Source organism: Halopelagius fulvigenes (assembly GCF_055398025.1).
This window is the reverse complement of sequence record NZ_AP043846.1, coordinates 2,799,018-2,855,180: the sequence shown is the minus strand read 5'-3', so window position 1 is coordinate 2,855,180 and position 56,163 is coordinate 2,799,018. Positions and strand designations below refer to the sequence as shown.

At 67.3% G+C, this 56,163-nt stretch carries 51 protein-coding genes (2 of these 51 running past the window's edge); 22 read left to right on the top strand and 29 right to left on the bottom strand.

Going from position 1 to position 56,163, the window contains the following annotated elements; genetic code table 11:
- The 3 genes from ACZ522_RS19720 to ligA form a co-directional block, all read right to left on the bottom strand.
- Positions 1-690, bottom strand: partial view of an alpha/beta fold hydrolase gene (locus tag ACZ522_RS19720; protein WP_379695705.1) — the 5' portion only. It extends 132 nt beyond the left edge of the window; only the first 690 of its 822 coding nucleotides appear in the window; it begins with the start codon at positions 688-690; the stop codon falls past the left edge of the window.
- Between the two features lie 64 nt (positions 691-754).
- Entirely contained in the window at positions 755-1,471 is a 717-nt protein-coding gene (locus ACZ522_RS19715) for an MBL fold metallo-hydrolase (protein WP_379695707.1), read from the bottom strand.
- Positions 1,472-1,545: 74 nt separating this feature from the next.
- Positions 1,546-3,336, bottom strand: coding sequence for an ATP-dependent DNA ligase LigA (gene ligA, locus ACZ522_RS19710; protein ID WP_379695709.1), 1,791 nt, complete (start codon positions 3,334-3,336; stop codon positions 1,546-1,548).
- Between the two features lie 156 nt (positions 3,337-3,492).
- On the opposite strand from ligA, the gene ACZ522_RS19705 reads away from it, so the two are divergent.
- A complete protein-coding gene (locus ACZ522_RS19705; RefSeq protein WP_379695711.1) occupies positions 3,493-5,031 on the top strand; it encodes a glutamate-cysteine ligase family protein in 1,539 nt (512 codons plus the stop codon).
- 39 nt (positions 5,032-5,070) lie between these two features.
- Here ACZ522_RS19705 and psmB read toward each other — a convergent pair whose 3' ends face one another.
- Positions 5,071-5,799: an archaeal proteasome endopeptidase complex subunit beta gene (psmB, locus tag ACZ522_RS19700; protein ID WP_379695713.1), complete on the bottom strand. Its 729-nt coding sequence runs from the start codon at positions 5,797-5,799 to the stop codon at positions 5,071-5,073.
- Between the two features lie 154 nt (positions 5,800-5,953).
- Positions 5,954-6,139: a hypothetical protein gene (locus ACZ522_RS19695; protein ID WP_379695715.1), complete on the bottom strand. Its 186-nt coding sequence runs from the start codon at positions 6,137-6,139 to the stop codon at positions 5,954-5,956.
- Between the two features lie 363 nt (positions 6,140-6,502).
- Between ACZ522_RS19695 and ACZ522_RS19690 the strand changes: the two genes are divergently transcribed.
- Both ACZ522_RS19690 and ACZ522_RS19685 read left to right on the top strand, forming a co-directional pair.
- Positions 6,503-6,862: a DUF555 domain-containing protein gene (locus ACZ522_RS19690; protein ID WP_379695717.1), complete on the top strand. Its 360-nt coding sequence runs from the start codon at positions 6,503-6,505 to the stop codon at positions 6,860-6,862.
- A 51-nt stretch (positions 6,863-6,913) separates the two neighbouring features.
- The gene (locus ACZ522_RS19685) at positions 6,914-7,453 is read left to right on the top strand and encodes a CBS domain-containing protein (RefSeq protein WP_379695719.1); all 540 of its coding nucleotides are present in this window, start codon (positions 6,914-6,916) and stop codon (positions 7,451-7,453) included.
- 55 nt (positions 7,454-7,508) lie between these two features.
- Here the strand turns inward: ACZ522_RS19685 and ACZ522_RS19680 are convergent, their stop codons facing one another.
- Positions 7,509-8,846 (bottom strand): cytochrome P450, encoded by a 1,338-nt coding sequence (locus ACZ522_RS19680; RefSeq protein WP_379695721.1) that lies wholly within the window; start codon positions 8,844-8,846, stop codon positions 7,509-7,511.
- An 88-nt stretch (positions 8,847-8,934) separates the two neighbouring features.
- Positions 8,935-9,939, bottom strand: coding sequence for a phosphoribosylformylglycinamidine cyclo-ligase (gene purM, locus ACZ522_RS19675; protein WP_379695723.1), 1,005 nt, complete (start codon positions 9,937-9,939; stop codon positions 8,935-8,937).
- A 303-nt stretch (positions 9,940-10,242) separates the two neighbouring features.
- Between purM and ACZ522_RS19670 the strand changes: the two genes are divergently transcribed.
- The gene (locus ACZ522_RS19670; RefSeq protein ID WP_379695725.1) at positions 10,243-10,488 is read left to right on the top strand and encodes a DUF8028 family protein; all 246 of its coding nucleotides are present in this window, start codon (positions 10,243-10,245) and stop codon (positions 10,486-10,488) included.
- A 218-nt stretch (positions 10,489-10,706) separates the two neighbouring features.
- Here the strand turns inward: ACZ522_RS19670 and ACZ522_RS19665 are convergent, their stop codons facing one another.
- Positions 10,707-11,345 (bottom strand): zinc metalloprotease, encoded by a 639-nt coding sequence (locus tag ACZ522_RS19665; protein WP_379695727.1) that lies wholly within the window; start codon positions 11,343-11,345, stop codon positions 10,707-10,709.
- Between the two features lie 52 nt (positions 11,346-11,397).
- On the bottom strand, positions 11,398-13,068 hold the full coding sequence (locus ACZ522_RS19660; protein ID WP_379695729.1) for a TraB/GumN family protein: 1,671 nt from the start codon (positions 13,066-13,068) through the stop codon (positions 11,398-11,400).
- 53 nt (positions 13,069-13,121) lie between these two features.
- Between ACZ522_RS19660 and ACZ522_RS19655 the strand changes: the two genes are divergently transcribed.
- The 3 genes from ACZ522_RS19655 to ACZ522_RS19645 all read left to right on the top strand — a co-directional run bounded on the left by ACZ522_RS19655 (position 13,122) and on the right by ACZ522_RS19645 (position 15,749).
- A complete protein-coding gene (locus ACZ522_RS19655; RefSeq protein WP_379695730.1) occupies positions 13,122-14,510 on the top strand; it encodes a glycerate kinase type-2 family protein in 1,389 nt (462 codons plus the stop codon).
- Positions 14,511-14,601: 91 nt separating this feature from the next.
- Positions 14,602-15,213 carry an ArsR/SmtB family transcription factor gene (locus tag ACZ522_RS19650; RefSeq protein WP_379695732.1) on the top strand — a complete coding sequence of 204 codons (612 nt, stop codon included), beginning with the start codon at positions 14,602-14,604 and terminating at the stop codon, positions 15,211-15,213.
- Positions 15,214-15,284: 71 nt separating this feature from the next.
- A complete protein-coding gene (locus tag ACZ522_RS19645) occupies positions 15,285-15,749 on the top strand; it encodes a bifunctional nuclease family protein (RefSeq protein ID WP_092534988.1) in 465 nt (154 codons plus the stop codon).
- Positions 15,750-15,755: 6 nt separating this feature from the next.
- Here the strand turns inward: ACZ522_RS19645 and ACZ522_RS19640 are convergent, their stop codons facing one another.
- Positions 15,756-16,217 carry an acyl-CoA thioesterase gene (locus ACZ522_RS19640; protein WP_379695734.1) on the bottom strand — a complete coding sequence of 154 codons (462 nt, stop codon included), beginning with the start codon at positions 16,215-16,217 and terminating at the stop codon, positions 15,756-15,758.
- A 154-nt stretch (positions 16,218-16,371) separates the two neighbouring features.
- On the opposite strand from ACZ522_RS19640, the gene ACZ522_RS19635 reads away from it, so the two are divergent.
- Positions 16,372-16,830: a hypothetical protein gene (locus tag ACZ522_RS19635; RefSeq protein ID WP_379695737.1), complete on the top strand. Its 459-nt coding sequence runs from the start codon at positions 16,372-16,374 to the stop codon at positions 16,828-16,830.
- 45 nt (positions 16,831-16,875) lie between these two features.
- Here the strand turns inward: ACZ522_RS19635 and ACZ522_RS19630 are convergent, their stop codons facing one another.
- Entirely contained in the window at positions 16,876-17,139 is a 264-nt protein-coding gene (locus ACZ522_RS19630) for a glutathione S-transferase N-terminal domain-containing protein (protein ID WP_379695739.1), read from the bottom strand.
- 152 nt (positions 17,140-17,291) lie between these two features.
- On the opposite strand from ACZ522_RS19630, the gene ACZ522_RS19625 reads away from it, so the two are divergent.
- From ACZ522_RS19625 to dhaM, 5 genes are all read left to right on the top strand, one after another.
- Positions 17,292-17,891 carry a hypothetical protein gene (locus ACZ522_RS19625; RefSeq protein ID WP_379695741.1) on the top strand — a complete coding sequence of 200 codons (600 nt, stop codon included), beginning with the start codon at positions 17,292-17,294 and terminating at the stop codon, positions 17,889-17,891.
- A gap of 48 nt (positions 17,892-17,939) precedes the next feature.
- A complete protein-coding gene (gene ileS / locus ACZ522_RS19620; protein WP_379695743.1) occupies positions 17,940-21,122 on the top strand; it encodes an isoleucine--tRNA ligase in 3,183 nt (1,060 codons plus the stop codon).
- A gap of 176 nt (positions 21,123-21,298) precedes the next feature.
- Positions 21,299-22,294: a dihydroxyacetone kinase subunit DhaK gene (gene dhaK / locus ACZ522_RS19615; RefSeq protein ID WP_379695745.1), complete on the top strand. Its 996-nt coding sequence runs from the start codon at positions 21,299-21,301 to the stop codon at positions 22,292-22,294.
- 82 nt (positions 22,295-22,376) lie between these two features.
- Positions 22,377-23,087, top strand: a complete 711-nt coding sequence (gene dhaL / locus ACZ522_RS19610; RefSeq protein WP_379695747.1) for a dihydroxyacetone kinase subunit DhaL — start codon at positions 22,377-22,379, stop codon at positions 23,085-23,087.
- The gene (dhaM, locus tag ACZ522_RS19605) at positions 23,084-23,470 is read left to right on the top strand and encodes a dihydroxyacetone kinase phosphoryl donor subunit DhaM (protein WP_379695749.1); all 387 of its coding nucleotides are present in this window, start codon (positions 23,084-23,086) and stop codon (positions 23,468-23,470) included. The genes dhaL and dhaM overlap by 4 nt, the downstream gene beginning before the upstream one ends.
- A gap of 13 nt (positions 23,471-23,483) precedes the next feature.
- On the opposite strand, the gene ptsH1 is transcribed toward dhaM, so the two are convergent.
- From ptsH1 to glpK, 3 genes are all read right to left on the bottom strand, one after another.
- Complete coding sequence (gene ptsH1, locus ACZ522_RS19600; protein ID WP_379695751.1) at positions 23,484-23,750, bottom strand: phosphocarrier protein HPr; 267 nt, start codon at positions 23,748-23,750, stop codon at positions 23,484-23,486.
- Positions 23,751-23,815: 65 nt separating this feature from the next.
- Complete coding sequence (locus ACZ522_RS19595) at positions 23,816-24,868, bottom strand: DUF7973 family transport facilitator (protein ID WP_379695753.1); 1,053 nt, start codon at positions 24,866-24,868, stop codon at positions 23,816-23,818.
- A gap of 2 nt (positions 24,869-24,870) precedes the next feature.
- Positions 24,871-26,409, bottom strand: coding sequence for a glycerol kinase GlpK (gene glpK / locus ACZ522_RS19590; protein WP_379695755.1), 1,539 nt, complete (start codon positions 26,407-26,409; stop codon positions 24,871-24,873).
- A 220-nt stretch (positions 26,410-26,629) separates the two neighbouring features.
- On the opposite strand from glpK, the gene ACZ522_RS19585 reads away from it, so the two are divergent.
- Positions 26,630-27,907, top strand: coding sequence for an FAD-dependent oxidoreductase (locus ACZ522_RS19585; protein ID WP_379695757.1), 1,278 nt, complete (start codon positions 26,630-26,632; stop codon positions 27,905-27,907).
- Positions 27,908-27,940: 33 nt separating this feature from the next.
- Here ACZ522_RS19585 and ACZ522_RS19580 read toward each other — a convergent pair whose 3' ends face one another.
- From ACZ522_RS19580 to glpA, 3 genes are read right to left on the bottom strand one after another with little or no spacing between them, the layout of a single operon-like run.
- Positions 27,941-29,248: an anaerobic glycerol-3-phosphate dehydrogenase subunit C gene (locus ACZ522_RS19580; protein ID WP_379695759.1), complete on the bottom strand. Its 1,308-nt coding sequence runs from the start codon at positions 29,246-29,248 to the stop codon at positions 27,941-27,943.
- On the bottom strand, positions 29,245-30,516 hold the full coding sequence (gene glpB / locus ACZ522_RS19575) for a glycerol-3-phosphate dehydrogenase subunit GlpB (RefSeq protein WP_379695761.1): 1,272 nt from the start codon (positions 30,514-30,516) through the stop codon (positions 29,245-29,247). Before glpB ends, ACZ522_RS19580 begins: the two co-directional genes overlap by 4 nt.
- Positions 30,503-32,305, bottom strand: a complete 1,803-nt coding sequence (glpA, locus tag ACZ522_RS19570) for an anaerobic glycerol-3-phosphate dehydrogenase subunit GlpA (protein WP_379695763.1) — start codon at positions 32,303-32,305, stop codon at positions 30,503-30,505. Before glpA ends, glpB begins: the two co-directional genes overlap by 14 nt.
- Positions 32,306-32,660: 355 nt before the next feature.
- On the opposite strand from glpA, the gene ACZ522_RS19565 reads away from it, so the two are divergent.
- Together ACZ522_RS19565 and ACZ522_RS19560 are read left to right on the top strand one after the other, a co-directional pair.
- Positions 32,661-33,857, top strand: coding sequence for a Cdc6/Cdc18 family protein (locus ACZ522_RS19565; RefSeq protein WP_379699839.1), 1,197 nt, complete (start codon positions 32,661-32,663; stop codon positions 33,855-33,857).
- Between the two features lie 61 nt (positions 33,858-33,918).
- Positions 33,919-34,599: a phosphoglycolate phosphatase gene (locus tag ACZ522_RS19560; RefSeq protein ID WP_379695765.1), complete on the top strand. Its 681-nt coding sequence runs from the start codon at positions 33,919-33,921 to the stop codon at positions 34,597-34,599.
- 23 nt (positions 34,600-34,622) lie between these two features.
- Here ACZ522_RS19560 and cutA read toward each other — a convergent pair whose 3' ends face one another.
- Both cutA and ACZ522_RS19550 read right to left on the bottom strand, forming a co-directional pair.
- Positions 34,623-34,982, bottom strand: a complete 360-nt coding sequence (gene cutA, locus ACZ522_RS19555; protein ID WP_379695767.1) for a divalent-cation tolerance protein CutA — start codon at positions 34,980-34,982, stop codon at positions 34,623-34,625.
- Positions 34,983-35,036: 54 nt separating this feature from the next.
- Complete coding sequence (locus ACZ522_RS19550) at positions 35,037-35,243, bottom strand: HEWD family protein (protein WP_379695769.1); 207 nt, start codon at positions 35,241-35,243, stop codon at positions 35,037-35,039.
- A gap of 110 nt (positions 35,244-35,353) precedes the next feature.
- Between ACZ522_RS19550 and ACZ522_RS19545 the strand changes: the two genes are divergently transcribed.
- Positions 35,354-35,914 carry a class I SAM-dependent methyltransferase gene (locus ACZ522_RS19545; RefSeq protein ID WP_379695771.1) on the top strand — a complete coding sequence of 187 codons (561 nt, stop codon included), beginning with the start codon at positions 35,354-35,356 and terminating at the stop codon, positions 35,912-35,914.
- Between the two features lie 90 nt (positions 35,915-36,004).
- Here ACZ522_RS19545 and ACZ522_RS19540 read toward each other — a convergent pair whose 3' ends face one another.
- The gene (locus tag ACZ522_RS19540) at positions 36,005-37,039 is read right to left on the bottom strand and encodes a DUF368 domain-containing protein (RefSeq protein WP_379695773.1); all 1,035 of its coding nucleotides are present in this window, start codon (positions 37,037-37,039) and stop codon (positions 36,005-36,007) included.
- Positions 37,040-37,177: 138 nt separating this feature from the next.
- Between ACZ522_RS19540 and aglM the strand changes: the two genes are divergently transcribed.
- The gene (aglM, locus tag ACZ522_RS19535) at positions 37,178-38,470 is read left to right on the top strand and encodes a UDP-glucose 6-dehydrogenase AglM (protein WP_379695775.1); all 1,293 of its coding nucleotides are present in this window, start codon (positions 37,178-37,180) and stop codon (positions 38,468-38,470) included.
- Between the two features lie 199 nt (positions 38,471-38,669).
- Here aglM and ACZ522_RS19530 read toward each other — a convergent pair whose 3' ends face one another.
- Positions 38,670-41,852 (bottom strand): oligosaccharyl transferase, archaeosortase A system-associated, encoded by a 3,183-nt coding sequence (locus tag ACZ522_RS19530; RefSeq protein ID WP_379695777.1) that lies wholly within the window; start codon positions 41,850-41,852, stop codon positions 38,670-38,672.
- Between the two features lie 224 nt (positions 41,853-42,076).
- On the opposite strand from ACZ522_RS19530, the gene ACZ522_RS19525 reads away from it, so the two are divergent.
- Complete coding sequence (locus ACZ522_RS19525; protein ID WP_379695779.1) at positions 42,077-42,271, top strand: hypothetical protein; 195 nt, start codon at positions 42,077-42,079, stop codon at positions 42,269-42,271.
- Between the two features lie 9 nt (positions 42,272-42,280).
- On the top strand, positions 42,281-43,390 hold the full coding sequence (locus ACZ522_RS19520) for a glycosyltransferase family 4 protein (protein WP_379695781.1): 1,110 nt from the start codon (positions 42,281-42,283) through the stop codon (positions 43,388-43,390).
- 42 nt (positions 43,391-43,432) lie between these two features.
- Here ACZ522_RS19520 and ACZ522_RS19515 read toward each other — a convergent pair whose 3' ends face one another.
- The 4 genes from ACZ522_RS19515 to ACZ522_RS19500 all read right to left on the bottom strand — a co-directional run bounded on the left by ACZ522_RS19515 (position 43,433) and on the right by ACZ522_RS19500 (position 48,905).
- Complete coding sequence (locus tag ACZ522_RS19515) at positions 43,433-44,905, bottom strand: lipopolysaccharide biosynthesis protein (protein WP_379695783.1); 1,473 nt, start codon at positions 44,903-44,905, stop codon at positions 43,433-43,435.
- A gap of 8 nt (positions 44,906-44,913) precedes the next feature.
- Positions 44,914-45,672: an FkbM family methyltransferase gene (locus ACZ522_RS19510; RefSeq protein WP_379695785.1), complete on the bottom strand. Its 759-nt coding sequence runs from the start codon at positions 45,670-45,672 to the stop codon at positions 44,914-44,916.
- Between the two features lie 107 nt (positions 45,673-45,779).
- Positions 45,780-47,399 (bottom strand): alkaline phosphatase family protein, encoded by a 1,620-nt coding sequence (locus tag ACZ522_RS19505; protein WP_379695787.1) that lies wholly within the window; start codon positions 47,397-47,399, stop codon positions 45,780-45,782.
- 45 nt (positions 47,400-47,444) lie between these two features.
- A complete protein-coding gene (locus tag ACZ522_RS19500) occupies positions 47,445-48,905 on the bottom strand; it encodes a sulfatase (RefSeq protein WP_379695789.1) in 1,461 nt (486 codons plus the stop codon).
- Positions 48,906-49,028: 123 nt separating this feature from the next.
- Between ACZ522_RS19500 and ACZ522_RS19495 the strand changes: the two genes are divergently transcribed.
- The gene (locus ACZ522_RS19495) at positions 49,029-50,063 is read left to right on the top strand and encodes a glycosyltransferase family 4 protein (protein ID WP_379695791.1); all 1,035 of its coding nucleotides are present in this window, start codon (positions 49,029-49,031) and stop codon (positions 50,061-50,063) included.
- A 24-nt stretch (positions 50,064-50,087) separates the two neighbouring features.
- Positions 50,088-51,641, top strand: coding sequence for an alkaline phosphatase family protein (locus ACZ522_RS19490; RefSeq protein ID WP_379695793.1), 1,554 nt, complete (start codon positions 50,088-50,090; stop codon positions 51,639-51,641).
- Positions 51,642-51,829: 188 nt separating this feature from the next.
- On the opposite strand, the gene ACZ522_RS19485 is transcribed toward ACZ522_RS19490, so the two are convergent.
- The 4 genes in view from ACZ522_RS19485 to ACZ522_RS19470 are tightly spaced (at most 11 nt apart) and all read right to left on the bottom strand, a layout consistent with a single transcriptional unit that may run on beyond the window.
- Entirely contained in the window at positions 51,830-52,759 is a 930-nt protein-coding gene (locus tag ACZ522_RS19485) for a hydrolase (protein ID WP_379695795.1), read from the bottom strand.
- The gene (locus ACZ522_RS19480; RefSeq protein WP_379695797.1) at positions 52,756-54,117 is read right to left on the bottom strand and encodes a sulfatase; all 1,362 of its coding nucleotides are present in this window, start codon (positions 54,115-54,117) and stop codon (positions 52,756-52,758) included. Before ACZ522_RS19480 ends, ACZ522_RS19485 begins: the two co-directional genes overlap by 4 nt.
- An 11-nt stretch (positions 54,118-54,128) precedes the next feature.
- Positions 54,129-55,184 (bottom strand): glycosyltransferase family 4 protein, encoded by a 1,056-nt coding sequence (locus ACZ522_RS19475; protein ID WP_379695799.1) that lies wholly within the window; start codon positions 55,182-55,184, stop codon positions 54,129-54,131.
- Positions 55,181-56,163, bottom strand: partial view of a glycosyltransferase gene (locus ACZ522_RS19470; RefSeq protein ID WP_379695801.1) — the 3' portion only. Its footprint extends 172 nt past the window's final position; 983 of the gene's 1,155 nt are visible here — the last part of the coding sequence; its start codon lies beyond the right edge, outside the window — the gene reads right to left on this strand; it ends in the stop codon at positions 55,181-55,183. The genes ACZ522_RS19475 and ACZ522_RS19470 overlap by 4 nt, the downstream gene beginning before the upstream one ends.

Genomic DNA, 56,163 nt, shown 5'->3' with positions numbered 1-56,163 from the left:
CAGGCGCGACTCCGGAAACAGTCGGTCCTCCGTCCCGCCGACGACCAGCGTCGGCACGTCGACGTCGCCGAGGCGGTCGCCGGTATCGTGTTCGAGACACGCGTCGCAGGAGACGACCACGTCGGAGGGAACCGGCGGGGAGAACACCCCGCCGAAGGCGCGAACCACCCGCGGATAGACGCTCTGTCGCCACCCCACGTACCCCTCCCGGGTGACGGAGTCGTAGAGCCGACTCCACTCGCCGTTCTCGGCCAGTTCGCGCCACTCTTCGACGATAGAGACGCCCTTCTCGCCGAGTCTGTCGGCCGACGCGCCGACGACGAGGCGGTCCACGAGGTCCGGGTAGTCCGCGGCGAGGTGCTGGGCGACGAACCCGCCCATCGAGTAGCCGAGAACGTCCGCGCCGCCGAGTTCGTCGAGGACCGTCGCGTACGACCCCGCGAGGTCGCGCGTCGTCGTCCCCGAGTCGAGGCCGCGGGGCCGACTCACCGTCCAGACGGTGTACTCGTCGGTGAACCCGCGGTACGCCTGTCCCAACACCTGCGCGATTCGCCAGTCCGCGCGCCCGCCGAACGCGTCGTTCAGCCCGGGAACGAAGAGGAGCGTCTTCGGACCGTCGCCCACGCGGTAGTAGGGGAGACGCCCGTCGATCCACCCGTGGTCGGTGGGATCGGTCGCCGGTTGTATCATCTATCGGTCACGACGGTCCGCCGGCGCAAAATCCTTTCCGCGGTTCGCGGGTTCGGGGAACGGCTCAGACCGGACGTTCCTCGGGGTCGTCGATGACGACGGGGACGCCGCGGGAGGCGACGTCAGCGGCGAACGCCTTCGGGTCGGCGGTGAGGATGTCGATGGTGTTGTAGTGAATCGGGAGGACGAGTTCGGGGTCGAGCGCCTCCGCGAGGTCGGCGGCCTCGTGGCGGTCCATCACGCCGGTCCCGCCGATGTTGGCGAGGAACACGTCCACCGAGAGGCGTTCGAAGCCGTCGAGGGCGTCGGAGTCGCCGGGCCAGAAGAAGGAGGTTCCGTCCACGGAGAGGCGGTAGCCGCACCCGAACCCCTCGGGGTGGGTGACGCTCCCGTCGTCGTTCACGTGGGGGCCGTCGGGTTCGTTGTACGCCGGGACGCTCCAGACGTCCGCCGGACCGACCGCGAGGTGGTCCTCCTGACCCACGCGCACCGTCTCGTAGGGGAGGTCTTCGACGGGCGTCACGTCGCGGTCGATGTTCGCGGCGTCCACGGCCTCGAACGCGACGACGGTGGCGTCCTCGTCGGCCACCCGTTCGACCGCGTCGGAGTCGTAGTGGTGGTCGTGGGTGATGCAGACCAGGTCGCCGTCCCGGGCGTAGTAGTCGTCTAAGACGCCGTACCGGCCGGGGTCGAGGTAGGCGACGAAGCCGTCGGGCGTCTCGATGCGGGTGGTGGCGTACCCGAGCCACGAAACCGAGAGGTCGCGGTGTCGAACGGTCATGCCTCCCTCTACAGACCGCGGGTAATAACCCGTTGTGGAAGCGTCATCGAGGCGTCACCCGGGGGGTCGCCCCGTCACTGCCCGTCGGCGAGGCGTTCGACGCGTTCGAGCGAATCGGCGTCCTCGGGGTCTTTGTCCTCGCGGACGGAGACGAACCGCGGGAACCGGAGGGCGTACCCCGAGGTGTACGTCGGCGAGCGCTGTATCTCCTCGTAGCCCACCTCGAAGACGACCGAGGGCCGGAGGTCCACCTCTTGGCCCTCCTCCGCCCGTATCTCGGGTTCGAGCAGTTCCGTCAGTTCCGCGAGTTTCTCGTCGGTGATGCCCGTCGCCACCTTCCCGATGGTCTCGTAGCCGTCGTCGGCGCGGGCGGACAGCAGGAACGTCCCGAGGAACTTCGCGCGCCGGCCTTCGCCCCACTCCGCGCCCGTGACCACGAGGTCCAACGTCTCCACGTCGGGCTTTCGCTTCAGCCAGTTCTTCCCCCGGTTGCCGGGCGAGTACGCCGAGTCGGGGTTCTTCAGCATGATTCCCTCGTGGCCCGCCTCCAACGCTCGCTCCTCGAAGGCGGCTATCTCGTCGGCGTCCGCGGAGACGAGCAGTTCCGACACCGCGCCCGTCCCGCCGAGAACGTCGGTCAGACGCTCGTGCCGGACGGTCAACGGCGCGTCTAGCAGGTCCTCGCCGTCGGCGTGGAGGCAGTCGAACGCGCGGAGTTCGACGCGAACCTCCTCGCGCATCCGACTCACGTCGTGCTTGCGGCGGAACCGGCGGAGAATCTCCTGAAACGGCAGGGGGTCGCCCTCCTCGTCGATGGCGACGACTTCCCCGTCTAGGATGACCGACTCCTCGACGTGCGCCTCCACGAACTCGACGACTTCCGGCAACGGGTCCGTCACGTCGTCCATGTTCCGGGAGTACAGCGACACCTCGTCGGCCGCCTCGTCGTAGTGGACCTGCACCCGCGCGCCGTCGAACTTCGTCTCCACGGCGGCCGCCTCCCACTCGTCTAAGGCGTCCGTGACGGTGCCCGCCTGCGCCAGCATCGCCTGCACCGGGCGGCCCACGTCGAGGCGCACCTCGGCGAGACCCGACTCGCCCCCGTCGCGCGCCACCGTCGCCACCATCCCGTAGTCGTTCGACACCTGCAGGGCCCGCTCGACGGCGGCGAGTTCGTCGTCCGTCGCCCGCATCGTCGGCCCCTCGTCTTCGTCCTCGTCGCTCTCGTCCGCCTCCTCGTCGGCGCTCGCTTCCTCTTCGTCCGCCTCGGCGGCCGAATCCGCGCCGCCGTCCTCCGAGTCCGCCTCGGCGAGGAACGCCTCGGCGATGGCGTCTCTGACCGTCCCCTCGCCGACGCCGATGCGCATCTCCGAGAGGACGAGGCGGGCGAGGAACTTCGCCTCCTCGGGCGAACAGCGGTTGAACAGGCCGAACAGCGCGCTCAGCTTGCGGTCTTCGCTCCCCTCGCCGTCGGCGGCGGCCACCTCCCGGAGCGTCTCGTCCACCTCCGCGACGGTGAGGCCGTCCGTCCCGCCGGCGAACGCGGCCAGCCCCCGCTGTCCGCCGAACTCGTAGCTCTCCGCGACGGACCCGATCTCCCCGATGTCCGCGAGTTCGTCTTCTACGTCGTCTGCGGTCACGTTCGTCCCCGCCGCGCGGGCGATGGCCTCGTGGAGGAGGCGCGGGCCGATGTCGAGCGTGGTCGAATCCCACGCCGGGAACACCCGGCCCTGCGCGAAGCGGACGACGACGGGCAGGTCGTCGCCGGCGTCGCGGAACAGGTCGCGGACCAGCGCCACGGTGGCGAGGTCCGCCGGCTCTCCTTCCATCTCCGACGCGCGGGCGGCGAACTCGGCGAACTCCATCGATCCGGTGTAGCCGTCGGGAGCGAAAAAGTCCGCCGACTCGCTCCGACCGCGGGACGGCGCGGGCGCGAACCCGCGACCGGCGGGGTGTGGTCGTCGTTGACACTGCGCCGCGTAGCCACCGGATTCATACGACTTCCCTTCAGACGGGAGGGTATGAGCGACGACCTCGCGGCGCGCGTAGAGGACGCACTCACCGTGGATCCCGAGGAGTACGAGGCGCAGGCGCGGGCGGACGCGGACGTGGTGAAGTCGGAACTCGCCGACGGGACGTTCGACAACCACCAGTCCATCGTCGGATTCGAGTACGAGTTCTACGCCGTCGCAGACGGTCGGTGGTCCGCGAGCGGCGAGGACGACGAGGGCGTCCACGCCCTGATGCGCGTTCCGCGACGACTCCTCGAACTCATGGGGTTCGAAAAGGAGTTGGGCCTCCACAACGCCGAGATGACGACGAGTCCGCAACCGCTGAACCCCCACGGACTCCGCGCGCAGGAGGCGGAGGTTCGCTCCCGCCTCTCGGCGGCGCTGGACTGCACGGGTTCGGAGGGGATACGCCTCGTCAGCGACGGCCTCTGGACCATCCCTCCGGCGGGGGAGACGGCCCGCGGGTACCTCACCGACAGCGTCAGCTTCGAGGACGTGCGCGTCGCGACGAACATGAGCGACTCCGTCCGGTACCACGCGATGGCGAACGGGCCGAACGTGCCGGACACGATGAGCGTCGACGCGCCGCACGTCCACCTCGAAGCGGACACGGTGATGCCCGAGTCGCTCATCACCTCCGTCCAACCGCACTACCAGGTGGCGCACGCCGCCGACCTGCCGACGTACTTCAACTACGCACTCCGAATCGCCGGACCGCTCTTGGCTCTCGGCGTGAACTCGCCGTTCTTCCCGCCGGACCTCTACGACGACGTGGGCGCACAGAAGATTCTCGAAGACGGCTACATGGAGAACCGAATCGTCGTCTTCGAGTCCGTCCTCAACACCGGCGACACGGAGAAGGTGCGCTTCCCGAAGGACCTCTCGGACATCGAGGAGGCGGTGGACCGCGTCGCGCAGGACGCGACGACGGTGCCGATGCCCGTCCCCCGCGGCGACCGGTTCGACGACTCCTTCGCCACCCTGCGGCGGAAACACGGCACGTTCTGGCGGTGGGTTCGCCCGGTGTTCGAGGGCGCGACGAAGTCCTCGGCGAACGCCCGCATCGAGTTCCGCCCCGTCGCGGCCCAACCGACGGTGCGCGACTCCATCGCGTTCCAAGCGGCGTTCGCGGGGTTGATGGAGAGTCTCCCGACGCGCCAACACCCGGTCATCGACCAGAACTGGGCCACCGCGCGGGAGAACTTCTACTCGGCGATGCGCGACGGGCTAGAGAGCGGCCAACGCTGGATAACGAACGCCGGCGAGGAGACGATCGACAGAGAGAGCGTCTACGAGGACCTATTGGCCCACGCCGCCGACGGACTCCGCTCTGCGGGGTGTTCGGACGAGGAGGCGGACTACTACCTCGAACCGTTGCGCGCGCGCCTCGATTCGGGGTGTACGCCCGCGACGTGGAAGGTGACCCGGGTTCGGGAGGCACTCGCCGACGGCGCGTCGTTCGAGGACGCCGTCACGTCGATGCAACGGGAGTACATCCGACGGCAGAGCGAGACGCTCGTCGACGGATCGTTCGTAGACTGGTTGTGAAAGGGAGCGACTGCGACTGTTCTCCGCGGCCGGGCCGACTTACAGGAGGTCCGTGAAGTCCTTGTGCCGCGTGATATCGACGCCCTCCTCGGTGACGACGGCGACGTTGATGCCGTTCCCGGAGGCGAGGTCGCGTTCGACGGCGCTCTGGATGGCGCGGGCGGCCACCGTCTTCGCCTCGTCGATGCTCAGGCCTTCGTCGTACTCCTGTTCGAGCACACCGAGGGCGTACTGGCTGCCCGACCCGGTGACGGTGTACTCCTCTTCGAGGATGGAGCCCGCGGGGTCGATGCTGTAGATGTGCGCGCCCTCGTCGTCGATGCCGCCGAGGATGGGTTGGACGATGTAGAACGCCCCGGAGCGCAGGAAGTTACCGAGGAGCGTCGAGAGCGCCTTCATGCTCATGTCCTCGCCGCGGCGCGACTCGTAGAGGCGCACCTCCGCGCGGATGGACCGGATGAGCGACTGCGCCGCCGAGACGGACCCGGCGATGGTCAACGCGCCCGTCGGGTGAATCTCCTCGACCTTCTGGACGTCCTTCGAGGAGACCATGTGACCGAGGCTCGCGCGCATGTCGGTGGCGAGGACGACGCCCTCGTCCGTCTTCAGGCCGACGGTCGTCGTCCCGGTCTTCGTCTCTTTGTCGCCCATCTGATTCGCTCGTTCGTTCGCGTTGGGGAACTCGCCGAGTTCCGGCGCGAACACGTTGGAGTGGTCGCCGTTCAGCGGGTCGAGGCGGCCAGAGATGTCGTCGCTCGGAGTTCGCATTACCCGACCTTGCAGCCCTGCGCTGATAAATGCAACCCTTACAACCTCTGTTGCCCGTATCGTCTGACGGTCGAAAACCGGGGGACGAGAGGCCGGAGAGAGCGCGGCCGCTCGCCGTGTTCGAGTGTCGCTGCAGAACGACGCGGCGTTCAGTTCACCTGCGCCCGCTTCGGGAGTCCGCACGCTCGTACGCCGTCCCAGCGGCTTCGACGAGTCGGCCGACCGGGAGGCTGACGCCGAGTCGCCGCGCGAACAGCGCGACGGGCATCATGAGGATTCCGAGCATCAGGGTGAGCTGATAGAGGACGAACGTGACGCCCCTGTGCATTGCGTTTAACATCGCAGTATCGATCGAGCGGCGACGGTAGCATATAAATCTTCCCCGTCGAGCGTCGCAGCCACCCCGACGCCGTACGGCGATTAAAGCGCACTTGTTCCTCGGACAAATCTATTGGCCTTCGACGGCCTCACTCGGTAGGGACGCCATTAGCAGTGGGGTTCGTCTGCATAAGTTATCGGGATGATTTCGGTCGCATCCGCGTTCTCGGCCACGCTCGCGCGTGTTTCTGTCTATCGCGGTCCGTATCCGCATCCGAATTCGGCCGCGTCGAACCGTCTCCGCCGCGCGGGCGTGGGACGTGAAGGCACGCCTGCCGGACAGCCGAACCACAAGACACGAAACCCCGCGGCGTGAGAACGTAGTATGAGCAATTATCTCGTAGCGATGGAAGCCGCGTGGCTCGTCCGCGACGTCGAGGGTATCGACGACGCCATCGGCGTCGCCGTCAGCGAGGCGGGCAAGCGCCTGAACGACAAGAACAAGGAGTACGTCGAGGTGGAAGTCGGCGCGACGCCGTGTCCCGCCTGCGGCGAACCGTTCGACTCGGCGTTCATCGCCGCCAACACGGCGCTCGTCGGTCTCCTCCTCGAAATCGACGTGTTCAACGCCGACGGCGAGAAGCACGCCTCCCGCATCGCGAAGAGCGAAGTCGGCGGCGCACTCCGCGACGTTCCCCTCGACATCATCGACGTCGTCGAAACCGAAGCGGACGACGACGAGTAGGGCACCGCGGTCCCCGAAACCTTTTCGTATAACCTCTGGTAATCAGAAGATATGGAACTTCCGACCCCGCAGGACTTACGCGAACGACGGAAGACGTTGGACCTGACGCAGAGCAGTCTCGCCGAGATGGCCGGGGTGTCCCAACCGCTCATCGCCCGCATCGAGGGCGGCGACGTGGACCCTCGACTGTCGACGCTCCGCCGAATCGTCAACGCCTTAGACGAGGCGGAGGGGAGCGTCGTCCGCGCGCGGGACCTGATGAACGAGTCCGTCGTCAGCATCTCGCCGGACGACTCGGTCCGCCACGCCCGAGACAGGATGCTCGACGAGGGGTTCTCCCAACTCCCGGTCATCCGGGACGGGTCGCCGGTCGGCATCATCTCCAACAGCGACATCCGCCACGTCCAAGAGGAGAACGTCGGCGAACTCCCCGTCGCCGAGGTGATGCGGGAGTCGTACACAACGGTCGAACCGACCGCGACGCTCGAAGAGATAGACGCCTACCTCGACCACAACGCCGCCATCCTCGTCGTCGAGGGGGGCCGAACCGTCGGCATCGTCACCGAGGCGGACGTGGCCGCCCACCTCTAACACCGCGACGAACTGCGGGGTTGCGCCGCCAGCGTCTCTGTTCTCCGGTCGGTCGTCAGCGTTCTCTCACCCGCATCGGTACGTCGCCGACCGGTTGGACCGTCATCTGCGGGCGGACCGATAGTTCGCCCTCGCCCGCCCACTCCAACCGATAGCGGCGCGCCACCTCCGCGATGACGAGTTTCGCCTCGACGGTGGCGAACGCGCGCCCCATGCACCGGCGCGGCCCCGCCCCGAACGGCGCGTAGGCGTACTCTGGCCGCGCGGCGGCGCGTTCCTCCGCCCACCGGTCCGGGTCGAACGCCGCCGGGTCGTCGTAGAACCGACTGTCGCGGTGGACGTTCACCACCGTGAGGAGAACCTCCGACCCCGCCGGAATCCGGTAGTCGCCCGCCGCTACCTCGCGCGTCGTCCGGCGGGGGAGCGTGTGGATGGGCGGGTAGAGTCGAAGCGCCTCCTTGAACACGCGTTCGGTGTACGTCAGGTCCGCCACGTGCGACATCTCCACCGGCCCGTCGCCGACGACGGCGTCCACCTCCTCGTGGAGTCGGTCCCGCGCGTCCGGGTTGCGCGCGAGGAGGTACCAGACGAACGTCAGCGCCAAAGCGGTGGTCTCGTGGCCGGCGAACACCATCCCGACGAGTTGGTCCGACACGTCGTCGTCGCTTCGGGGGTAGCCGTCCGCATCGCGCGCCGCCGCGAGCACCGAGAGCAGGTCGGGTTCCTCCGCGTCGGCGTCCGACCCCGCCGCGTCCGCCTCCCGGAGGAGTCGCTCTACTTCCCCCCGGAGCGTCGAGACGGCGTCGTCGAACCGCCGGCGGTTGCGGGTCGGCACCCACTCCGGAAGCGCCCACGTCCCGGGCGAAAAGCGCGCGTTGAGGTTGTCGGCGGCGGCGCGGAGTTCCGCGTCGTCGCCCTCGCCGTCCCCGGCGGGGTCGCGGCCGAGGAGCGTCGAAGCGAGGACGTCGAACGTGAGTCCCTTCATCTCATCGACCATGGAGTACGTCTCCCCGGGCGTCCACGACTCGACCCGCCGCGTCGCCTGCGCGCGCATCCGCGGCGCGTACGAGCGGATTCGGCGGAAGAAGAAGAACGGGTCCAGTAACGCTCGCTGTTCTCGCCACGCCTCCCCCTCGACGGCGAGGACGCTCTCGCCGAAGGCGAGGCGGAAGTCGTCGGTCTTCGCGAAGGCGTCTCGGTCGGTCACCAACGCCCGTTCGATGTGTTCGGGGTGCGCCAGCAGGTACCGGTCTTCGCCGGGGAGGGAGAGTCGGACCGCGTCGCCGTGTTCGGCCACGGCGGCGGCGATGAACCCGAACGGGTCGCGGGCGAACCCGACGGCGTTGCCGAGGAGGGGGAGGCCGTCGGGCGCGGGCGGTCTGCGGTCGGTCACGGGTGTCGGTACCGCGGTATCGGATATGAACCTTCGGTGCGGTGATAGATGACGGCGCGACTCGGCAGAGGAGAGAGGCGGTTCCGCGTTACAGTTCCAGACCGCGGACGGAGACGCCCTCGCCCTCCTCGATGCGCCCGATGACGCGGCCGTCCGTCTCGGCGGCGAGTGCTTCGGCGTCCTCCGGCGGGAGGGCGGCGACGAACCCGGTCCCCATGTTGAACGTGCGGTGCATCTCCTCGTCCGTGACGTTCCCCTCCGACTGGACGAACTCGAACACGGGGTGGGGGTCGAAGGCGTCCTCGACGACGTACCGGAACTCGCCCATCCGTTCGAGGTTCGTCCACCCGCCGCCGGTGACGTGCGCGGCGGCGCGGACGCCGCGTTCGCGCATCGGGTCCAGGAGGTGCGCGTAGATGCGCGTCGGTTCCAAGAGGGCCTCGCCGACCGTCTCGTACCCCTCGAACGGGCAGGGGTCGGTGTACTCGTGGTTCCGCGTCGCCGCCTTCCGCGCGAGGGTGAGGCCGTTCGAGTGGATACCCGACGATCGGAACCCGACGAGGGCGTCGCCCGCCTCCGCCTCGCCGGGGAAGATGGCGTCCTTCCGCGCGAGTCCGGCGCAGGTGCCCGCGAGGTCCAACCCCTTGATGACCTCGGGCATCACCGCCGTCTCGCCGCCGACGAGTTCCATGTCGGCCTCCTCGGCACCGGCGGAGAGGCCCTCGCCGACCTGCTGGGCGAACCCCTCGTCCGGTCGGTCCACGGCGAGGTAGTCCACGAACGCGACGGGGCGGACGCCCGCGGCCACCAGGTCGTTGACGTTCATGGCGATGCAGTCGATGCCGACCGTCGAGTAGTCCGAGAGGGCCTCCGCGACGATGAGTTTCGTCCCCACGCCGTCCGTCGCCAGCGCCAGATACCGGTCGCCGATGTCGAGCAGTCCGGCGTAGTCGCCCTCGCTCTCGCCGACGGCCCCGATGAGGGCCGCCGTCGCCGCCTCGCTGGCGTCGATATCGACACCCGCGTCGGCGTAGGTCAGTTCCGCGGTCTCCTCGTCGTCGACGGGGTCTCCACCCGCGCCGGTGCCAGTCATGTGCGAACCCGCGCGGTGCCGGTGCAAAAGATGCTCGGTCCGCTTTCGGTCGGTCCGAGGTTCGGCCCCGCCTACCCCGGTCCGCGACCCCCTCTAGAGAGTGACTTACTGCCCAGCGGAACCTACCGATAGTGTGAACGATTAGACTGTCTCAGAACGCTCCGTGAAACTTCTAAACGTCTCTCGTCAATTCGTGAAAGGTCGGTGAAACGTCGCGTTTCGGTGAACGATCAGAAATTCAGGCCAACGCTCGTACCCCTATATGTGGATGCCGACCTATCGGATTATACGACGGTCCCAACTATGTCAAGCGTCTCTTCCCCCCACAACGAAACCCCCCTTCGCCGAAGCATCGGCGTCGCGAGCACCGCCGCCAAGATGGGTCTCCGGTCGATGGAGGCCGTCACCTTCTGGGCGGCAGTCCTGCTCCCCTTCGCCTATCTCCCGCTCCTCGTCGGCGGCCTCGGCGAGAGCGAACAGCTCGTGTTCGCCGCGCTCGTGGCGGCGAACGTCTTCGCGCTCGTCGTCGGTCACGACCACGGCCGCTGAAGACGCTCCGCGAACCCGGTGACGACAGCCCTCCCGACGCCCCGCCCGCCGAACCCGCTTCGGCGTCTCCGCCCCCTCTCCGTCTCCGACTCTCCGCCTCCGCTTCTCTCGCTTTCCCTCTGCCTCTCGTTCCGTCTTCCCCTCCGTTCTCCTCTCGTTCCATCTCGTCCGTCCTCCCGTCGAGTCGGCGCGAACCGCGAAAGAGGGGAGTCGGGTCGTCAGAAGCCGAGTCCGAAGAGGAACGCCCCGGCAGTCAGGAGAACCGAGGGCACGAAGACGGCGAGGAACGCCAGTTTGCTCCAGCCAAACACCGTCTTCCCGTCGAGGGAGCCGAACGGGAGCATGTTGAACGCCGCCAGAAAGAGGTTGATGACGACTCCGCGACTCCCCAGAAGCGAGAGGAACGACGACCCGAGGGTGACGCCGCCGACGAAGACGGGGACGAAGACGGCGGCCAAAAGCAGGTTCGTCACCGGTCCGGCGAGGGCGATGAGGCCGTGCTGACGGTCGGTGAGTCGCCCGCGGTGGTACACCGCGCCCGGCGCGGCGAAGATGAAGCCGACCATCGCGCTCATTATCGCCAGAAACAGCATGCCGTAGTCGGCGCGGAACTCCGCTACCTGGCCGTACCGGACGGCGACGACTTTGTGCGCGAGTTCGTGGAGCAGAAAGCCCACGCCCGCGGTGAGCAGGCTGACGAGGAACGGCCCGGCGACGCCGCCGCCCACGACGTTCGCCAGCGCTCGCTGGCCGCCCCCGGCGAAGAAGATGGCGAACGCCAGACCGAGCGCCACCCACGCGACCAACAGGTCGCGGAGCTCGCGGGAGCTGAATCTGAGTGTCGAGTTCGTACTCATGAGTGTGGTGTCTCGTGAAGCGTTGGAGGGGGAGGGAATTGGGCCTTGCGGGTCAGGAACCGCCGACGAGCGCGCTCCAGACGATGTCCCAGCCGTTCCGCGCGCCTTCGAGCATCAGCCGCGTGATGCCCTCCGCGCCGCCCAAATCGAGCGCGAACAGGGGCAGGACGTACGCGAGGAACAGCAAGGAGGCGATGATGCTGCCGACGTTCGTCGCCGCGACGACCATGATGAGGCGGAACAGCGGCACGTCGAACATCTCCGAGACGAGTTCGCCGAGCGGTCTCTCCTCGTCGCTCAGCAGCTCGTTGAGCCTGCCGATGTCGCTGACGTTCACCGGCGTGTGGCGCAGCTCCATGTAGCCCGTGAACCACCCCGGAGCGAGCAGGGGGTTGATGGACGTCATCCACGCGACGGCGCCGCCGACGAGGGCGGAGAGCCACCGCGACCCGGCGGCCTTCGCGAGTCCGGCGGCGAAGACGCCGTTGATGAGGAACCACGCGAGGAACAGCCGGATCAGCGCGCTGTTGCCCACCGTCGAGAGCGCCAACAGGACGAACGACCCCACCGCGACGAGCGAGATGAGCGTCCCGACTATCTTGCCCCACGGAAAGCGTCCCGCCGTCGTCCCCGTCAGAGACGCCATCGGCGGCAGTTCCTTGGGGTGTTCGAGGTAGCGTTCGATACCCTCGCGGTGGCCCGCGCCGACGACGGCGACGACGTTCGCGCCCGACTGCCGGAGGCCGACGAGCCGGTGGGCGATGTACGCGTCGCGTTCGTCGATGAGGGCCTCCGCGCCGCCGGGGGAGAACGCGCGGAACTCCTCCATCATCGCGCTCACCACGTCCGTGTCGGTCATCCTCGACATGTCGATGTCCTCCACGTCGTCGCCCGCGCCGCCCCCGAACGCGCCGACGACGACGCCCGCGGCGGTTCCGAGCGTCACGCCGGTCAGGAGTCCGAGCGCCATGCTGCCGACGATGCGGACGAGGAACGGGCTCAGCGACGCGACGAGCGGATCTGCGACGCCGAGTCCGAACCCGACGACGCCGCCGAGGGCGACGCCGACGCCGACTGCGGCGAGGGCGCGGTCCTCGGCGTCCAACGCCGCCGCGCCGAGGATCCAGACGAGAGCGCCCGCGGCGACGGCGACGACGACGCCGCCGGTGACGCGGGCGAGAATCGGCATCCCGATGCCGAGACCGCCGCCGAAGACGGCGACCACGGGCCCGATGAAGAAGCCGAGAAGGAGGCCGAGGACGACGCCGACGCCCCGCACGTCGCCGAGTCCGAAGGCGAGGCCGCCGACCATCTGCAGCTTCTCTATCAGGCTCATCCGCGACCAGAAGCGCTGCATCGTCTCCTGGATGTCCCGGTCCACGAGGGCGACGTCGATGCCGAGCTCTTCGGCCGTCTCGACGGCGGCGAGCATGTCCGCGCCGGGTTCGACGTCGAACCGTTCGCCGAGCTGCGCTTGGACGTACGAGAGCATCCAGTAGGCGATGAACTGGAAGACGGTGTTACCGCGGAGCAGGTCCCCTGGCTCGATGTCGTCGGGGGTCCCGCCCTTCATCGACCGGTAGCGGCCCTCGTCCAGTTCGACGGCGACCACGTCGGGTCGGTCCTCCTCTATCGCGTCTTCGACCTCTCGGATGCTGTCGGCGGAGACGTGGGCGGTGCCCACGACCCGGACGCGACCCTCTCCGGCCGCTTCCTCACTCATTGTACTCCGCTTTCGGGGCACGCTTTTTACCCTTGTCGGAGCGTGTCGCACGTATGCGCGATGTCACGTTAGACGCCGACGCACCCACGCCGGCGCACGAGACTGCGTTGGCCTGCCTGCGAGACGCCGTCGAAGCGGTGCTCCCGTACCGCGTCGTCCGCGACTCCGTGTCGCTCGACGGCGAGACGCTCACGGTCGCCGATGAGTCGTACGACCTCGGCGGCTTCGACCGCATCGTCGTCGTCGGCGGCGGGAAGGCCGCGAACGGAGTCGCGGACGCCCTCGAGGCCGTCCTCGGGGAGAGGATCGACGCGGGGGCCGTCGTCACGCCGAATCCCGAGGACTCCGGCGAGTCGAGCGAGTCGGGGGAGTCGAGCGACGACGGCGGGAGAATCGAGCGACTGCCGGGCGACCACCCCGTCCCCTCCCAACGCGGCGTCGAGAGTTCCCGCCGACTCGTCGAGATTCTCGACGCCGCGGACGAGAGAACGCTCGTCCTCGCGGCGATAACCGGCGGCGGGAGCGCCGTGATTCCGACGCCCGCCGAGGGTATCTCGCTGTCGGACCTGCGGACGACCACCGACGAACTCCTCCGGTCGGGCGCGGACATCTCGGAACTCAACGCCGTCCGCAAGCACCTCTCGACGCTCAAGGGCGGGGGACTCGCCGAACGCGCCGCGCCCGCGACGGTGGTCGGACTGATGCTCAGCGACGTGGTGGGCAACGACCTGGGCGTCATCGCCTCCGGGCCGACGGCCCCCGACGAGACGACGTACGACGACGCCCTGTCCGTCCTCGACCGCTACGACCTCTCGGTCCCCGAGTCGGTGCGCGACAGACTCGAACGCGGGGCCGCCGGGGAGGTGCCCGAGACGCCCACCCGCGGCGACGCCGTCTTCGAACGGGTCCACAACCACATCCTCGCGGACGGGCACACGGCGCTCTCGGCCGCCCGGGACGCCGCCCGCGAACGGGGGTACGACGCCCTCGTCCTCTCCTCGCGCGTCCGCGGCGAGGCGCGCGAAGCGGCGAAGACGCACGCCGCCGTCGCGGAGGAGGCGGCGGCGACGGGCGACCCCCTCTCGCCGCCCGCCGTCGTCCTCTCCGGCGGCGAGTGCACCGTCACCGTCCGCGGCGACGGCGAGGGCGGTCCGAACTTGGAGTTCTGCCTCTCGGCGGCCCGGGAACTGGACGCCCGCGCCGTCGTCGCCGCCCTCGACAGCGACGGCGAGGACGGCGGAACGACCGTCGCGGGTGCGATAGTGGACGACGAGACGGTCGAATCCGGAGACGAGGCGGCGGCGGCACTCGCCGAGAACGACGCCCTCCCCTACCTCCGGGACCGTGGGGCGCTGATTCGGACCGGCCCGACGGGGACGAACGTCAACGACCTGCGGGTGGTCGTCGTCGGGGGCGGGGCGGACGACGCCGGCGGCGACTGACGGGCGACGCCGATAGCACAACGGCGCAGAGGGGAATCGTGACGGCCGGCGTGACAACAAGTTTGTATCCCAGTACGTCGTAGTCGCTGTCATGGCCCCCCTGTTGCGTACCGCATCGGACACCGAGGTAGACGCCGGTCCCCGCGTCATCGGATTAGACGACGACGACGCTGACGAGATACTGTCGGTGCTCTCCTCCGCGACGGCGCGTCGCCTCCTCGCGACGCTTCACGAAGACCCGGCGAACGCCGCCGCCCTCGCGGAGGCGGTGGACACCTCCCTCCAGAACGTCCAGTACCACCTCGGCCGATTGGAGGACGCCGGTGCGGTCGAAGTCGTGGACACCGTCTACTCCGAGAAGGGCAGGGAGATGAAGGTGTACGCCCCCTCGGACAAACCCCTCGTCGTCGTCGCCGCCGACTCCGAGGAGACGACCGGACTCGTCGCGTCGCTTCGCCGCCTGCTTGCGGGTATCGGACTCGTCGGACTGGCGAGTCTCCTCGTCCAGTGGGTCGCCACCCGCGGGACGGCGGCGGGCGGCACCATCGCCACCTCGGCGGGCGGCGACGGCGCGGCCGCAGAAGCGACGCGGGTCGGGTCCGCGGCCGCCGCATCCGGTCTGCCGCCGGGACTGCTCTTCTTCCTCGGCGGCCTGACGGTCCTGCTCGTATTGTACGGAATCTGGTACGTCAGAACCGAGTAACCGCGGCGTATTCGCTCCTAACCCCTCGCTGCTGGGGTAGGTATTCATACCCGGACGACCAACGTTGAACCATGAATCACCGGGCCGAGGTGAAAGGTATCGGCGTCGGAATGGACTCCGAGGGCGGAAACGTCCCGGCGGTCATCTTGCGGGCGCGAGACGAGTACCTCCCCATCATCATCACCACCGACCAGGCGCAGGCCATCCAACTGTCGCTGTCGGGCGAACCGTTCGAGCGACCGTTGACGCACGACTTGCTCGTGGAGATGATAACGGAGTTCGGCGGCGCGATAGACACCATCAGAATCGACGACCTCTCCGACGGGACGTTCTACGCGAAGATAGACGCCGAACGCTACGAGGACGGCGAACCGCGGAAGTTCGTGTTCGACGCCCGACCCAGCGACGCGGTGGCCCTCGCGGTCAGGGTGGACTGCCCCATCCTCGTCTCCGACGAGGTGATGGACGACGCGGGGCAACCGCCGGAGCGATTCGACCTCGGCGAGTCGCCCGGTGACGACGACTTCGAGTTCTGAACGACGTCAGTTACTCTCCGCGGCCTGTTTCCCCTTCTCGCCGGCGAGCGCTTCGTCCCGGAGGCGTTCGCCCTGCTCGGAACTCACCGTGAGTTCCGGGACGGGCGTCGGTTCCCGCGCGTCGTCGATGGCGACGTAGACGAAGTACGACTCCGTGGTCGGTTCGCGTTCGCCGGTCTGCGGGTCCTCGCGGAACGCCTTCAGTCGCACCTTGACGCTCGTCCGCCCGGCGTCGTAGACGTACGACTGGATGAACACCGTGTCGCCGCGGGGGATCGGCCGGACGAAATCGACCTGATTCATCCGGGCGGTGACGCACGTCTCGCCCGCGAACCGCATCGCCGAGAGTGCGCCGACGATGTCCATCCACTTCATCACGTTGCCCCCGTGGGCCATGTCGTAGTTGTTCGTGTGGTTCGGTTGGACCAACTGGCGGTTCTCGATGTAGGTGTCCATCAGGTCCGTCATGTGGAACCGGGTTCTCGCGCCGGAGGGATGAGCGTACCGCCTGTCACGGCGTCGAGGGGTCGTCGCCCGCGGCCCGCCGTCGGCGGACGGACGACGGCGAGTGCGCCGGGGAAGTGCGCCGGTGCTTATACCTCGCGACGACCAACACCCGCCCATGACGCTCGACGTGGAGACGCCCTCGCCACCGACGCTGAAGTCCGCGGTGGACCCCAACGAGTACGACGACACGACCGTCTCGGCCGACGACGACTACAGGCGGGACCAACTCTCGACCCTCCTCCGGGAGGGCGCGTGGGAGGACGCCTTCGAGGAGTGGGCCGCCGACGCGTCGATGACCGAGGACGAGTGGAACATCGTCACAGACCTCGATCTGGTCTCGCGGTTCGACTTCTTCTGGGACGACTTCGCGGACCGGGTGGGCTACCACGCGCCGGGCATCCCCGAGGACTGGAAGGAACGGGAGGTCCACCCCGAACTCTCCTCGTGGAAGGAGGTGTCGAGCATCAACGCCGGACTCACCGAGTTCGGGCAACTCGTCTGCGAGGTGCTGAAAGAGGAGTACATCACGTGGGAGTCGGAGTACGAAGCGCCGGACGACCTGCCCGACTTCTGACCGTCGGCGTCCGACGGCCCGACTGCCGCGCCCGTCCGCCGACGCTCACTCGTAGTGGAGTTCGAGGTAGCCGACGATTTCGTCCGCCTCGTACACCGCCTCCTCGCGTTCCCTGTCGAGGAGGAACGGAATCTGGTCCTCGCCGCCGATGGCGGTCAGTTCGCCGTGCGTCTGTTCGTTCTTCACGTCGCCGCCCTCGTGACCCGGCAGTCGGGGGTTGTGAATCACGTAGGAGACGCCCAAGTCGGTGAGTTTGCTCCGAACGTCCTCGCTGTACGGACAGCCCTCCGCCTGATACAGTTCGAGCATTACGCCCCGTCGTTGGCCCTCGCGTCACTCAAGTGTCGTCGCCGGAGTCGAGAACGACCGGCGCGGTGGACAGTCCGCTCCGGGCGTCTACCCTACACGGGAGAATTACCATTCTATACGGACTTAAGACTCTGCGGGCGACAGTACCGACGATGCGCCGCAGAGCCCTCCTCTCCGCAACCGCCGTCGCCGGAACTGCCGCCCTCTCGGGATGTCTCGGGGACGTCCGCCGCGAACTGAGCGGGCAGATACTCGCCCGCCACGCGAGTGCGACGCTTCGCCCCGCCGAAGAGCAGTGGGTCGTCGGCGGTCTGTCGGCCGAGACGAACGAGTACGCTCGCGCCGTCCTCTTCACCGAATCTCCGCCGCGCGACGCCGACCTGTTCACCGACGACTACCCCCGGAAGGAGGAGTCGTTCGACAACGAGGTGCTGAACGGGGACTACGAGAACGGCTTTACGCTCCTCTACGAGGTGAAGATGCCGGCCGAGGACGCGTTCGTCGCACTTCCGCGGAGTACCTCGGGCGCGGAGTGGACCGGGTGGTCCGCGGCGACGCTTCCGATGGAGATGTCCCGGTACGAGGAGTCCCGCCTCACCGAGGCCGAACGCGAGGCGGACGAACTCGTCGCCATCTCGGTGATGTACTACGAGGCCGACCGCGCGCCCTCGCGCGCCGAGGTGACCCTCTCCGACGAGAGGGGGAACCGGCGAGGCGGGAGTGCGACCGCGACTCCGTGGTCGTCGGCCTGAGGCGCGCGGTTCCACGGATTTGATATACGTTCGCGGTTCAGTTCCTGTATGGACGAAGTCGAAGACCAGTACGCGCCCGAGGACGTCGAGTCCGCGGTCGGGGAGTACTGGGACGAGAACGACGCCTACGAGGCGACGAAGGAGGCCCACGCCGACGACCCGGCCTTCTTCTTCGTCGACGGCCCGCCGTACACGTCGGGGCAGATGCACCTCGGGACGGCGTGGAACAAGACGCTGAAAGACGCCGTCATCCGGCACAAGCGCATGACGGGCCACCGGGTCACGGACCGCCCCGGGTACGACATGCACGGCCTCCCCATCGAGGTCAAAGTCGAGGAGGAACTCGGCTTCGAGACCAAGCGGGACATCGAGGAGTACGGGATGGAGCCGTTCATCGACCGCTGTAAGGAGTTCGCGGTCCGCAACCGCGAGGCGATGGACGACGACTTCCAGTCCATCGGCGTGTGGATGGACTGGGAGAACCCCTACCAGACGCTCTCGCCGGAGTACATGGAGGCCGCGTGGTGGGCGTTCCGGCAGGTGAACGAGCGCGGACTGGTCGAACAGGGCAAGCGGTCGGTCAACTACTGCCCGCGGTGTCAGACCGCCATCGCCGCGAACGAGGTGGAGTACGACCAGATAGAGTCGCCCTCCATCTACGTGAAGTTCCCCCTCCGGGACCGAGAGGGGAGCCTCGTCATCTGGACGACGACGCCGTGGACCATCCCCGCGAACACGTTCGTCGCCGTCGACGGCGAGATGACCTACCAAGCGGTCCGCGCGTGGAAGGGCGGCGACAGCGAGGCGCAGAGCGCCTCGGACGGTTCGAGCGGCGATGAGCCGCGAGAAAGCGAGGTGCTGTACCTCGCGGAACCGTGCGTCGAGGAGGCCCTGAAGAAGGGCCGCTACGAGGACTACGAGGTCATCGAGGAACTCTCCGGCGAGGAGATGGTGGGCTGGGAGTACGACCACCCCCTCGCCGACGAACTGAACGCCTACGCCGACTTCGAGGGCGCGGGACAGGTGTACACCGCAGAGTACGTCGAGGCCGACCGGACGGGCCTCGTCCACTCCGCGCCCGGCCACGGCCAGGAGGACTTCGCCCGCGGGCAGGAACTCGGACTTGACGTGTACGTCCCCGTGGACCAACGCGGCGAGTTCACGGACGCCGCCGGGACGTACGCCGGCGAGTTCGTCCGCGACGCGAACCCCGCCATCGTCGAGGACTTGGAGGACGCCGGGTATCTGCTCTACTCCGGCGAACACGAACACCGCTACGGCCACTGTTGGCGGTGCGACACGGACATCATCTTCCTCGCCACCGACCAGTGGTTCATCACGGTCACCGACATCAAAGACGAACTCCTCGACAACATCGAGGAGTCCGAGTGGCACCCGCAGTGGGCGCGCGACAACCGCTTCCGCGACTTCGTCTCCGACGCGCCCGATTGGAACATCTCCCGGCAGCGCTACTGGGGCATCCCGCTTCCCATCTGGCAGGCCGACGACGGCGACTTCGTCGTCGTGGGGACGCGCGAGGAACTCGCCGAACGCGCCGACCAGGACGTGGACCCCGAGGAACTCGACTTACACCGCCCGTCGGTGGACCCCATCACCATCACCGAGGACGGCAAGACGTACGAACGCGTCCCCGACGTGTTCGACGTCTGGATAGACTCCTCCGTCGCGACGTGGGGCACCCTCGACTACCCGAGCGAGGAGGAGGCGTACGAGGAACTGTGGCCCGCGGACCTCATCGTCGAGGCGCACGACCAGACCCGCGGGTGGTTCTGGTCGCAACTCGGCATGTCCACCGCGGCGACGGGCGAGAGTCCGTACGACGAGGTGGTCATGCACGGGTTCGCCAACGACGAGAACGGGCGGAAGATGTCGAAGTCGCTCGGGAACATCGTCACGCCCGAGGAGGCCATCGAACGCGCCGGGCGCGACCCCCTCCGCGCGTACCTCCTCAGCCACGACCAACAGGGGACGGACCTCTCGTTCGAGTGGGACGGCCTCGCGGACATGCAGTCCTCGCTCAACATCTTCTGGAACGTCTTCCGCTTCCCGCTCCCGTACATGGACTTAGACGGCTACGACCCCGCGGAGGCCGACCTGTCCGCGGGCGAACTCTCCGTCGTCGACGAGTGGGTGCTGTCGCGCCTGCAGACCGTGAAAGCGGACGTCGCCGACGCGTGGGACGACTACGAGGTCCACGACGCCCTGAACGCCGTCTTGGACTTCGTGACGCAGGACGTCTCGCGCTTCTACGTGAAGGCCATCCGCGAGCGGATGTGGGAGGAGGAGGACTCCGACTCCAAGCGCGGCGCGTACGCGACGCTCTCGACGGTGTTGCAGGAGACGGTGCGCCTCGTCGCGCCCTTCACCCCCTACGTCGCCGAGCGGATGTACCAGATTCTCGACGGCACCGAGACGACGGTGCACGCCTTGGACTACCCGACGGTGGACGAGGAGTGGCGCGACGAGGAACTTGAACGCCACATGGCCGTCCTCCGGAGCGTCGAGGAGGCCGCCGCCAACGCCCGCCAACAGGGCGGCCGAAAACTGCGGTGGCCCGTCCCGCGCGTCGTCGTCGCCACCGAGGACGACGAGGTGGCCGAGGCCGTCGAGGCCCTCTCGGACCTCCTCGGGGAACGGGTGAACGCCCGCGAACTCCGCGTCGTCGAGGCGTTCGACGAACTGGTCGAACGCGCCGAACCGCAGATGGGCGTCATCGGCCCCGAGTTCGGCGCGGACGCCCAGAAGGTGATGGAGGCCGTGAAGGGCCGCACCCGCGAGGAAGTCGAGTCCGGCGTCGAAGTCGACGGCGAGACGTACGACCTCACCGACGAGATGGTCGAGTACGCCGCCGAACCGCCGGAGAACATCTCCGAGGCGGAGTTCGAAGGGGGGGCCGTCTACGTCGATACCTCCCTCACCGAGGACATCGAAGCCGAGGGGTACGCCCGCGACGTCATCCGCCGCGTGCAGGAGATGCGCAAGCAACTCGACTTAGACGTCGAGGAGGAGATCCACGCGAGCATCGACGTGGCCGACGACCGAATCGCCGAACTCGTAGACCGCCACCGGGAGTTCATCGCCGAGGAGACGCGGACCGCCGCGTACGTCGAGGAGGACGCCGACATGGACCTCGTAGAGGAGTGGGACGTCGAGGGCGTCGCCGTCACCATCGGCATCGAACGACTCGAAACCGAACAGACCGCGCAGTAACTCTCTTCCGCCTCGTCGGCGTTCGGGCGGTATCCGCTCGGCGTCCGGTCGGTTCGACCGAGCGATTCGTCGCCGTGCGGCCGTCAGACGCGAAGCGGTCCCCAGTTTTCGCGGCCGACGCCGACGTCCCTCTCACGAACACTTTTGCCGTCTTCGGACATCTATCACGATGCACTATGAAGAAACTCATCAACGACCCGTCCGACTACGTGGACGAGATGTTGGACGGCATGGTGGCGGCGTACCCCGATAGGCTCCGGCGGTTGGAGGGGACGAAGGTGCTGGTACGCGCCGACGGCCCCGTCGAGGGGAAGGTGGCCGTCGTCTCCGGCGGCGGGAGCGGTCACGAACCGACGCACGCCGGATTCATCGGCGACGGGATGCTCGACGGGGCGGCGTCCGGCGAGGTGTTCACCTCCCCGACGGCGAACGAACTCGACGAGATGGTGCAGGCCGCCGACGCCGGCGAGGGCGTCCTCTGCGTCGTCAAGAACTACGAGGGCGACGTGATGAACTTCGACACGGCGGCCGAGATGGCCGACATGGAGGGCGTCGAGGTCGAACAGGTCGTCGTCAACGACGACGTGGCCGTCGAGGACTCCCTGTACACCTCCGGTCGCCGCGGCGTTGCGGGCACCATCTTCGTCCACAAGGTCGCCGGCGCGAAGGCTGCCGAGGGCGGCAGTTTAGAGGAGGTAAAGGAGGTCGCGGAGAAGGCCATCGACAACGTGCGGACGATGGGGATGGCGCTCACGTCGTGTATCACCCCCGAGAAGGGCGAGGAGACGTTCGACCTCGGCGAGGACGAGATCGAACTCGGCATCGGCATCCACGGCGAACCCGGCACCGAGCGCACCGACCTGATGAGCGCCGACGAGGTGGCCGAACACCTCACGACGAACGTCCTCGACGACCTGGAGGTCGAAGACGGAGAGGAAGTCGTCGTCATGGTCAACGGGATGGGCGGGACGCCCCTCTCGGAACTGTTCATCGTCAACCGGAAAGTGCAGGAAATCGTCTCGGACCGCGGACTCGACGTGTGGGACACGTGGGTCGGCGACTACATGACCTCCCTCGACATGGAGGGCTGTTCGGTGACCGTCCTCCGCGTGGACGACGAACTGAAAGAGCTGCTGGAAGCGAGCGTCGATACGCCCGCCCTGAAGCGCTGATCCGATTCGTCACGAACCGCGGACTTTTTCGGAGACTGACCGACAGCGTAGTTTCAAGCCGCCGGCGTCCGTCTATCGGTGTATGGCTGACGAATCCGTTCAACGCGAGGCACTCATCGCGGCCGTCGAGAACGTCGCGGCGCGCATCGAGGAGGAGAAATCGTACCTCACAGACCTCGACTCCGCCATCGGCGACGCCGACCACGGGAACAACATGCACCGCGGGTTTCAGGCCGTCGCCGAGAAGACCGAGGACTTCGAGGACATGTCGCCCGGCGACATCGTGAAGACGGTGGGGACGACCATCATCGGCAACGTCGGCGGCGCGGCGGGTCCGCTGTACGGCGGGTCGCTCATGACCGCGAGTCAGGAACTCGAAGACGGCATCACCGCCGAGACGTCCGTGGCGTTCGCGGAGGCGTACCTCGACAAGGTGAAGGACAGGGGCGACGCCCCCGTCGGCGCGAAGACGATGGTGGACGCGCTCACCCCGGCGGTCCACACGTACAAGAAGTCCGTCGAACAGGACGACTTAGCGCCGCTGACGGCGTTCGCCAAGGCCGTGGACGCCGCCGAACGCGGCGTCGAGTTCACCGTCCCCATCAAGGCGCTGAAGGGCCGCGCCTCCTTCCTCGATTGGCGGTCCGTCGGCCACCAGGACCCCGGCGCGACGAGCACGCTCATCATCATGGAGGAGATTCTGAAGACCGCAGAGGAGTACCTCGACGGCGACACCGACGCGGAAGCGGTCGCCGAGACGGTACCGGACGAGACGCCGGGTGACGACGAATGATAGGGCTGGTCGTCGTCTCCCACAGTTCGAAGGCGGCGGAGGGCATCCGCGACATCGCCGGGCAGATGGGCGGCGGGAAGGCGCGCATCGAAGTCGCCGGCGGCGACGTGGACGGCGGCATCGGAACCGACGCGAACGCCATCAAGGAGGCCATCGAGGCGGCCGACGACGGCGACGGCGTCGTCGTCCTCGTCGATCTGGGGAGCGCCGTGATGAACACCGAACTCGCGTTCGAGATGACCGACGTGGAGGCGGAGATAGCCGACGCGCCCGTGTTGGAGGGTGCGCTCAACGCGGCCGTCGAATCCACGAGCAAGAAGGCGACGCTCGACTCGGTCGTCTCCTCGGCGGAGGACGCGCGCGACTACCGCAAAACCGACTGAGCGGTTTTCGACTCTACTCGCCGTCTTCGGGCGTCGTGAGCACTTCTTCGAGGGCGTCCAGCGCCGCCTCGGCGTCCTCGCCCTCGGCGGTGAGAACCACCTCGTCGCCGTGTCCCGCGCCGAGACCGGTGACCGCGAGCATGCTCCGGGCGTCCACTCTGTCGCCGTCCGGGGGACCGACCGTCACGTCCGCGTCGAACTCGTTTGCCGTCTCGACGAACTTCGAGGCCGGGCGCGCGTGCAGACCCGCCTCCGGGACGATTGTGACCGTTCGTTCCATACTCCCCGTTCAGAGCCTGCGACTAAACGGTTACCGATGCGTACAAAAATAGATGGGAATCCGGCTCAGATTCCGAGCGTCGGGACGTACGACGCGCCGGGGAAGACCCCGAGGACGTACATCACGAACACCAGGAACGACCCGAAGACGATGGCCGCGGCGGGCGGGTCCCAGTGGGTGTCGCCGTGCGCGTAGAAGACGCGCTGGAACAACTCGCCGAACAGCCCGGACACCAGACCGAACGCGCCCGCCCACAGCAGAGCCACGAGGAGCGACCCGTCGCCGCCGCCGGTGACCGCGATGGCCGCGGCGCTCGCGGGCAGCGTCATGTGGTGGGTGACGGGAATCCGCTCGACGCCGAGGTTCAAGAACAGCAGCGACGCCGCGCTGATGCCGAACGCGAGGAATGTGCTTCCGGTCACCATGGCGATGTACCCGCCGAACAGGCCCGCGACGAGGCTTATCGCGGCGACGCCACCCCACTCGTACTGGTGGGGGAGCCACGGTTCGACCGCCAGACGCGTCTCCTGTCCGCCGTCGGTCGGCGTCCGACTCTCCTCCGTCGCCGTCGCCGACTGGTCGCCGACCGGGCGGAGTTCCTCCCGCTCGAACGGCGACATATCGAGGATGCCGTCGCCGCGAACTTCCCCGATTATCGGGTAGCCGAAGGCGATTCGGTGGAGCAACGCCGAGAGCGTGACGCCCATCGCGATGGCGTCGTACGGCAAGGCGAACGTGCTCGAGAGCACCGTCAGCCAGTAGCCGAGGATGCCGAAGACGCCGCCGACCGCCAACACGTCGGGTTTCGTCCCGAGCGCGAACGTGATGTCCTTGGCGTTGTGATAGTCGAAGCCCGACTGCATGTAGCCGCGCTTGGCGGCGTACGCCGCGGCGGCCGCGCCGCCCGCGAAGCTGATGGCTGGCGAGAACGGCGCGCCGAACGCGACGGAGCCTGTGATGGCTCCGGCGTCGGCGTTGGCGATGCTCGCCGCCTCGCCGGCGATGACCATGAAACCGGTGAAGACGAACGCCGGAAGCGCGCCGAGTGCGGCCCCGAACGCCCCGCCCGCGAAGGCGGCGATTATCACCTCGATGGCCCATAGGTCCGCGAGCGCCACGCTCACTCACCTCCGTCGCGCGCCCAGTCGAGCGACCGTTCGACCGCGTCCTTCCAGCGACCGTAGCGCTGTTCGACGTTCTGGGGGTCCTCGGGAGCGAACTCCCTGTCTATCTGCCAGTTGTCGCGGAGTTCGTCCACCGTCTCCCAGTAGCCGACGGCCAGGCCCGCGGCGTACGCCGACCCCAGCGCCGTCGTCTCGTCGACGACCGGACGGACGATGTCTGTGCCGACGATGTTCGCCTGGAGCTGACAGAGGAAGTTGTTCTTCACCGCGCCGCCGTCGACGCGGAGGTCGGTCAGTTCGATGCCCGAGTCGGACTCCATCGCCTCGGCCACGTCGCGCGTCTGGAACGCGATGGACTCCAACGCCGCGCGGACGACGTGTTCGCGGCGGGTGCCGCGCGTCATGCCGATGATGGTGCCGCGAGCGCGCTGGTCCCAGTGGGGCGCGCCGAGCCCGGTGAACGCCGGGACGAAGTAGACGCCGTCCGTCGAGTCCACGGAGCGCGCGAGGTTCTCCGTCTCGGCGGCGTCCTCGATGAGCGTCATGTCCTCGAGCCACTCGATGGCCGCGCCCGTGATGAAAATCGCCCCCTCGAGGGCGTACTTCACGGGTTCGCCAGAGCGCTGGAAGCCGACGGTCGTCAGTAGACCGTGCTCGCTCTCGACGGCCTCGTCGCCGGTGTTCATCAGCATGAACGACCCCGTGCCGTAGGTGTTCTTCGCGTCGCCCTCGTCGAAACAGGTCTGGCCGAACAGCGCCGCCTGCTGGTCGCCGAGTGCGCCCGCGACCGGAATCTCCTCGCCGAGGAAGCCGTCGGCGTCCGTCGTTCCGTAGTGGTTCTCGTCGGAGGAGGGTCGTACTTCGGGAAGGGTCGCCTCGGGGACGTTGAACTCTTCGAGGAGTTCTTCGTCCCAGTCCATCTCGTGGATGTTGAACAGCATCGTCCGCGAGGCGTTCGTCACGTCCGTGATGTGGTTCCCCGTCAGCTTGTAGATGAGCCACGAGTCGATGGTGCCGAACATCAACTCGCCCTGCTCGGCTCTCTCGCGGACGTCGTCGGGGCGCATCCGCTGGAGCTTGATCTGGTCGGTGTTGTCCAGCAGCCACTCGGCCTTCGTCGCCGAGAAGTACGCGTCCGGTTCGAGACCGGTCTTCTCGCGGATCCACCCTTCCTTGCCCTCCTCTTGGAGTTTCTCGACGCGGTCGGTGGTGCGTCGGTCCTGCCAGACGATGGCGTTGTTGAGCGGTCGACCGCTCTCTCGATCCCAGATGAGCGTCGTCTCGCGCTGGTTCGTGATGCCGATGGCTTCCAACTGGTCGGCGCTCAGGTCGGCGTTCCCCAGCGCTTCCTGGATTACGTCCTGCGTGTTCTCCCAGATCTCCTCGGGGTCGTGTTCGACCCACCCCGGTTCCGGGTATATCTGTTCGTGCTTCTGGTAGGCGTTCGCGACCACCTTGCCGCTGTGGTCGAACACCATGAATCTCGTTCCCGTCGTTCCCTGGTCAACTGCCCCGATGTAGGTATCTTGTGCCATTGTGTCACCAACTCCGTACCGCGACGGGCGGAACCCGCCGCCGGCGTCAGGATAGACGCCGAACGTGCTAACAAATAACTAGGCGATCCATTAAATGTTTCCACGAAAACGAGGGTGAAATTCCAACGGATCTTGAACTATATGGAAATACATAACGAAGTTATTCGAATCTAACCCGTCCGCCGTCAGTTCCAAACCGCGCAGTGCCCAACGTCTTCCAATGGTGGATACGACCGAGGTTCTCGTCGTCGGCGGCGGCGCGACCGGGACGGGCATCGCCCGCGACCTCGCACTCCGCGGCCTCGACGTCACCCTCGCGGAGCGACGCGGACTCGCGGGCGGGACGTCGGGTCGGTCGCACAGTCTGCTTCACAGCGGTGCACGCTACGCCGAGGCCGACCCGGTCGGCGCGGAGGAGTGCATCGAGGAGAACCGCATCCTGCGACGCATCGCGGGCGAGTGCATCCGCGAGAGCGGCGGTCTGTTCGTCCAACTCGAAGACGACGACCCGGCGTACTTCGAGGAGAAGCGCGAGGCCTGCGAGGAACTGGGCATCCCCGCGGAGGTGATAGACGGCGACGAGGCGCGGCGTCGCGTCCCTGGCCTCTCGGAGGACGCGGTTCGCGCGATGGCCGTCCCGGACGGCGTCGTCTACCCCTCCCGCCTCGCCGCCGCCAACGCCGCCGACGCCCGCGACAACGGGGCGACGATACTCACCCACGCCCCCGTCGAGGGGATGACGGTCGAGGGCGGCCGCATCGTCCGCGTCGAACTCGGCGGCGCGGAGGACGTCGAACCCGACTACGTCGTCAACGCCACCGGGACGTGGGCGGGCCAAGTCGCCGCGATGGCGGGCGTCGAGTTGGAGATGCGGCCGACGAAGGGCGTGATGGTATCCGTCTACTACGACGGCCTCGACCCCGTGTTGAACCGGTGTCGCCCGCCCGCCGACGGGGACATCGTCGTCCCGCACGACCACGAGGTGGTCCTCGGGACGACGAGCGTCGAGGTGGACGACCCCGACGACTTCGAGGAGGAAGAGTGGGAGGTGGAGGCGATGTTCGACGAGTGCTCGAAGATGCTTCCGCCCGTCGCGGACGCCGAGGTGTCCCGGCGGTGGTGGGGCGTTCGCCCCCTCTACGCGCCCGACGAGGCGAGTCGCGGCGGCCGCGGCATCTCGCGCGGGTTCTTCGTCGTCGACCACGCCGCGGACCCCGACGACGAAACCGCGGCGGGCCGTTCGGCGTCGCCCGGCGAGAACGTCGAGAACTTCGCGAGCATCGTCGGCGGGAAACTGACGACGTACCGCGTGATGGCCGAGCAGATGTCTGACCTCGTCGCCGACCGACTCGGCGCGGACGAAGCGTGCGTCACCGACGAACGCCGCCTGCCGGGGGCGGACGACCCCGAACGACTCGACGCGTTCGTGGAGGCGTTCGACGCCCGGTCGCCGAGCGACGAGGACGTTCTCAGTCCGTCGGTGCGCAGAGAGGACTGAAAAGAGAACCGCACCGCGCCGACCCGACGGCGCTCAGACCAGCGCTTCTTCGAGCAGTTGGAGGGGGTGTTTGATGTCGTAGCCGGTACCGTGCTCCATCTGCATCGAGCAGGTGGGACACTCCGTCATGCCGACGTTCCCCTCGGCGTGGTGCATGTGGTCGAACATCTCCTCGCCTATCTTCATCGACGTCTCGTACTTCTCCTCCTTCCAGCCGTAGGTGCCGGAGATGCCGGAACAGGAGTCGCCGACGTCCTCGATGGTGACGCCGTCCAACTCGCGGAACAGTTCGACCGACTGTCGGTTGAGTCCCTGATTCCGGGCGTGGCACGGCGCGTGGTAGGCGAACGCCTGGTCCGGGACGGAGGCGTCCGCGACTGCGCCCTCCACGTCCTCGTGGATGCGGAGGTACTCTATCGCCTCGTAGGTGTGCGACGAGAGGTCCTGAATCCCGTCGATGTCGAACAGTTCGGGGTACTCCTGTTTGAGCGACAGCGAACAGGAGGTACAGGAGGCGATGATGTCGTAGCCCTCCGGGATGAGGCCGGAGAAGTTCTCGACGTTGATGCCCGCCGCGCGCTTGGCGTCGTCGAGCATCCCGTTCGCGAACATGGGCGTGCCCGAACAGCGCTGTTGGGGGACGACGACTTCGTAGCCGAACTCCTCGAAGACGCGGACCATCGCCTTGCCGACTTCTGGCGTGTTGTAGTTCGAGTAACAGCCGTGGAAGTAGGCGACGCGTTTCTCCTCGGAGCGAACCTGCGGGCCGCCGCGTTCCTCCCACCACTCGCGGAACGTCTGCCGGGCGAACTCGGGGAACTCCCGTTCGGCGGTGACGCCGAGCGTCTTCTCCATCACCCACCGCGCGGGGCCGAAGTTCATCGCGATGTTCGCCAGTCGCGGCACCTTCGACGCTATCTCCGCCGACGTGCGGTAGTTCGAGAGGATGCGGTTGCGGATGTACTCCGCGGAGAGTTTGTCCATGTGGTTCTCGACGTACTCCCCGCGGGCGGTGTTGTGCATCTGGCTGAGGGGGACGCCCGACGGGCAGGCGTCGTCACAGCGCATGCAGTTCGAACACTTCATGACGGAGCCGTCGATGTCGGTGTCCTCCTTGCGCTTGAGACGCCACTGCTCTGGGCCTTGGAACTTCGGCCCCGGGAAGTCGTCGTCCACCTCCGCCACCGGGCAGGAGGTGTCGCAGGAGGTGCATTTGTAGCAGTTGTCCGCGCCGGGGCGGAGGTCCATCCCCGTCCCGTCGTCGAACACCTGCACCGGTTCGAAGTCGTCCTGTTCCGTCGTTCCGAAGTCTGCGTCTATCTGTGATTCTGCGTCGCTCATCTGCGTACCTCCTCGCCCGCGCGGGTGCCGGCGACGGCCGCCGTCGCGAGGGAGACGCCGCCCGCGGAGTTCTCGCGGGCCACGTTCGCCCCGCCGACGACGCCGCCGGCCGCGCGGAGATTCTCGAACTGCGGTTCTCCCGTCTCCGTCGTCGGTCGCATCTCGCCGTCCGGGACGACGCCGAACCGGGCGAAGGCGTGGTCGCCGAACGCCTCCGACTCGGACCACTCGTAGCGGTCCTCCGGGTGCGGCACGCGGAGGCCGAACACGGGCTCTTCGACCCGTTCGCGGTTCGACCGGACGCCCTTGCCGACGAGTCCGCCCGTCGCGAGGACGAACTCCTCGGCGTGGTAGGGGACGCGCTTGTGCTTCTGGTCCACGTACACGGCCTCGATTCGGCCGTTCTCGGCCTCGTAGTCCAAGACGGGGTTGCCCACCGACATGCGGACGCCCGCCTCGTTGAGGGCGTCGAACAGCAGGTCTTCGAGGCTGAGACCGAGCAGACTCGGCGGCCCCGTCGGCACCTCGAACACCGTCGCGCCGATGCGTTCGGAGAGGTCTTGGCGCACCTCCTCGGCGTTGTCGTCGCCGAGCATCGCCGGGAACCCGACGCGCGCCTCGCCGTCGAGTTCGTCGGCGACGGCTTCCGCGACGGCGCGGCGCACGCCCGTTCCGTCGTTGAGCCGTTCGTCCTCGTCTAAGGCCTGCGCGTACCGCGTCACCTTCGCGTCGGCGCGGAACTCCATCGGGAAGCGGAGCGTCGCGCCGCGGACGTCGAAGGGGACGCCCGAGGCGTCGATGTGCTCCGCCGCGAGGGGTGCCTCGAAGTCGGTGAGCGTCTCGAAGCCGACCAGCAGGGCGTCCTCCTCGACGCTGGCGAGGCCGGGAGCGACGGACTCGGGGTAGCGAGCCGTCGGTTTCACCGTCCCGGCGTGGGTCGGCACGAGGGCGTTCGCGTCGGTGTGGCCGCCGCGGTAGGCGTCGCCCACCGCCTCGTCGAAGAGGCGCAGTCCCTCGCGGACCGCATCCTCGCCGACGACGCTGTAGGGGTGTTCGTCGGGCAACTCGGCCATCGCCGCGAACGGGTCGGCGTGCGGTCCCTCGCCGTCCACGTAGCCGAGCACGTCTATCAGGCCGCTCGCCTGCCGGAGCGTGCTCTTCTTGTGGGAGACGAGTCTGACGCTCGCGCCGGACTCGGCGGCCGCGAGTGCCGCGATGCTCCCGGCGAGGCCGCCGCCGATGACCACCACGTCCTCACGAATTGGCATCGTCGCCCCCTTTTCTCCCACCGCCGGACCGAAGGTCCGACGTGCTCCCGACGTGGTCGGGACCGCCGTCGGTCGCCGCCCTGTCCGCTCCCGTCCCCGCCGCGTCCGAGGCGGCGTCCGGTCCGGCGTCGAACGCGCCGAAGTCGACCGGTTCGTCTCGGGACGCCGCGTCGCCGTCGCGGTTCATCGTCGTCGCGTGGAGCATGTGCTTCAGCATCGCCTGCGACAACTGCTCGCCCCAGAGGGCGTGGCGTTCGCCCTTCCAGCGCTCCTGGTACAGGTCGTCCAGCGAATCGCGGACGACGAGTTCGTCGTACTGCGGGAACAGTTCGTTCGCCATGCGGTGACAGCACATCGCGCCCTGACAGTTGCCCATCGAGGCGCGCGTGCGGATGCGGACGGCGTTGAGGTCCGTCCCCGAGGAGTCGATGGCGTCCTGAATCTCCGCGCGGGTGACCGCCTCGCAGTCGCAGACGACGGGGTTGGGGCCCTCCCACCCGCCGAGTACCTCGTCCGCGCGCGACCCGAGGCGCTGGGCGCTCCGCCGCCCGATGGGCGACCGGATGCCGAAGTCCTCCATGTAGTCGCGCAGGACGGTGAAGTCCTCCGACCCCGGAAGCGGAACCTCCGCGGTGCGGCACTCCGCCTCGACGCCGAGTTTCCCGCAGACGTGGTCGGAAATCTGCTCGGCCATCATGCGGTAGGTGGTGAACTTCCCGCCGACGATGGAGGACATCCCCGGCAGGTCGTCCCTCTCGTCGTGGTCCAAGAGGAAGAAATCGCGCGTGATGTCCGTCGAGTCGGTCGTTCCCGTCCCCGGCGGTTCGTACAGGGGGCGGACGCCCCAGAACGACCGGATGGTGCGGGCCTCCGAGAGGATGGGCACCAACTCCGAGAGGGTGTCTATCATCAGGTCCACCTCCCACCCCTCCTCGGGGTAGTCCTCGGGGTCCTCGACTTCCTCGTCGGTCGTCCCGAGGATGCACGTCGTCTCGTGGGGGACGACGATGTCGGCGTCGCCCTTCGGTCGGCACCGGTTGACGACGGTGTCGACCTGCCGGACGTTCATGATGGTCATGACGCCCTTCGAGGGGCGGACTTCCACGTCCACGCCGGCCATGTCGCCGATTCGGCCGGCCCACGCGCCCGTCGCGTTCACGACGTAGTCGGCGCGAATCTCCTCGGTCGTTCCGGGTCGGCCGTGGACGTGCACGCCCTCTCCGGACTGGTGTTCCACTTCGACGCCGACGACTTCGCCGCCCTTGACGAGGACGTCGGTGACTTCGGCGTGCGTCTCGATGCGCGCGCCGTGTTCGACGGCGCTGGCGGCGTTGGCGACGCAGAGGCGGAACGGGTCCACCGCCCCGTCGGGGACGCGGATGGCCCGCTTGATGTCGTCCGCGAGGTACGGTTCCATCTCGCGGGCCTCCTCGGCGGAGAGCACCTCCGCGGGAATCCCGCACTCGCGGCAGCCCTCCAGTTTCTCCTCGAAGTACTCGTCGTCGTCCTCGGGTCGCTGGACGAACAGCCCCCCGGTCATCTCGACGCAGTGGCTCGCTATACGGCGCAGGACGCGGTTCTCCTCGATGCACTCCTTCGCTGACGCCTGGTCCGAGACGGCGTACCGACCGCCGCTGTGGAGCAGGCCGTGCATCCGACCCGTCGTCCCGTGGGTCAGGTTCCCCTTCTCGACGAGGGTGACGTCGAGCCCGCGCATCGCTAAGTCCCGCGCGATGCCGCACCCGGTCGAACCCCCGCCGATGACGAGGACGCTCGGCGTTTCAGTCATCTCACTTCCGGATGGTTGGTCGCACCCTACTTTATTTTACCTCTCGCTCCGACCAATCCGTAAATTATCCGCGAGGTTCCGCCTCGACGACTCGATTCGCATTTCAACCCGGTCTACAGCCCGTTTTTCGCCGCTTCGTCGGAAGGAGGTCGCCCTGTTCGCCGATTTGTAACTGAACGATTGCAATAGTTACGGACGGTCACTCGACGCGAATAGTTCGACGGCGGATCCCGTCGCGGTTATTCGAAGAAAAGCCGGTTTCGAGCGGTGAATCACCCGTTTCGGGCGAGGCGGCGGGACACCCTCAATTTTTATTCCCGGGAGGTGAACCGGGGGAATGACCGAGGACTCGCGCATGCGATTAGACGAGCGAATCGAACGGCGGAGGCGACGTGAGAGCGGGGCGAACCGGCTGGTTCGGGACATCTCGGCGTTGGACCCGACCGCACACCCCGCCGAACCGACCGGGCGGGGGCCGACGCTCGAACGACTGCTCGACCGCCTCGATCCGGCGTTCGCGGGCGAACTGCCGGACGACACCTACGTGTACGGTCCGAAGGGGGCCGGGAAGTCGGCCCTCGTCGCCGCCCTGTTCGACCGCCTCGCCGAAACCGCGCGGAACCACCCGCGGGCCATCCACACGACCACCCGCGCGTCGTCGCCGCCGCCGGTGGAGTTCGCCTACGTGGACGCGCGCGCCGCGACCAGCGAGTTCGCCCTGCTCCGCGCCGTCCTCGACGCAGTCGTCGAGGAGTCCGTCCCGTCCGGCGGCGTCGGCACCGCCGCGGTGAGAGAGCGACTCGGAGACGAACTCGGGCACGCCCGCCGCGTCGTCGTCGCCGTGGACCACGTGGGTGAACCCGAGACGCTCCCCGTCGAACGCCTCGGCGACGTGTTCGCCCCCGTCTCGGAGTCGCTCTCCCACGTCGCCGTCGGCCGCGCCGACCCGCCGAGCACGGACCTCGCGACGGTCGAAGTGCCGCCTTACGAGCGACACGCCCTCGCCGACGTGCTCACGAGTCGGACCTCGGACGGACTCGCCCGCCACGCCCTCGGCCACGACGCCGTCAGCGACGTGGCGGCGTGGGCCGACGGCGACGCCCACGACGCACTCGCCGCACTCTACGGGGCGGCCGTCGAGGCGGCCGACGCGGCGACGGGCAGGATTGAACCCCGCCACGTCGAGGCGGGGATGGCGGGCGTCCCCGCCGACTGCTGTTCGCTCGGGCGCGTCGGGTCGCTCTCGGCCAGTCGTCGCCGCGTCCTCCTCGAACTCGTCGGACTCGACGGCGACGACCGGGGGTCCGTCACCCGCGCCGCCGCCGCCATCGCCGACGCGCCGACCGTGGACCTCTCGGCGGCCACCGTCAAGCGCCTCCTCTACGAACTCTCGGAGGTCGGCGTGGTTCGCCGCGTCGCGGGGGACGCCGAGGGCGACGGCGGCCCCGGCCGACCGCCGAGCAGACCGGAACCGAACTTCCCGATGCGGGTGTTCGAGCGACTCGGCGACCCCGAAGCCGAACGGCGGGGCGCCGACTCCGCGGCGACGTAGGGTTCTCGGTCGCGACTTCCGAGAGCGGAGCACCTTTCCTTGCGGTCCCCGATGCGTCCCCATGGAAACCGCGGTTCCGCCCATCGTGTTGGACATCGACGGGACGCTGACGGACGCCCCGGGACGACTCGACCCGCGCGTGTTCGACGTGCTTCCGACGTGGGACGCGCCGGTCGTCCTCGCGACGGGGAAGGCGTTCCCCTACCCGGTGAGCCTCTGTCACTACATCGGCATCGAACAGACCGTCGTCGCGGAGAACGGCGGCGTCGTCCTCGCCGCCGGCGAGGTGTCGTACAACGCCGACAGGGACGCCGCGCAGGCCGCCGCCGAGGAGTTCGAGGCCCGCGGCGGCGACATCGGGTGGGGGGAGTTCGACGCCGTCAACAAGTGGCGCGAGACGGAGGTGGCGGTGAACCTCTCGGCGGACGAAGACCTGTTGCGCGAGGTGGCCGCAGAGTACGACCTCGACGTGTTGGACACGGGCTACGCCTACCACGTGAAGACGCCCGGCATCGAGAAGGGAGACGGCTTGCGGGCGATATGCGAGACGCTGGACCTCGACCCCGCCGACTTCGTCGCAATCGGCGACAGCGAGAACGACGCCTCGACGTTCGAAGTCGCCGGACGGTCCTACGCCGTCGCCAACGCCGACGACGTGGCGAAAGCCGCCGCCGACGAGGTTCTCGAAGAGTCGTACATGGACGGGACGCTCTCGGTGCTCGATTCGCTCCGGGAGCGATAGTCGCGGCGCGAGGCGGGGCGGCGTCAGTCGTCCGCGCTGTTTACGCCGTCCGCGTCGTCTTCGCCGCCGTCCGCGGTCTCCGGTCCGGTCGACTCCTCGACCCACGACGCGTAGGCGGGAAGCGCGTCCGCCCGGTCGAACCGTTCGACGCACGGCACGTCGTAGGGGTGTAACTCCTCGATTCTATCGCGGAGCGCGGTGTAGCCGTCCTCCGTCGTCTTCGCTAAGAGAACGACTTCGGACTCCTCGTACACCTCTCCCTCCCAGCGATAGACGGACTCGCAGTCGAGGCGGTTCACGCAGGCGGCCAGTCGTTCCTCCACGAGGGTTCGCGCGAGTTCCGGCGCGGCGTCGGGGGGTGCCGTGACGAATGCGGTCGGCATACTCCCTCTCGGCGCGCCGAGCGTTTCCTCGTTTCGACCGGTCCGTCGGCCCCGTCAGACCTCGGCGGCGTCGGTGTCGTCTCCGAAGGGGGCGAACGCGCCGTTTATGTCCCACTCGTGGATGCAGTAGGGGTTCCCGACGCGCGGCGTCCCCTCCTCTCTGACGACGCGCCACGTCTCCTCGCTCTGGTCCCATCGTTCGACCCGTCCGCACCGCTCGCAGGTCCGTTTCGTCGGCGTGCGCAGTTTCCCGTCGGACATCGTTCCTACTCCAACGAGGGGGCGTGCAACTAATTAACGTTGACTCCCGCGGCAGCGGTGACCACCGACCCGCGGGGTGCGTATTTGAGTCCCGCCCGAGTAGTCCGACCATGGGATTTCACACGTTCGACGTCGCCCGCGCGGAGTCGCTCGACGACGAGGGGCGGTACCGGTACTGTTCGCGGGAGGAACTCCTCGCGCTCTTGGCCCCCTCGCCGGGGGAGGCGGTCGCCGACCTCGGGAGCGGAACCGGCTTCTACACGGACGACGTCGCGCCCGCCGTCGGAACGCTGTACGCCGTGGACGTGCAGGCGGCGATGCACGAGTTCTACCGGGAGAAGGGCGTCCCCCCGAACGTGGAACTGGTCACGGCGGACGTCGAATCGCTCCCCTTCGCGGACGGCGAACTCGACGCCGCCCTCTCGACGATGGTGTACCACGAGTTCGCATCCGACGACGCCGTCACCGAACTCGGGCGCGTCCTCCGCCCGGACGGACGCCTCGTCACCGTCGATTGGTCGAAGGCCGGGCCGGGCGAGGCGGGGCCGCCGACCGACGAGCGATTCGGACTCGGAGACGCCGTCTCCACGCTGGAGGACGGGGGGTTCGTCGTGACGGAGGCCGCCTCGCGCCGCGAGACGTTCGTCTGCGTTGCGAGACGAACGGAGTAACCCGGCCGCGATCCCGTCTCTCCCGCCGTCGCCTGCGCGAACTGCGGCGGCGACGGCGTGCGGAACATCTCGGTTCCGCGAGCGTAGTCGTCAATCGAGGCCGCCGGAGGCGGCCGTCTCTTCCCGTTCGTCCGCCCCGCGCGGCGGTTCGTCCTCGACGTCGCCCAGTCCGGCGTAGCGGTCCACGACGAGGACGGCGACGGCGCCGACGATGGCCGTGAGGGCGAACACGCCGACGAGTTCGGCGGTCCACGTCCGGCCCATCTCCGCGAGTTGGCTCCCGGTGCTCTCGACGGGCGCTCTGAGCGCTCCGACGATGAGTGCGACGAGGAACGCGAGCGTCGGCTTTCGGTGGTGTTCGAGCGCCCACCGGACGGCGTGCGCGACGGTGAACAGACCGACGAAGGCGCCGAGGACGAACGCGACGACGATCGCGCCGTTCTCGACGACGGGCACGACGCTCCCGCCGAGGACGACGGCCAACAGGCCGTCAACGAACGCCTTCAGCGCCCCGGTCATGAACTCGTACTGCCCGAGGAGAATGAGGAGCAACGACCCCGAGAGCCCCGGCAGTATCATCGCGCTGACGGCTATCGCTCCCGCGACGAACGTCACGACGGGACCCGTCCCCAGGGCGGCTTCGGCGCTCCCGGAGACGACGAACGCGACGACGAACCCGGCGACGGCGGCGCCGACGCGTCCGGGCGTGTCGAGCGACAGTTCGCTCAAGAGCACCCACGCCGAGGCGGCGATGAGACCGAAGAAGAACCCGAACGTCGGGACAGGAAACTCCGTGATGCCCGTGTGGACGAGTCGGGTCACCGTGACGACGGCCGTCATTATGCCCGCGCCGAGGACGACGAGGAACGCGGCGTCAACCGCGCGGAGGGCTTCGACCGCGCGTTCGCGGCGGCCGGGGAGGACGCCGCCGACCACGTCGAGTATCCGGCCGGGGGAGACGTTCGTCACGGCGTCGATGAGTCGTTCGTAGATGCCGGTCAGGAGGGCGATGGTCCCGCCGGAGACGCCGGGGACGGCGTCGGCGGTGCCCATACAGAGGCCCTTCAGGTAGATCACGAGCCACGCGGTGCGGTCGGCGCGCGACTCGTCGGGGTCGGGGGACATGCGACTCCCTTCGACACCCCGCTACTCCGTTGTTTCGCTTCTCGCACGCGTTCGGACTCGGACGCGCTCCGATGCGGCCGTTTCGCCGACTGGGAGCGAGGAGAACGTTGAAAGTGACGGGGACTGACTACTCGCCCAATGAAGATCAGCATCATCGGTAGCGGGTACGTCGGCACGACTATCGCCGCGTGCTTCGCGGAGGTGGGTCACGACGTCGTGAACGTCGATATCGACGAGGACATCGTGGCGTCGCTGAACGACGGCGAGGCGCCCATCCACGAACCCGGCCTCGACGAACTCGTCGAGAAACACGCGGGCGACCGACTGCGGGCGACGACCGACTACGACGCCATCGTAGAGACGGACGCGACGTTCCTCGCGCTTCCGACCCCCTCCGAGGACGACGGCCACATCGACCTCTCCATCATGGAGGCGGGCGCGCGGTCCGTCGGCCGAACGCTCGCCGACAAGGACGGCTACCACCTCGTCGTCACCAAGAGCACCGTCGTCCCGACGACGACGGAGGAGGTCATCGCGCCCATCCTCGAAGCGGAGTCGGGCCTCGAACTCGGGAGCGACTTCGACGTCGGCATGAACCCCGAGTTCCTCCGCGAGGGGAGCGCCGTCTCCGACTTTCTCGACCCCGACAAGGTCGTCCTCGGGTCCGAGACGGACCGCGCGGCGACGCTCCTCCGGGACGTGTTCGACCCCCTCGTCGAACAGGCGGACTCGCCGCCGGTCGTCGAAACGGGCGTCCGCGAGGCGGAGATGATAAAGTACGCCAACAACGCCTTCCTCGCCTCGAAGATATCGCTCGCGAACGACCTCGCGAACATCTGCAAGGAGTACGACATCGACTCCGAGGAGGTGTTGGACGCCGTCGGTCTGGACTCCCGCATCGGGTCGGCGTTCCTCGGTGCGGGCGTCGGGTGGGGGGGCAGTTGCTTCCCGAAGGACGTCGCCGCCATCGTCGCCGCGGCGCGGGACGCGGGGTACGAGGCCAAGATGCTCGAAGCGGCGGTCGAGGTCAACGACAGACAGCCCGTCCGGATGCTCGACATCCTCCGCGACCACGCGGACCCCTCGGGCGCCCGCGTCGCCGTGTTGGGTCTGGCGTTCAAACCCGGCACCGACGACGTGCGTAACTCCCGCGCCATCCCCCTCATCGACGCTCTCCTCGATTCGGGCGCGGACGTGGTGGGCTACGACCCGGTGGCGACGGCGAACATGCGCGAGCACTTCCCGGACATCGACTACGCCGACTCCGCGGCGGACGCGTTGGCCGGGGCCGACGCCGCACTCGTCGTCACCGACTGGGACGAGTTCGCCGCCCTGGACGACGAGTTCGACGCGATGACCGACGCCGTCGTCGTGGACGGCCGCCGAATCGTCTCCCGCCGCGACGGCATCGTCTACGAGTCGCTGGTCTAACTCCGCGCTCGGATCGCGCGGCCGCATCTACGCTACTCCTCTATTCGCCGTCTACTCTACTCCCCTTCTCGCCGGTACGTCCGGGAGTCGCAGCAGTCGCTACGAGAAGCGATACCGGAAGCGTCGGTACTGGACGCGTCGAAGCCGAAAGCGACAGCGGACGGAGAGAAAGAAACCGAGCGTCGGAGTCGAACGGCGGTTACGCGGCGCGGGCCGCGGCCGTCTCCGCCGTCACGTCCGCGTCGGACGCCGTGAGCGACGACTGGCTGCTCGACCCGGCGTCCGAGGAACCGGAGTCGGACGACCCGGCGCTCGAAGAGCCGGAGTTGACCTGAAGTTTCTGCGCGTTGCGCTGCAGTTCGACGGAGAGGTTACCGTCCTCCGCGCCGTTGACCTGCCCCTCCTCGACGGAGAGGTTCGCCTGCTGGCTGACGACGTAGCCGCTCTCGTTGAGCGACGCGCCCGCGGAGATGGTGTACGGGCCGTTCGCGCGGACGCTGACGTTCGTGTAGCCGTTCTGGGGGCCGTACTCGTCGTAGCCCGTCGTGGCGTACGGCAGCGTCATGGTGAACTCGCCGTTCTCGTCGGCCTGCGCTTGCTGCGTGTAGGTGAACGTGGAGTTCGTCGTCGGCACCTTCATCTCGACGCTCGCGGTGACGGTGGCGTTCGCGGGCGCGCCGCTTCCCTGCACCGTCGCGCCGGGCACGCGTTCGAAGGACTTCACCCACGCGGGGTTACTGGGGAACGTGGCCTGCGGGTTGATGCCCGCCATCTGCCCGTCGCTGTACGCCTGTCGGAGGTAATCGCCCGACTGCGTCGCGGAGGCGTTCGACACCTTCACGAGGCGGTAGTGCTGGAGCGCCGGAACGCGCTCGGAGGGGAACGACCCGATACCGCCTATCTGCGACGTGCCGTCCTGTTGGACGTACTGCCGCGCGGCGCTCATGTTGTCGAACGTCTTGACGGTGGTCTCGTTGCCCTGCGGAACCGCCTTCACCGTCGTCTGGCCGGAACTGGTGCTGACGGCCTGGGGTTCCCAGTCTGTGACGACCGGACTCGGCTCCTGGGCGCTCCCGTGGTAGAGGTAGAGTCGCGTCATCAGGCTGTCGTAGTAGCGCTGGTGACGGACGAGGTAGTTACCCTGGTACTGTCCCTCCTGGTTGAACCGGTATATCGGCTCGTAGAACTGGCTCTGCGAGATGTTACCGGCGTCGTAGAACACCGTCGGTGCGCCGAACTTCGAGCCGGGGGTCGCCATCTTCCAGTCGATCATCACGTACCGGGTCTGGTTACCCTCGGTGCTCTGCGAGGCGAGGACGTCCTGCGCCTGCGTCTCGTTGGGCGCGAGCAGGAAGTTCGCGGCCGTGTTGGCCCCCTGCTGGAACGGGTTGGCGTTCGGGATGCGCTCGCCCTCGACGGTTATCCAGTGGCCGTAGTCCCACCACGACATCACGCCGTAGGAGCCTTCGCCGTACTGGTAGTCGTCCGTTCTCTCGTACTTCCCGTAGTACTCCATATCGTTCGACGCGCCGCCGAACGTGCCCTCAGAGGGCGTCTGTCGGCTCATCCACTCGAGGCTTCCTTCCCACTGCATGACGTCGCCCGGACCGGCGAACTCGGCGGTCTGCCACGCCGTGTTCGTCTTGTCGGCGGCGGCGTTGCCGGTGTTCCGAACGTTGAGGGGGACGACGAGAACCGGCGCGGCGACGAGGATGAGGACCGCACCGATGGCCGCCATCTGGTACGTTTCGAGGTCGGAGACCTTCGTGGCCGCCGTCCTGACGTTCAGCAACCGGAGCACCTCCACGAGGAAGTACGCGTTCAGCACTACCACGACGACGGCGAGGTAGTAGTTGAAGCGAACCTGCGTGAACGCGGCCGAGGTGATGAACGCCCCCCAGACGACGACGAACAGCCGTTCGGGGTCGCGGTAGGTGAGGAGTGCGGCGCCGACGATGATGGCGCTGACGATTCCGAGCGAGACGAGTTGGCCGTCGAGACCGACGAGTTCCCCGATTCCGGCCGGAATCGACGGCACGAGAAAGAGGAGACCGACGACGGCGAGGCTGCCGACGACGTAGCCGATGTCGCGGGTCTCTCCACCTTTCAGAAGCGGCTTCGCGAGCATCCACACGACTGCCGCGACGGCGGTGAAGAACGTGAAGCCGTAGTCGGAGACGATCCGGTTGACGGCCGTCATCTGGAGCTGATTGAGCGTGCTCTGTGAGAGGTACGGTTGGGCCTCACCGATGGTCCGAGTCGCGGCGTTCGCGCTAAACCCGAGGATGCGGAAGAAGTTCGAGGAGATGAGATTGCCGACGCTCGGCAGAACGAGGAAGACGAGTCCGAGGCCGACGACGACGAGTCCGAAGACGGCCGCGGGGTACGCCACGGTGTCTACGTCGCGCGCCTCCCACTCGCGGGCGAGCCACGCGAGGAAGACCGTTCCCGCAGCGACGGCGAACGAGAGTCCGGGCTGAACGAGAGAGAAGTGGGTGGACGAGAACCCGAACTCGTCTATCTGGACGAGCATCAGAACGCCCGTGACTATCATCGACGTGGCGGCGACGAACGCCGTCGCCTCGGGAGAACGACCGTTGACGACGTCGCTCGACATCTTCAGGACGACGAACGTGCCCACGATGGCGACGAGGAGGACCCCCGGCGGCCAGACCCACATGTACAGCGCAATCGCGACGCCCGCGAGAACCGACCACAGGAGGGGCGACCGGAGGGCGTCGACGTCGCGGTCGGTGACGAGTTCCCAGACGGGCATCTCGCGCTCGGCGACGCCCAAGGCGACCATCAACGCGGCGACGGCCATGGACATGAAGAACGGCTCGGCGGCGTTGTGGTCCGCGAACCCGACGAGGGTGCGCTGGAGGAACGTCCCCGGCATCAGGCCGAGGAGGAGAGCGCCGAACAGCGCCGGTCCGCGACCGGCGAGGCGTTTCCCGATGAGATACGCCGGAATCGCCGTGAGCGCACCGAAAACGGCCGGTGCGACGAGAAGCGTCTTCCCGACGAGCGCCTCACTCGGACTTCCGAGTCCGATTATCAGGGCGGCCGTCGCGATAATCTGGTCGTACAGCGTCCCGAACTGCCCGACACTCGTCCCGTAGGGGAAGTTCGTCCACGGGTCGAACGGCATCGTGAACGGCCAGTTCCTGACAGTGTAGCTCACCTCTCGGAGGTGATACCATGCGTCGTTTCCGGAGAAGAACACCTCTCCGTTTCGTATGAATCTACCGTACGACTGGAGTCGGATGGCCAGCATCACGGCCATCACCACGAGGAGGGCGGGGACGTGGTACCAGTCTGCGAAGCGTTCGAGGACCGACGGTGATTCGTAGTCCTCGCGACGCTCGTTGTCTACGCTCATCGCTTGGAGGGAGTGCCAAACCGTGTATAAGCCTTATGATGCAGTCAGGCGGATTTCTCTCCCGGCGGTGAACGTCCCTCGATACGACGCTAGGTGCCGCCCTCTGCCGACCGGAGGGTGACTTCCACCGTCGCTGAGAACCGCGGCGAATCGGAACACGTGTCAAATCCGTCATCAATGGATTTAACCCGAGTCACCGGGAATCGGCTGGCCAGCCAACGATCATGACGGGCGTCATCCGCGAGTTGAGTCGGGGAGCACGGCTCTCACCGCTCCCCGACGGTAACACGAACGGCTCCGTCGAGGTGGCCTCGGAGTCGCTTCTCGTGTGCTGTTTCGACGAACGCGGCGAACGGCGAGTCGGCGTCGGCCACCCCGAAGATGGCACACAGACGGAACAATCGCTCACGGACAACTAACTTACACGAATGCATTTCATTGGATACTTTCCGGGTTCGGACTTCGCGTCCGAGTCACAGTACGGCCGCCGGACACACGTCTTCAAACTCACTCAGGAGATAGGCGAGCGAACCGACGTACGAAGCACGTTCTACTTCGGGAACCCAGCAGGAGAGTTCGCAAATCTCGACGTTCGGTCGGTCGACGCTTCTGGGTCCTTCGCAGTGAAACTGAAGAAGGAACTCGAACTAGCGCGAACTCTCGTCACGGAGGTTCGTTCGTCGCCGGAACCGACGGTCATCTACTGCCGCGAAGCGCCAGACCTCGCCCCGACGATTGCCGCACGGTTCACCGACGCAGCCCTCGTCGTCGAGGCGAACAGCGGCCACGTGGAAGAGCTAGAGGATCACGACTCTGTGTTCGAGTCCTACCGACACAGACTCCTCCGAGAGATGAAGTGGCGGACGGCCGACCGCGTCATCGCCGTCTCCGCTGACATCGCGGAACAACTCTCCGAGCGAGGAGTGACCGACGTAACGGTCGTTGAGAACGGTGTCGACGTCGATCTCTTCTCCGTTCGGCGGCCCGTCTCCACCGAACCGCCGTACACGATCGGGTACGTCGGCGGTCTCCAACCGCAGCAGAACGTCGAGTTCATGTTCGATGTCGTCGCGGCCCTCGACACACCCGTTCAGTTCAACGTCGTCGGAGGAAGCGAGTCCGAGGTGAGCCGACTCGAAGCCATCGTGACGGATCTCGAACTCGAAGACAAGGTGGAGTTCTTCGGGCGCGTTCCCCACGAGGACGTCCCCGAGTACATGAACGACGCAGACCTGTGTTTCGGTCCGTTCGAGAGGATTAGACCGTCGTCGCCGCTGAAAATTTACGAGTACCTCGCGTGCGGCCGAACGGTTGTCGTGGTCAACGACGAGGGCCTCCAGTACTTCACCGACTATCCGGGGGTCCACGTGTTCCCCCACGGCGACGCCGCCGATATCGCGTCGAAGGTAGACGCCGTACTTGACACCGTGGAGACCAACGAGGCGGGCGCGGCGTACGTCCGCGAAAACCGGTCGTGGCAGGCTATCGCGGACCGCACGGTGGATATCTGTCGAGAGGCGGTTCGAGATAACCGATAGTCCTCCGATACTCCGATACTCCGTCCGTTCTCGTCACGCCCGTCACTCGGTGGCGTTCTGGTACACCGCCCTGAGCGTCACGCGGAAGGAGTGACTGGCGACGACCAACACCCCGAAGTATACGGCTCCCCCGATGGCGAGGAGCACTCCGAGGTGAACCCACGATTTCACCGCGATGGCGAACTCGAAGGCTGCCTTCACCACCGCGAACATCAGCGCACCGGCGAGCAACTGTTCTTTCAGCGGCCGGGGCAGGAGTTCCGCTCCCGTCTCCCGACGGACGAGGCGGAAGAACAGGAGGTATCGGATGGACTCCGCGACGATGGTCGCGAGGACGGCTCCCAGCGCGCCGAACTCGAGGATGAGTGGTACGCCGATAACGACGTTGAGGCCCAACGTGAACGCCGACACCTTGACGATGAGGTTCGGGAGATCAAGTCCGTTGACGACGCTCTCCATCGGGTTCGACTGCGACCGGAAGACGGAGAACAGCGTGAGGCCGACGAGGAGTGTCGCCGCCTCGACGTACTCTGAGCCGTACACGGTGACGATGAGGGGGCGCGCGATGGCGAGTGCGCCGAAGAACAACGGTATTGAGATGATACTCGCGTACGACATCGTGTTGGTGATGTCCATCGTGGAGGACTCGCCTCTGCTCGACGAACTACTCACTTTGTTCATCAACCCCGTACCGGCGAGACCAGAGACGAACATCGCGGGAACCGTGAACTTCAGCGCCACCTCGTAGTACCCCACCGCCGCGGGTGTCACGAGGAACCCGATGAGAAGGATGTCCAACCGGTCGTACGCGTGGCCGACGATTCGATTGAAGACGCTGTAACGGGCGAATCGCCACACCGAGGCGAGCGTCTCACGCGACGGAGCCTTCGGGATCGTCCGAAGGTAGTAGTGGGTGATCGGTATCGTCAGGTACGTCGCGGCAGAGAGGCCGTACACCATCCCGGCGGCGCCGAACCCGACGAAGACGAAGAGTACCTGCAACCCCGTCGTGAAGACGGACCTGAGCGTGTCGTTCCACACCTCCACCCCGATACGCCCGCGCGCCGGGAGGAGTTGCTGGAACGACGCGAAGAAGACGAGGGCGACGAGGAGGACGGCGTAGAGCGGAGCCGACCCCTCGATGCCGGTGTAGGCGTCAAAGCGGCCCTTGAGGAGGAACGCCACCGGTACAAGGAGACCGACGAGCACCACGTTGAACAGCAGTTGGGTACCGACTATCTCCCGGCGGTCCGTCCCGGACTCCGAGAACCGCTTCATCGAGGCGTTCGCGACGCCCATCACCGGACGGAGCGACATCTGTACTACCGTATGCAGGAGGTAGAACCCCCCGAACGATGCCGGCCCGAGAACGCGCGCGAACAGGATAGTCCCCGCGAAGCCGAGAACCGCCTGTATCAACTTGCCTGAAAACCCCTTTGCGACTTCGAGGCTGAGGCTCGTATCGTCTATCTCTGACTTCTCTCCGCCTTCGTCGGGAGATCGATTCTCGGACATTCTCGGTGCTACGGACGAGCCGCCTTTAGGAAGACTGTTCCCTCGCGTCGGAATATCTCCGAGGTGCTCAGGCCGAACTCGTTGAAACGGCGCGTCACGTCGTCGATCGTCACCGTGTCTAGGTGGACTTCACAGTAGATAACGCGCGCCTCGGCGAGCGTGTCTCGGAGACCGTCGATGACCCCTAACTCGGCTCCTTCGACGTCGATCTTCACGACGTCCGGTTCGTCGATGTCGGCTGAGTCGACGTATTTGTCCCCGACGACGAGCGATACGTCCCACGTCCTGGCCGTCGAGGACGAATCGGTGATCGTGAACGTTCCGACGCCGACCTCGTCGTTGTCTCCAACGGGGAGGCCCAACTCCGCCGTGCCCTCCGAGTCGGAGAGGGCCACCTCGTGGACGGTGAACTCCCCTCCGTTTTGGCTGAGGTTCGCCCTGAGTCGGCGCGCGGTCTCGGGATGCGGCTCGAAGGCGTGGACCGTCGCCGCGACTTGCCCGGCGAAACAACTGTGGGTCCCGATGTTCGCGCCGATGTCGTAGAACACGTCGCCCGGCCGGAGTTCGGAGACGATGTCCGAAATCACGTCTTCCTCATCAGTCAGCGTCCGGACGCGTCGGTACTCGTGGAACGTCGAGGGAACGAACTCGGCTGTGACGCCACTGACGGTTCGAGACTGAACGTCCGAGCTCAGTTCGTACAGCGCCCGAAGGTACCACCAGCGTAGATTGATGTCGAGACCGAACACAGTAGAGAGGGTCGCCATTGCTCACCTCTCTTAGTGCTGGCTATTTGAAAACCACGGGTTTCACTCTGTCCAGTAGACCGAACGTACGGACAGGGCGACGCAGACACGGACGGTCGCCTTCGCGTTCACTCCAAGTACCCCAGGTCGGCCAGTCGCTCTTCGACCTCTCCATCGTCCGTCTGCACTCGGTCCGCCACCTCGAACTCGGGGTAAGATATCGGCTCGACGGCGTCCACCACGGCGAGCGTCTCGCCGTCCATCTCTTCGTCGGGCGCGACGCCGAACGTCGAGAGGACGGTCGGCGCGATATCGAACAGGTGCGCTCCCGAGAGGTCGGCGTCGGCGTCGACATCTTCACCCGCCACGGCCACGACGCCGTCGGGTTTGTGGTTCCACGGTTCGGGCGAATCGAAGGTGTCACCGACGTGCACCGACAGCGAGTTCTCGAAGTCCCGCGGGACGCAGAGCACGTCGACCGCCTCGTCCGCGTAGGGGCCGTAGATGTGCGTCTCGCGCGGAACCACCTCGTCGAACACGGGGCGTCCCTCGGGGTCGGTCAGCGATTCGAGGACCGAAATCACGTCGTCGCGGGCGGACTCGTACTTGGACGCGGGGACGACGCCCGACGGATCGCGACCCTCGACGTTGAGCCTGACGCCGAGTTCCGACCCCGAACGGAGGTACGCCCGGGAGGACTCGAAGGAGACGCTCTCGCTGGCGGCGAAGACGGCCCCAATGGGGACGTGCTTCCCGACGAACTCCGCCAAGCCGAGACGTTCGAGCACCGCCTTTCCGCGCTGGTAGGTCAGTCCGCCCTTCGCGGCGAACGCGGCGAGTCGTTCGACCGCGGTCGGTCCGTCGTCGGCGTCGGTGTCGGCGTCGGCGTCGCCTCCAACGAGTTGCTCGTCTTTGACTTGGAACCATGACGGCACGCCCCGGCCGTCGGTGGCCGTGTCCAGCAGTCCCTCCCGACGCAAGAACTCGTTGACCTGAACCTCGTACCCGTCGTACTCACCGATTCCGTGGTCCGAGGCGACGACGACCACGTCGGGGTCGCACGCCGACAGCGTCTCGCCGAGTTCCTCGTCTACCGCCTCGTACACCGCTCGAACCTTCTCCGAGTCGCCGGGGAAGTCGTGGAAGACGGCGTCTGTCTTCTGAAACTGGACGAAGCCGAAGTCGGGGTCGAAGCGGTCCGCGAGGTAGCGGAACGCCTCGCCGCGAAGGTGGGTGAGCGCGAGGTACTCGTCGAACTTCGCCTCGTCGTCCACCCGGTCGTCGGTCTCTCGTTCGGCGTAGACGCGGTACTCGCCGACGGCGTCGCGAACGTCGTCGAGGATGCCCTCGGGATGACAGTCGGGTTCGTCGGGTGCGAGATAGCCCGGAATCACCGCCCCGTCGATGTCGCGCGGCGGGTGGGTGACCGGGGCGTTGACGACGACGCTCGACAGACCGTTCTCGTCGAGGTAGTCCCACATCGTCCGCGCCTTCACGTCGGACCCGTTGACGACGTCCCAGTCGTAGCCGTCGAACGCGAGGAAGTCGAAGACGCCGTGTTTGCCGGGGTTCTTCCCGGTGTAGAGAGACGGCCACGCGCTCGCCGTCCACGGCGGAATCTGCGAGCGCAGGGGGCCGGTCGCTCCGTCTTCGAATACCTCTTCTAAGTTCGGCAGAGCGCCCTCCTCCAACAGGGGGTCGAGGATAGGGCCGCAGGCGGCGTCGAGACCGACGAGTAACGTACGCATGTTCGGGCAAACGACGATACCGACTAAAAATCCTCCCGTCCTGTGTCACCCGAGGTAGCCGAGGTCACGAAGATTTCGCTGCACGGCGTCGCTGTACTCGCGTTCGTCGCCGTCGCCGTCACCGCGGTTGAACTCGTCGTCGACCTCCGCCGTCAGTCGGTCGCGGAGGTCGGACACCACGTCGGGATCGGGATCCACCACCTCCTCTTGGGACGGCAGGCGGTAGAGAGACGAGGATCCGTCGGACCGGAGTTCGAGGCGGTAATCCTCGGTTCGGATGCTCTTTCGTCCGACCCGCATCCACGCGAGCGTTTCCTCGGACACTTCTGACTCGGCTTCGGGGTTGCCGTGTTCGGTGTACGCTCGCTCGGCGACGACGTGGTCGCGTCGCTCCGGTCCGAAGAGGTCGATGCCGTCTGTCTCGGGTGCCTCCACGTCCGAGAGCGCACAGACCGTCGCGAACACGTCTGCGAGCGACGCCAGGTCCTCCCGTCGGCTCCCGGTCGGAACGCCCGGCCCGGCGAAGATGAGCGGAACGCGGAGGACTTCGTCGTAGAGACCGACACTGTGGTAGAGCAGGCCGTGTTCGCCAAAGTACTCTCCGTGGTCGGAGGTGAGGACGAACACGGTGTCGTCGGTCAAGTTACGTTCGTCGAACCACCCGAGGATGCGACCCACCTGGTCGTCGAGGTACTCGACGCTCGCGCGGTACCACTCTCTGACGATAGCGAGTTCCTCGTCGGAGACGTACGAATCGTCGTCGTAGTATCGAAAGCGGATGTTGTTCGAGCGTTTTCCGTCAGCGACCGCGAACACCCGCTCGTCCCTGACCGAGTCGTCCTCGATTCGACCGGGCGTGAGCAACTCCTCGAACACATGAAGCGGCGGTCGGGACAGCGACGGCGTTCGGTCCGTCTTGTACGGCCGCGGCGGGTCGTACGGCGCGTGCACCGTCGTCAGATTCATCATGCCGAAGAACGGCGACTCCGCGCCCCCGAGTGCGTCGAGGAACTTCTCTATCCGTAGTTCGTTATAGTAGTCGTTTCCCCGCGTGAATAGCCGGAACGTGTCACGTCGGACGGAATCGTCGGTCAGCAGTTGTTCGAACCACTCGACGGACGGTCGCTCGGCGACGTGATCCCACGGTTCGTAGTACCAATCGAATCCGCGGTCGAGGTTCGTCGGCGACGCCATCTTCGAGGGCCCCGACACGCCGTAGGTGTCGTACCCGGCGTCGCGGAGGCGGTCCGCCAGAAGCGGGACATCATCGTCCATCGTCGGCATGTTCCCTTGAAACCCCGAGTTCGAGGGCCACAACCCGGAGAAGAGCGTTCCGTGGGCGGGCGGCGTCCACGCCCCCGCGGAGAACGCGCTCTCGAAGCGGGTTCCGGACTCGGCGATCCGGTCGAGGTTCGGCGTCTCCACCGCGTCGTCGTCGTAGCACGAGAGGGCGTCGGCCCGAAGCGTGTCGAATACGAGGAGAACGACGTTCGGACGAGGGGTCATACCCCGTGTATTCGACCGAATCGGATAAATCGTAGACGCCGTTCGCACCCGGTGGCGGACGACTGCAGGCGTTGCGCTATCTCCGCTTCACTTTTCTGGGATGACCGGGCACCTGTTCGAAAGATGAACCCCGACTCTGCTCGCGTCGCCATGCTGTATCAGGATCCGCACCCCGCCCACCGAGGGTTCGCGGAGGCCATCGGCGCCGACCTGGTGGACTTTCGGGGCTTCTCTCCCGACGCCCTCGGCGACGGCCTGCCGGCCGACGTCGTGAACGGACTCCGCGCGCCACCGTACGACGTCTACCTCGTAGAGGGTTCTCGACCGCTCTACGCCGCCCTCGTCAACCGCGTCGTTCGCGGCTCTCGGCTCGTCTACCTCTGTGCGGACCACGGGCTCTACAGCCTCGGCCGAGACGACTTCGAGGGGAGTTCGGGACTGAAGTCGCTCGTCGGACGGTTCGGCGGGCCGGCGGTCAGCGCCGTCGGTCGTCGATACGTCGACGGCGTGGTCGCCGTCTCCGAGTTCGCCGCGGACTTCACCCGTCCTATCGTGGGCGCGGACACGCCGATGGCCGTCGCGCACCCGTACGTCCAACCCGACGTGTACGACTCTCTCGGCGGTGTCGCGCCGTCGCTCGACGGGAAGGTCGCGGTGACCGTCGGTCGGCCGAGCGAGTACAAGGGCGTGGACTTGCTCGTCGAGGCGTGGCCGCGCGTCCGGGAGCGACATCCCGAGGCGGAACTCCACGTCGTCGGCGGCGGCCACCCTGAGTCGTACGCCGACACGCCCGGCGTTCGGGTTCGCGGATACGTCGAGGACCTCGCGGACGCGTTCGTGCCCGCATCGTTGTACGTCCAGCCGTCGCGGATGGACACCTTCCCGGTGAGCGTCTTAGAGGCGATGCGTGCGGGGCTTCCGCCCCTCGTCACCGACACCACGGGGACGCGGTCCGAAGCGCGCGAGGTGGACCCCTCGCTCGTCGTCTCAGCGGACCCCGAGTCGCTCGCGGGAGGTGTCTCGACGTACTTCGACCGAGTGTCGGAAGAGCGCCGTCGCCTCTCCGACCTCGCCCGGAAACGAGGGTCGACGTTCGACGCGGAGTCGCGGAAGGCGGCGTTCGCCGAGGCGTTCCGCGGCGTACTCGAAGAACTTTAACGACGCTGCTTCGATGGTACCGCTATGACCGTCTACGTCGTCGGCCTCGACGGAGCCGACTGGTCGCTCCTCCGACGTTGGATGGACGAGGGCGCGCTTCCGGCGTTCGAGCGTCTCTGCGCGGAGGGCGTCACCGGCGACCTGCGGAGTACGCTCCCGCCCATCACGTTCCCCGCGTGGAAGTGCTACTCCACCGGGAAGACGCCCGGGAAACTCGGCGTCTACGAGTGGTTCTCGTTCGACCGGGAGCGCTGCGAGATAGCGACAAACGACTCCTCGGACTTCAGGTCCCGCGAGTACTGGGACGTCCTCGCGGACGCCGACCGCGACGCCGCGGTCGTCAACATGCCGACGACGCACCCGCCGCGGACCGCCGACGGCGTCCTGACCGTCGCGGGGAGTCCGGCGTCCGAGCGGGGGGAGTTCACCTCTCCGGAGTCGCTGAAACCCGACCTCCTCGACGCCGTTCCGTCTTACCGGGTGAAGCCGAACCTCGTCCTCGGTGAAGCGTCGCCAGACGAACTGGTAACCGAGGCGCGAACGCTCGTCGACCAGCGCTTCGACGCGGCGGAGTGGTTCGCCGCGGAGCGCGACCGCGACCTCGTCCACCTCACCGTCTTCATCACGGACACGGTTCAGCACCGCCTGTGGGACCGCCCGGGGCACATCCGCCGGTTGTACGAACGCATCGACGACCGACTGGGAGAACTGCTCGACGACGAGGGGACGGAGGCCGTCTTCCTCATGAGCGATCACGGCTTCGTCGAGATAGACGAGACGTTCCTCGTCAACCAGTGGTTGGCGAACCGCGGCGATCTGGTGGTGGGCGAGGACTCCTCGCGGACCGTCCTCTCGTCGCTGGGGCTCACCGAGGAGCGACTCAAGCGATTGGTCGACAGGCTCGGCCTCGTGAACCTCGCGCAGGCCGTCGTCCCCGAGTCGATTCAGCGGCGCGTCCCGAACGAAAGCGGACGCCTGTCGGTACAGGATGCGCCGGTTGATTGGGAGCAGACGAAGGCCATCTCGCTCGGTCGGGGGCCCGTGTACGTCAACGACCGCGCGTTCGACTCGGACTCGTCGAAGGCGGCGTACGTCGAGGAACTCGCAACGGCGTTCGAGTCGCTGGAGACGCCCGACGGGACGCCCGTCGCGGCGGCGGTTCACGACCCCGGGGACATCTACACCGGGGAGATGGCTCTCGCGCCCGACCTCGTCGTCGAGTACACCACGGGCGTCGACGCGCCCGAATCGCTCGGCGGCGAGGTGTTCGGCGAGCGGTTGGAGTGGCTCGCCACTCACCGGCACACCGGCGTTTTCGCCGCGTGGGGGGAGGACGTCGCCGAACGCGACGAGGCGGCGGAACTGTCGCTGTACGACCTCGCACCGACCATCCTCCACCGCCTCGGCGTCGCCGTCCCGGAGGACGTCGACGGGGACGTCGCGTTCGACGTCCTCGCCGGCGACGCCGCCGCGCGCGACGTCGAAGTGGGTCCCGCGACGGCGACCGGAACGGGAGACCGTAGAGCGGACCAGCGAGACGTCGAGGAGACGCTGAAGGATCTCGGGTACGTGGAGTAGGCAAGTCCGGTCTTTCTTGCTATGCACTTACCAAAGGCGCTGTGCGGTCCGACGGAGCGCTGAGACGGGGCAGTGCATAGACGATCACTGGTCCTCTGCGGAGTACGGTAACGGACGTAGGGACGACGGAAGGAACGTTCCGAGCAGGTACCCCGCGGTGGTCGAACGCTACGCTCCGACCGACGACGTCAGAGGTACCCGAGCGCGGATAGCTTCTCCTCTACGGTCCCTTCGTCTCGCGCGCTCCGTTCCGTGTCCTGTTTCGGATCGTACTCGCCCGTATCTTCGGCGCTCGTCTCGTACCAGGGGACCCGACGGATCGACGGTATCGGAACCTTCGGATGTCCGTACACGCCCAGTTCACCGGCGGCGTTCCCGTGGTCGGCGGTGACGACGACCCGTTCGGCGTCCACGCTGCCGAGCAACAGTTCGACCTCTCCGAGGATGTACCGGAGGTTGTCGCGGTAGCTGCGCCACACTCTCTCGCGAGTTAGCTCCCCCTTCCGCAGTCTGTCCCACGGGTCTTCCCACCCCGCGCCTTCCCCCAACGTCTCGGCGTTCATCCCCCCTCCCAACGGGTCGGGAATCGACGGGAAGTGCGGTTGCATGTAGTGGACGATGAGTCGGTCCGGGTCGAGTTCACGCTTCGTGCTGATAGCGCGGTCGGTTATCGGTCGCCCCGGAATCGTGCCCGCCTCGTCGTCCCACTCGTACCGCCACACTTCGTCGAGTTTGCGCAACGAATCGTCGTCGAGCACGCGGTGGCTGAACGGATTTCCGGTGACGTACGCTGTCCGCTTCATCTCGTCCCGCCGACGCTCGGTGAACGTGTTCTCGAGCCATTCGATGGAAGAACTCCCGACCGAGACGAGTTCGTCCGGCCGGTTGAGGAAGGGGTACTCGTCCGCGACTTCGTCGATGACGTCGACCCGGCACGCATCGAGGACGAGGAGCACGTCCCACTCCCGGTCGTAGACGTTCGTCGTTCCCGGATAGAACTTGTTGAGCCGTCGCAGCCCTCCGATGTACAACTCGTAGCCGCCCTCTCGTAGTCCGTCTACCGGGCCCCGCTCTCGAACGCTCGTCCTCGTCTTGCGGATCCAATCGCTGAATGTCATTGTAGGTATCCAAGTTCTCGCAGGTGGTCTTCGACCATCTCGTCGTCCTCGTCGACGCCGCGTTCCCCGCGCCGCATCTCCGCCATTCGGCGCTGGTGGTCGTCGAGGGCGGCGGCGAGTTCGTCGTACACCTCGCTCTCCTCGCCGGAGCGGTCGTCCCCCGGTTGTTCGTCGGGCGTCTCGCTCACGTCGAAGAGGAACTCGCCGTCGTCGGCGTGGCGGAGGAGTTTCCACCCGTCGCTCCGGCGCGCGAAGCTCCGGCTGTAATCTATCTGCCGACCCACGTCGCCGAAGGCGAACTCCCGCGCCTCGACGTCACCGCGGGCGACATCGAGGGCGGAGGCGCCCTGCCACTCGTCCGGCGGGGCGACGCCGGCGGCGTCCGCGAGCGTCGGGGCGGTGTCGAGGAGTCGGACCTGCCCGTCGACGGTTCCCGTCTCGCCGACGCCGTCGACGAGGAAGGGGACGCGCACGACGCCCTCCCAGAACTCCGGCGGGTGGCCCGCGTGGCCGTGTTCGCCCACGAGTTCGCCGTGGTCCGCGGTGAAGCAGACGACGGTGTCGTCTCGGACTCCGCGGGCGTCGAGTTCGGATACGAGCGAGGCGAACTGGTCGTCCGCGTAGGCGCACTCGGCGTCGTACAGGTTCTTGATCAGGTCCCACTCCTCGTCGGTGACGTCCTCGGGGTGGTGCGTCCCCTTTCGCGAGAGGCGGCGACACTCGGCGACGCCCATCTGTTCGTCGAGGAACCGTCGCTGGTACTCCTCGGGCGCCTCGTAGGGGTGGTGGACGTCCATGTAGTGGAGCCAGACGAACCAGTCCTCGTCGGCGTCCCTCTCGTCTATCCACTCGAGGGCGCGGCGGTTGAGCGAGGCGGCGCGTTCGTACTCGCTGTCGTTGCCGGTCGTCTCCGACCAGAACGCGTCGAGGCGGGTGTAGACGCGTTCGATGGTCTTGAACAGGAGGCCGCTCTTGTCGAGGTTCGACTGGACGAACTGCTTCAGTCTCCCCGCTTCGGTCGAACCGCTGGCGTCGTGCATCACGTCGAACCCGCGGTCGTAGTTGTACGACCCGCTGGCGAAGTGGTTGTCCGTGTACCCCGCGGTGGCGTAGCCGGCGTCCCGAAGACGCTCTGCGAGAGTGACGACGCCACCCTCTGCGGGGATTCCGAGCCCCTCGATGCTCGCGAAGTGACGGCTCGCGTGGATGGACGGGAACGAGGCGGGCGTAGAGGGACCGTTCGCGATGCACTGTCTGAATTCGAGTGCGTCGTCCGCGAACGACCGCGTGAAGGGCATGACCCTCTCGTTCACCCTATCAGCGCGGAGCGAGTCCACGGTGACGAGTAGGACGTTCATACTCCTTGCTCCTACCGACGCGACAAAAGCACTCTGTACTTCTCCTCGATCCGATCGGTGACCGCCTCCCAATCGGGGAGGCCGGCGGAAGACGTGTCGCGGTTCACGACCTCGGTGATCGCTTCCGCGACCGTGGCGGGTTCGACGTCTCCGACGCCGACGCACCCGTCGCGGCCGACCCAGTCGGAGAGTGCCCCCGCTTTGCGCACCACGCACGGCGTCCCTGCGGCCAACGACTCGGCGACGGTCATTCCGTACGCCTCGAACGACGAGAGCGTCAGGTGAGCGCTGGCGCCGGCGTAGAGCGAGGGGATGCGGTCGGCGTCGACGAATCCGAGGAACGACACTCTGTCGTCCACGCCCTCCTCCCGAGCGATCCGTTCGAGTTCGTCGCGGTACGGTCCCGACCCCACCACGAGAAGGTCGTACGCCGACAGTTCGGAGAGGGCTCGAATCGCGTGTTGGACGCCCTTGTACTCCTCCAATCGACCGACAGTCAGGAGGTACGGTCGGTCCCGGACGACCGGTTCGGCGCGCTCGAATCGGTCCACGTCGAGTCCGTTCGGGATCACCGTCGCATCGACGCCGAAGTCGTCGGCCAACCGCTCTCGCTCCCAGTCGCTGACGGCGACGACGGCGTCGGCGCGTCGGACGGCCCGCCGACCGAGCGGTCGGTACAGCGAGAGCAACCGATCTCTGAGGGAGTCCGCGCTCCCGCCGTGGTAGTGCGGCGTCGCGACGAACCGTCGGTCGCCGACGCCGAGGGCGGCGAAAAAGAGGGGGAACGAGTGGTAGTTGTGCGCGTGGACGATGTCCGCGTCGCGACGTCGGACGGCGGCGGTCACCTGCGGGCAGACGTGCATCGCCCCGCCCGGTGCGAGTCCCCGGTGCCGACGCACCCGAACGCCGTTGCGGCGTTCCCGCCGGAAACCGCCATCTCCGGCGTCGGCGGTGACCACCGTCACGTCGTGACCGCGTTCGACCAGTCGCTCGGAGATCTCACGAACGTGCGTCTCCACGCCGCCCGACTGCGGCGGGTACCGCGGCGTCACCTGCAGTATCTTCATTCGTACACGTCCCGGAGTTCCTCGTCCACGTCCCAGATCGCCGACCCCTCGCCGCGCAGCAGCTTCACCGCAGCGAAGAGCAGCGACACCTGCGTGTCGAACACGGCGTAGATGGGTTGGAGGCCCCCCAAGCGGTCCCGAGAGCCGAGGAGGGTGAACGCCCCCAGCGCGGCCGGAACGGCGAGACCGAACGGCCCCGCGACGGCGAGTCCGGCGAGCGTCGTCGCCGCCACCGCGCCCGCGAGAAGCCACGGCGAGAGTATCATGAACCACCAGTTGAACGGGAGGACGACGCCGCCGTAGAGGCCGTGTCGCCCGAGTGCGTCGCGGTGCTGGACCAACAGCCGAATCAGGCCCATCGCCCGGCGGTCCTTCTGCGTCCGTCGCTTCCCGAACTCGGAGTGAGACGCCTCCATGTAGCGGACGTCGGGGTCGAAGACGACGCGCTTGCCGTTGCGCCGAATCTTCAGGGCGAGTTCGGTGTCGTCCGCGATGGAGTTCGGGTCGATGGGGACGATCTCGTCGTTCTCGAACGCGGAGAACGGCCCGTGGAAGATGAGCGTCGAGTCGATGTGGCTCTCCAGCGTCTGAATCATCGCCTGGACGCCGCGGTACCCCTCCTCGACTTCGCTCCCGCCGAGGACCTCGACGTTGCGGCCGGTGACCGCGCCCACGTCGGGGTCGGCGAGGTTCGCGGCGGCCTCGCGGAGGGCGTCGGCGGCGACTTTCGAGTCGCAGTCCGTCTTGACGACCATCTCGTTTTCCGCGGCGGCGTAGGCGTCGTTGAGGGCGGGCGCGAGTCCCCGCCGTTCGTCCTCTTCGAGGAGGTTCAGCGTCGGGTGTTCACGTTCGGCGAAGAAGCTCCGAACGATGTCTCGCGTGTCGTCGTCGCTGGAGTCGACGACGACGACTTCGACTTTCTCCGTGGGGTAGTCGAGCGAGACGATGTCGCGGAGTTTGTTCTCGATGATGCGTTCCT

Bases quoted from the DNA above. Each gene is read 5' to 3' on its own strand.
- ACZ522_RS19715 (WP_379695707.1), bottom strand. From the start codon at position 1,471: ATGACCGTTCGACACCGCGACCTCTCGGTTTCGTGGCTCGGGTACGCC.
- ligA (WP_379695709.1), bottom strand. From the start codon at position 3,336: ATGGAGTTCGCCGAGTTCGCCGCCCGCGCGTCGGAGATGGAAGGAGAG.
- ACZ522_RS19705 (WP_379695711.1), top strand. From the start codon at position 3,493: ATGAGCGACGACCTCGCGGCGCGCGTAGAGGACGCACTCACCGTGGAT.
- psmB (WP_379695713.1), bottom strand. From the start codon at position 5,799: ATGCGAACTCCGAGCGACGACATCTCTGGCCGCCTCGACCCGCTGAAC.
- ACZ522_RS19695 (WP_379695715.1), bottom strand. From the start codon at position 6,139: ATGTTAAACGCAATGCACAGGGGCGTCACGTTCGTCCTCTATCAGCTC.
- ACZ522_RS19690 (WP_379695717.1), top strand. From the start codon at position 6,503: ATGAGCAATTATCTCGTAGCGATGGAAGCCGCGTGGCTCGTCCGCGAC.
- ACZ522_RS19685 (WP_379695719.1), top strand. From the start codon at position 6,914: ATGGAACTTCCGACCCCGCAGGACTTACGCGAACGACGGAAGACGTTG.
- purM (WP_379695723.1), bottom strand. From the start codon at position 9,939: ATGACTGGCACCGGCGCGGGTGGAGACCCCGTCGACGACGAGGAGACC.
- ACZ522_RS19670 (WP_379695725.1), top strand. From the start codon at position 10,243: ATGTCAAGCGTCTCTTCCCCCCACAACGAAACCCCCCTTCGCCGAAGC.
- ACZ522_RS19665 (WP_379695727.1), bottom strand. From the start codon at position 11,345: ATGAGTACGAACTCGACACTCAGATTCAGCTCCCGCGAGCTCCGCGAC.
- ACZ522_RS19660 (WP_379695729.1), bottom strand. From the start codon at position 13,068: ATGAGTGAGGAAGCGGCCGGAGAGGGTCGCGTCCGGGTCGTGGGCACC.
- ACZ522_RS19655 (WP_379695730.1), top strand. From the start codon at position 13,122: ATGCGCGATGTCACGTTAGACGCCGACGCACCCACGCCGGCGCACGAG.
- ACZ522_RS19650 (WP_379695732.1), top strand. From the start codon at position 14,602: ATGGCCCCCCTGTTGCGTACCGCATCGGACACCGAGGTAGACGCCGGT.
- ACZ522_RS19645 (WP_092534988.1), top strand. From the start codon at position 15,285: ATGAATCACCGGGCCGAGGTGAAAGGTATCGGCGTCGGAATGGACTCC.
- ACZ522_RS19640 (WP_379695734.1), bottom strand. From the start codon at position 16,217: ATGACGGACCTGATGGACACCTACATCGAGAACCGCCAGTTGGTCCAA.
- ACZ522_RS19635 (WP_379695737.1), top strand. From the start codon at position 16,372: ATGACGCTCGACGTGGAGACGCCCTCGCCACCGACGCTGAAGTCCGCG.
- ACZ522_RS19630 (WP_379695739.1), bottom strand. From the start codon at position 17,139: ATGCTCGAACTGTATCAGGCGGAGGGCTGTCCGTACAGCGAGGACGTT.
- ACZ522_RS19625 (WP_379695741.1), top strand. From the start codon at position 17,292: ATGCGCCGCAGAGCCCTCCTCTCCGCAACCGCCGTCGCCGGAACTGCC.
- ileS (WP_379695743.1), top strand. From the start codon at position 17,940: ATGGACGAAGTCGAAGACCAGTACGCGCCCGAGGACGTCGAGTCCGCG.
- dhaK (WP_379695745.1), top strand. From the start codon at position 21,299: ATGAAGAAACTCATCAACGACCCGTCCGACTACGTGGACGAGATGTTG.
- dhaL (WP_379695747.1), top strand. From the start codon at position 22,377: ATGGCTGACGAATCCGTTCAACGCGAGGCACTCATCGCGGCCGTCGAG.
- dhaM (WP_379695749.1), top strand. From the start codon at position 23,084: ATGATAGGGCTGGTCGTCGTCTCCCACAGTTCGAAGGCGGCGGAGGGC.
- ptsH1 (WP_379695751.1), bottom strand. From the start codon at position 23,750: ATGGAACGAACGGTCACAATCGTCCCGGAGGCGGGTCTGCACGCGCGC.
- glpK (WP_379695755.1), bottom strand. From the start codon at position 26,409: ATGGCACAAGATACCTACATCGGGGCAGTTGACCAGGGAACGACGGGA.
- ACZ522_RS19585 (WP_379695757.1), top strand. From the start codon at position 26,630: ATGGTGGATACGACCGAGGTTCTCGTCGTCGGCGGCGGCGCGACCGGG.
- ACZ522_RS19580 (WP_379695759.1), bottom strand. From the start codon at position 29,248: ATGAGCGACGCAGAATCACAGATAGACGCAGACTTCGGAACGACGGAA.
- glpB (WP_379695761.1), bottom strand. From the start codon at position 30,516: ATGCCAATTCGTGAGGACGTGGTGGTCATCGGCGGCGGCCTCGCCGGG.
- glpA (WP_379695763.1), bottom strand. From the start codon at position 32,305: ATGACTGAAACGCCGAGCGTCCTCGTCATCGGCGGGGGTTCGACCGGG.
- ACZ522_RS19565 (WP_379699839.1), top strand. From the start codon at position 32,661: ATGCGATTAGACGAGCGAATCGAACGGCGGAGGCGACGTGAGAGCGGG.
- ACZ522_RS19560 (WP_379695765.1), top strand. From the start codon at position 33,919: ATGGAAACCGCGGTTCCGCCCATCGTGTTGGACATCGACGGGACGCTG.
- cutA (WP_379695767.1), bottom strand. From the start codon at position 34,982: ATGCCGACCGCATTCGTCACGGCACCCCCCGACGCCGCGCCGGAACTC.
- ACZ522_RS19550 (WP_379695769.1), bottom strand. From the start codon at position 35,243: ATGTCCGACGGGAAACTGCGCACGCCGACGAAACGGACCTGCGAGCGG.
- ACZ522_RS19545 (WP_379695771.1), top strand. From the start codon at position 35,354: ATGGGATTTCACACGTTCGACGTCGCCCGCGCGGAGTCGCTCGACGAC.
- ACZ522_RS19540 (WP_379695773.1), bottom strand. From the start codon at position 37,039: ATGTCCCCCGACCCCGACGAGTCGCGCGCCGACCGCACCGCGTGGCTC.
- aglM (WP_379695775.1), top strand. From the start codon at position 37,178: ATGAAGATCAGCATCATCGGTAGCGGGTACGTCGGCACGACTATCGCC.
- ACZ522_RS19530 (WP_379695777.1), bottom strand. From the start codon at position 41,852: ATGAGCGTAGACAACGAGCGTCGCGAGGACTACGAATCACCGTCGGTC.
- ACZ522_RS19525 (WP_379695779.1), top strand. From the start codon at position 42,077: ATGACGGGCGTCATCCGCGAGTTGAGTCGGGGAGCACGGCTCTCACCG.
- ACZ522_RS19520 (WP_379695781.1), top strand. From the start codon at position 42,281: ATGCATTTCATTGGATACTTTCCGGGTTCGGACTTCGCGTCCGAGTCA.
- ACZ522_RS19515 (WP_379695783.1), bottom strand. From the start codon at position 44,905: ATGTCCGAGAATCGATCTCCCGACGAAGGCGGAGAGAAGTCAGAGATA.
- ACZ522_RS19510 (WP_379695785.1), bottom strand. From the start codon at position 45,672: ATGGCGACCCTCTCTACTGTGTTCGGTCTCGACATCAATCTACGCTGG.
- ACZ522_RS19505 (WP_379695787.1), bottom strand. From the start codon at position 47,399: ATGCGTACGTTACTCGTCGGTCTCGACGCCGCCTGCGGCCCTATCCTC.
- ACZ522_RS19500 (WP_379695789.1), bottom strand. From the start codon at position 48,905: ATGACCCCTCGTCCGAACGTCGTTCTCCTCGTATTCGACACGCTTCGG.
- ACZ522_RS19495 (WP_379695791.1), top strand. From the start codon at position 49,029: ATGAACCCCGACTCTGCTCGCGTCGCCATGCTGTATCAGGATCCGCAC.
- ACZ522_RS19490 (WP_379695793.1), top strand. From the start codon at position 50,088: ATGACCGTCTACGTCGTCGGCCTCGACGGAGCCGACTGGTCGCTCCTC.
- ACZ522_RS19485 (WP_379695795.1), bottom strand. From the start codon at position 52,759: ATGACATTCAGCGATTGGATCCGCAAGACGAGGACGAGCGTTCGAGAG.
- ACZ522_RS19480 (WP_379695797.1), bottom strand. From the start codon at position 54,117: ATGAACGTCCTACTCGTCACCGTGGACTCGCTCCGCGCTGATAGGGTG.
- ACZ522_RS19475 (WP_379695799.1), bottom strand. From the start codon at position 55,184: ATGAAGATACTGCAGGTGACGCCGCGGTACCCGCCGCAGTCGGGCGGC.